This window comes from Acinetobacter lwoffii (genome assembly GCF_024129355.1).
Taxonomy (GTDB): domain Bacteria; phylum Pseudomonadota; class Gammaproteobacteria; order Pseudomonadales; family Moraxellaceae; genus Acinetobacter; species Acinetobacter lwoffii_I.
In genome coordinates this window covers 115,344-173,014 of record NZ_JAMXXP010000003.1, presented here as the reverse complement: position 1 = coordinate 173,014, position 57,671 = coordinate 115,344, and the positions used below count along the sequence as shown (strand labels likewise).

The following is a 57,671-nucleotide window of genomic DNA, read 5'->3' as shown; positions in this document are numbered from 1 at the left end:
GTATTGGTAAGCGTGCGTATGAATTGCTTCTTCAAACGCTTGACGCAAGATGTACTGACGGCATTCAGGGTTGGTAATATGACGGTAAATCGCCAGTACCAGGTTGTTTGCAACCAGTGAATCGGCAGTCGAGAAGAAACCAAGTGAACGCATCACGATGGTACGTTCATCTTCAGTCAAGCCATTTTCAGACTTCCACAGCGCGATGTCGTGGTTCATGTTGACTTCTTGCGGCATCCAGTGGTTTGCACATCCGTCCAGATACTTCTGCCAAGCCCATTCGTATTTGAACGGTACAAGCTGGTTCAAGTCAGCACGACAGTTGATCATTGCCTTGTCATCAACTTGTACACGTTGCGCACCCATTTCAAGCTCTTCCAGACCTGGAGCAACATCAAGTTGCTCTAGGGAAGCAGATGCTCTTGCCAGCGAATCGGTTGGATTTGATCCTCGGTTTTGAGTGGCTCTAAGGGGTTGTGCAGCTGCCACATCCGGCGATGCGTTGCCTGCATCAGATACCATCTGTGAATTAGTCGCTTTTTGCGGCTCGACGGGCGCAGGCTGCTGTTCAGGTGCAGCCGGTTTTTGCGAATCATCTTCGAAATCGTCCCAACTTAGGATAGACATATCAATTCTCTCAAATTATACGCTTCACTTATGTACATTGGACTATCTGGTGTTTAAAGAAACAACGAACATTTGTTAAGCGAGGCGATTTAGTTTTTAATAAATTTGGAATGTATTGTAGTTTTGATCGCGAAAATTTAATAGGTAATAAGATTTTTTTTGATGAAAAAACGACTATGGTTCTTCTATTCTTTTGTTTTTTAAGTAGAATTTCTTAATTGGTTTTTCCGTTGAAAAAAATAATAAAATCAATCGGTTATAGTTTTTTAAAAACAGAACAACCCCGATTAAATCGAGGTTGTTTTTTAAGAGATAAATTAGCCTTTTATGTTTCTTGGATCATTTCCTGGGGAAATTGTGTCTTTTTGACGAATCAATTGATTAGTACCTTTGATTGTCAATTCTCCTCCGCCAGAGTTTTTTAACATAGTTCTAGCTGAGTTTATTGCATCACGTTGTGTTGAGTGAATGGATGAAGCGGTAGAATTACCATTTGCTTTATTTACCCATTCATTTCCACGTTGATATACCATACGGTCATTTGATTTGCTCATGAGAATACTCCTAAATTTGAGCTTTCAACAAAGGCTAATTTGACGATTGCTTTAAACTAGTTCAGAATATTCCCTAGCTTTTTGGTAAAAAAGTTATCGCCCTAAAGACAGCCTAATGATCTTTAGGGAAAAGGGGAGCATCGTTGACGCGGTGTTCCCTTTTTTCATTTTCGGCAATCAGCTAATCTGCTGACATAATCAAAAGAAGTAATTCGTCTAAAGAAAACTACTTATTTTGTTTACGCTGCTGGCAAACTTTGAGCCAGAAATAAGCAATTGGTAAATAAAAGGTAATGCCAAAGGAAATCAGCAATGCCGCAAGTCCTAACATGTAGTTGTGAGTCATATGGGGCATTGAGGTTTCCTTTGTTTGTTATTTTAATCTCCCTAAATCCCTCTTTTAAAAAGAGGGACTTTCACATGTCAGATGACTGAGCTGTGATTCCCCTCCTTTTAGGAGGGGTTAGGGGAGGTCAAGCGAAGCTTATTGACAAGCTTCACAATCAGGGTTGTCAATCGAACATGCCATTGGCACTGGCGCCGCTTGAGCAAAACCTTCTTCCTCTGCAGGAGCTTCAGGTTTTTGCGCTTCAACGACAGGAGCTGCTGCTACAACAGGCGCCGCAACAGTTGCAGGTTTAACTGCGTTCAATGCGCCAGTGTTAATGGTTGATTTCTCAGCAGAAGTCGCACCCAATGCACGAAGGTAATAAGTCGTCTTAAGACCACGTAACCAGGCCATCTTGTAAGTGATGTCCAGTTTTTTGCCGTTTGCACCAGCGATGTAAAGGTTAAGAGACTGCGCTTGGTCGATCCATTTTTGACGACGTGAAGCAGCATCCACGATCCAGCGAGTTTCAACTTCAAACGCAGTCGCGAAGATGGCTTTAAGCTCTTCAGGAATACGGGAAATCTTCTGAACAGAACCTTCGAAGTGTTTCAGGTCATTGACCATCACAGCATCCCAAAGACCACGTTCTTTCAACGCACGTACCAGGTACGGATTGATCACTGTGAATTCACCAGACAGGTTTGATTTCACATACAAGTTCTGGAAGGTTGGCTCAATGGATTGAGACACGCCACAGATGTTCGAAATCGTAGCTGTTGGTGCAATCGCCATCACGTTCGAGTTACGCATACCGTCTTTTTGAACTTTGGCACGTAAAGTATCCCAGTCCAGACGTTGAGTGCGGTCGACTTCGAACATGCGTTCTGGACGAGTTTTCGCAACCAGATCAAGCGAGTCGATTGGTAGGATACCTTGATCCCACAATGAACCTTTGAATGTTTCGTATGTACCACGTTCAACAGCCAAATCGCTAGATGTTGAAATCGCGTAGTACGAAATCACTTCCATCGATTCATCAGCAAACTCAACCGCAGCATCAGAACCATAAGCAAGGTTCATCTCATACAGTGCATCCTGGAAGCCCATGATACCCATACCGACTGGACGGTGTTTCAGGTTCGAGTTACGCGCTTGCGGAACAGCGTAGTAGTTGATGTCAATCACGTTGTCGAGCATACGAACGGCAGTTTTTACTGTGCGAGCAAGCTTTTCGCGATCTAGTACACCGCCTTGAACGTGTTGTACCAGGTTGATTGAACCCAGGTTACAAACTGCGATTTCTTCTTTGCTGGTGTTCAAAGTAATTTCTGTACATAAGTTAGAAGAGTGAACTACACCAACGTGTTGTTGTGGTGAACGCAGGTTACATACATCTTTGAATGTGATCCACGGGTGACCTGTTTCAAACAGCATAGACAGCATTTTGCGCCACAAATCTTTTGCACGGATTTTTTTGTGCAACATGTTTGTTTCTTTGGCAATCGCTTCGTAATGTGCATAACGCTCAGCGAATTCAGCACCAGTCAAATCATGCAGATCAGGCGTTTCAGAAGGGGTGAACAGTGTCCATTCCGCATCTTCGAATACACGTTGCATGAACAGGTCAGGAACCCAGTTCGCAGTGTTCATGTCGTGGGTACGACGACGGTCATCACCGGTGTTCTTACGCAGTTCCAAGAATTCTTCGATGTCTAGGTGCCAGGTTTCTAAGTATGCACAAACTGCACCTTTACGCTTACCACCTTGGTTAACCGCAACAGCCGTATCGTTCGCTACTTTCAAGAACGGAACTACACCTTGAGATTTACCGTTAGTCCCTTTGATGTATGAGTTCAAGGCACGGACTGGCGTCCAGTCATTACCCAAACCGCCTGCCCATTTAGACAGCATTGCGTTATCACGCATCGCGCCATAAATGTCATACAGGTCATCATCAATGGTTGTTAAGTAGCAGCTAGACAACTGTGGACGTAGCGTACCTGAGTTAAACAGGGTAGGCGTCGATGCCATGTAGTCGAAGCTAGACAATAAGTTATAGAACTCAATCGCGCGGTCTTCACGGTTTTCTTCATTGAGCGACAAGCCCATAGAAACACGCATAAAGAACAATTGCGGTAATTCGAAACGTACGCCATCTGAATGAATGAAGTAACGGTCAAATAAGGTTTGCAGACCTAAGTAGGTAAACTGGTTCGAGCGTTCTGGTTGAATCGCCGCTGCCAATTTCGCAAGGTCAAAGTTCAGCAATTCTGGAGAAAGCAGCTCAAGCTCGATCCCTTTCTTCAGGAAAGTCTCAAGTGCATCGCCTTCATTGGTCTCTGTAGACAGACCCAGGAATTTCAAACCAGTTGCAACCAGGTCATCACGTAACAAACGTGCAGTCACATACGTATAGTTAGGTTCTTGCTCGATACGGGTACGGGTCGCCATCATCATCGTGGTCGAGATGTCAGACTCTTTTACGCCGTTGTACAAGTTTTTCACAGTCTCATCGACAATCGCTTGTACATCAATGCCTTCAAGGCCTTCTGCTGCTTTAGTAACATGCGCAGTTAAAGCACTTAAATCCAGTGGCTTAAGTTTGCCTTCAGCATCAGTAATTTGCAGGGTCGGGTGATGATGAGCACCTAACTGTTTACGTGCTTCAGAACGTTGTTCACGGTAAATGACATAAGAGCGTGCAACTTTCTGTTCGCCCGTACGCATTAGCGCAAGTTCAACTTGGTCTTGAATTTCTTCAATATGAATCGTTCCGCCAGAAGGTAAACGACGTTTAAAGGTATTTAATACCATTTCCGTCAGTTGCTCGATACGATCATGGATCCGGCTCGAGTCAGCGCTTTGTTGGCCTTCAACCGCCAAAAACGCTTTACCAATTGCGACAGAAATTTTTTCTGCATCAAAAGCGGCAACATCACCGGTGCGTTTAATCACCTGAAGTTGACCAGGAGTTGAAGTGATTACGCTCATTTAGCATAGCTCCATTGTCATCTATTTTTATGTTTATGGACCGTTTGAACTGGGCAAATTCTATGCCACAGTATTTGAGGAATAAACACAAGACCTAGTGGTTTTAAAATTAATTGAACACAAGATACGGGAAAATTTAGGGTAGATCAATATTGACATTTAGCTAAATATTTTTCTTAAGTTGTGCTTTAATCATTGCAAAAATATCGCTATTTTTATTGATTTTTGTATAAGCCTTATCAGGCAAGGCATAGCATAACAAAGTCCAAAGAAACTGCTTATAGATAACACTGTGGATAACTAAAAACTGCTGAATCAAGCAGTCATATTTTGTCCATGTGAGAGTTGTGTAAATCGAAAATCAGATCTAAGCCACTGTTTCAAGCATAATTGTCCAAAAAGTGCCCGATAAAATATTACAAAATGCTATTTTGATGTATCAGTTTGGTGAACGCTATCTTGTTTACAATGTAAACGTGTGTATATTGCAAGCATATTAAAAACGTATCTATTGGATTTCAAAAGGATACGCCTATAGCGTAGATCCACCAAATAAGGGGCAATACATGAGCCAAGAAGAAAAGTTACCCAAAATTTTAATTGTTGAAGATGACGAGCGTCTTGCTCGTTTAACGCAAGAATACCTCATTCGTAACGGACTTGAGGTTGGGGTAGAGCCGGATGGCAACCGTGCTATTCGTCGTATTATTGCTGAGCAACCAGACATGGTGGTTCTAGATGTCATGTTGCCAGGTGCTGATGGTTTGACCATCTGTCGTGAAGTTCGTCCACATTATCATCAACCGATTTTAATGCTGACTGCACGTACTGAAGATATGGATCAGGTCTTAGGTCTGGAAATGGGTGCGGACGACTATGTCGCTAAACCGGTTCAGCCACGTGTCCTATTGGCTCGTATTCGTGCTTTATTACGCCGTACTGACAAAGTGCCTGAAGATGAAGTGGCTCAGCGCATCGAATTTGATGACCTGGTGATCGACAATGGTGGTCGTTCAGTGACCTTAAATGGTGAGCTGGTTGACTTTACCAGTGCAGAATATGACCTGTTGTGGCTGCTGGCTTCAAATGCGGGCCGCATCCTGTCACGTGAAGATATCTTTGAGCGTCTACGCGGCATTGAATATGACGGCCAAGACCGTTCAATTGATGTGCGTATTTCTCGTATCCGTCCAAAAATCGGTGACGATCCAGAAAATCCGAAGCGTATTAAAACAGTACGTAGTAAGGGTTATCTTTTTGTTAAAGAGACCAATGGTCTTTAAGCAAATGTGGTTTGTTGCTTGAACAAGCAGGATAAATTATAGGTGTTTAAACACAGTATATTTTTGCGTATATACGCAGGACTCGTCATCCTTGTCGTCTTGGTGGCGGTGTTCGGCTATCTGTTGGTACAGATTATCAACTATCAGCGTGCGCAAGAATATCGCGAATCCCTGACTGATGGTATGGCATATATCATCAGTGAAGGGGTTGCACGCCAGCCAAATCTCCAGCAAAAAATGGATTGGGTTTCTGATGCCTCCGATTTGCTGGAATTGCCCATTCACTATGTAGAAGCCAGCAAGGTCGACATTACCCGTGCTGAAGGACGCCGTATTGCCGAACGTAAGGCTGTGGTGCGTTGGGACGCCGAATCGGGTATTGCCTATATTGTGGTGGGGCTGCGCGATGACCCGGGTCATTACCTTTATATTAAGGCCGACAGCATTACTGAGCGCCAGATGAAGGCCTTACCAGTCTTTATCCTGGATTATCTGGTCTACTATCCAGGTCAGGAAAAAGAATACCTGGCTCGTATTCAGGATTATTTTTCTTATCCGGTTTCCATCGAAAACGTCCAGAATCTACCTTTAGATTCCGAGCAGATCGGGCGCTTGCGTCTTGATCACAGTATTATCCTGTATCGGGATAGTGCCTCAATCCGTGGCACCACCATTTCAATTATTTCGCCAATTCCAGGTTCGACCTCACAAGTCTTGGTGATGGGACCGGTGCCATTGTTTAACTGGATGCCATTCCAGTTAGCGACTGGTATTACCTTATTGAGCCTGTTTGTGCTGAGTCTGGGGGGGTATGGTTTGCTGGTGCCAATGCAGCGCAAGTTGCGTGAAGTCAGCTATGCCTTAAACAAAATGAAAACCGGTAATATGTCATTGCGTCTTCCTGTAGAAGGAAGTGACGAAATGGCAACGCTGGCCTCTAGCTTTAACAATATGTCTGATCATATTCAGCGCCTGATTGAAGCCCAACGTGAATTGATGCGTGCGGTGTCGCATGAACTTCGTACACCAGTGGCGCGGATTCGTTTTGGTGTGGAAATGATGGCAGATGAAGATGATTACGATTATCGTCTGCAACAGGTCGAACAGATTGATAAAGATATTGAGGCGCTGAATACCCTGATTGACGAGATCATGACCTATGCCAAGCTAGAACAGGGCATGCCTTCGATCGAGTTTGAAAAGGTCAATCTGTTTGAAGTGCTGAATCAGGTAGCTCTGGAAACTGAAGCATTAAAAACCCAGAAAATCATTGAGCTACATTCAATGCCTGATGTGGTGGTTGAGGCAGAACGCCGTTATCTGCATCGCGTAATTCAGAATCTGGTCGGCAATGCGGTGCGTTATTGCGACAATAAGGTGCTGATCAGTGGTGGTCTGGATCAGGATGGTCAGGCCTATGTCTCTGTTGAAGATGATGGCCCGGGAATTCCGGAAGTGGATCGTGCCCGGGTCTTTGAAGCCTTTGCCCGGCTGGATGACAGCCGCACCCGTGCTTCGGGTGGTTATGGTTTAGGTTTGTCGATTGTCAGCCGGATTGCGTACTGGTTTGGTGGTACGATTCAGGTGGATCAAAGTCCGACGCTGGGTGGCGCGCGTTTTACCATGACCTGGCCGGCACAGCGTTATGTCAAGAAGAGTAAGCGCAAGATGCTAGAAAAAAAGCCTGAGGAAGCGAGTGATCATTTAGCTTGATATTGTATAAATGATTTTAGTCATAAAAAACGATGCATCGGCATCGTTTTTTATTAGGAGCGATTTTTATTCCTGAATGGTCGCATCAGGTTCAATGAGTGATTTACCCTCTTTTAAGCTTTGTAGCGCTTCAGAGTTAAAGTCGATCACCAGTTTGGTATTTTTCGCATCGACGTTATAACGCTGAATCAGTTTTTGGTCGCCTGATAACGTTTCGACTTTATATTCGTCAGCGATATTCATAATGCCATCCAGATTGATGCTGGAAGAAGCATGGTCCTCTTGAAAAAGTGCATGGATGTCACGTAAGTCAAAAGCTGCTTGGCTTATGTTGGGATTTTTCTGGATGTAATTTTCTATATGGCGAACCAGTAATTGAGCAAATAAAAAATAATTAGGTCGATGGGAAAAGCGTAGAGACATGCAAGGACTCCTTATTGTTACTTTATTAATGTCATGATGTGGTTTAGAAATAGAAATAACATATTCTGAATCAGTCCGTTGAGCATGTTGCAAAAAGACACAATTGCCAATCCAAGATTACCAAGTAGCTGCAGGGGGTAAAGCAACAGTTAAATATAAAAAATCACATTAAATATCAAGTTAAATCAATTGGTTTAAAAGAAAAAATAGTTGTTAAAATAAGTTTTTATCCGATTTAACTTGGATTCAATAGTGAAAAAGACTATATCTAAATGGGTGGGCGAGAAAAGCAGCTCATCGATCAGCCTATTTTCTGGAAGTGCTCTTTATAGAAAAATTAATAGATAATTAAAATTTAATTTGGGAAAACGATTAAAACGAATTCTGAATGATTAAAGTCAAATTAAATGCTGAAATGTCTAAAAAATCATCCCAAAGACTAAGGCTTATAAACTAGCAAGTGAAATCCAAAATCAGGTACAATTGGCGGGATTAATTTTGTGTTTGGTGTATTTGAAGGCCAATACATACATTCTTTGTTAACAAATAGGCCTGCCAGGAGTTATCCCCGCATGAGTGCTATTACTCCATACGAATGGGCAATTATTGCCTTCGTGATCGGCGTTACATTTTTATGCGTCTTTATGCTGACTGTCCCATTACTCCTCGGGGGTAAATCATGGGGCCGTGCCAAGCAGGAGCAGTTTGAGTCAGGTGTAGTTAGCGCAGGTGGAGCTCGTATCCGCTTGTCTGCAAAGTTCTATTTAGTTGCAATTTTCTTTGTGGTGTTTGATTTAGAAGCACTTTATCTATATGCATGGGCAGTTTCTGTTCGTGAGGTAGGTTGGATTGGTTTTGCAACTGCAGCTATCTTTATCATAGTTTTACTTGTTGGTTTGATTTACGAATTATCGACAGGCGCACTCAATTGGGCACCTTCAGACAGACGTAAGGCAGCAGGAATTAAAGCTAAGATTGGTTCGCCAAATATGGATCTTGCAGAAATTACGCGCTTCAACTCGATTGAAGAATTGGTGATGGATCCAACGGGTCAAATCCCGGCTCAATCATCTGGTTTTGTGAAAAAGTCACAAACTCAATTATCTGATAAGGAGTAAGACGGGATGAAATATACATTAACCCGTGCGAATCCGAATGCTGACCAATATCCACTTCAGGAACGTATTGTTGTAGAAGATCCGTTGCTAGAAGAGGAAGTGAATAAAAATGTATTCATGACTCGCTTAGAGGATGTGGTACATACAGCAGTCAACTGGGGTCGTAAAAACTCAGTTTGGCCATTTAACTTTGGTACATCTTGCTGCTACGTGGAATATGCAACGACCTTGACCGGCGTGCATGACTTGTCACGTTTTGGTGCCGAGGTTATCCGTGCTTCACCGCGTCAGGCGGACTTAATGATTGTGGCGGGTACATGCTTTGTGAAAATGGCGCCAGTAATTCAACGTCTGTATGAACAGATGCTTGAACCGAAATGGGTCATTTCAATGGGTGCATGTGCCAACTCAGGTGGTATGTACGATATTTATTCAGTCGTACAAGGTGTGGATAAAATCATCCCGGTCGATGTGTATATTCCAGGTTGCCCACCACGTCCTGAAGCTTTGATTCAGGCATTGATGCTGTTGCAAGACCAGATTCAACTAGAGCGTCGTCCGCTTTCTGCGGTGATCGGTGATGATCTTAAGCCAGTGTATAAGCCAAAGATGATGCCGGAACGTGACCGTAAGAAAGACCAGCGTGTTGCTGTGAAAAATCTGCGCTCAATGGATGAAATTAAATAATTTAAACGACAGGTTGTTTTGTTGTGCACCCGCTATGGGTGTAATTGTCGTTTAGATTGACTGAATTTGTATTAAATAGGAAGCCAAGCCAATGGCTGAAACTGACATTGCTATGCCAGAATCAACGCCTGTTGATTCACGCCCAGCATTTGCCATCATTGAAGAACTCAAAACCAAATTTGGTGAGAACTTCTTTGTGCAAACGACTTTCGAGGATTTCCCGACAGTCTGGGTTGAGCGCGCACGTGTACAAGAAGTTTTAATGTTCTTGCGTACAGTGTCACGTCCTTACGTGATGTTGTTCGACTTGTCAGCGGTAGATGAGCGTCTGCGTACGCACCGCGACGGTTTACCTGCGTCTGACTTCACCGTGTTCTATCACCTGTTGTCGCTCGAGCGTAATACTGACATTCGTATTAAAGTTGCCTTAGCAGAAAGCGATTTGAATCTTCCGACGGCAACCAATATTTGGCCAAATGCCAACTGGTACGAACGTGAAGCTTACGATATGTTCGGGATCAATTTCGAAGGGCATCCAATGCTCCGTCGTATCTTGTTGCCAACCTATTGGGAAGGTCATCCGCTACGTAAAGAATATTCTGCACGTGCGACTGAATATACGCCGTATTTGCAAGATAAAGCCAAACAGGACTACGAACAGGAACATCTTCGTTTCGTCCCTGAAGATTGGGGTATGAAGCGCGGCAATGCCGATGAAGACTTCATGTTCCTGAACTTGGGTCCGAACCATCCATCTGCGCACGGTGCGTTCCGTGTGATCTTGCAGCTGGACGGTGAAGAAGTGAAAGACTGTGTACCTGATATCGGTTATCACCACCGTGGTGTGGAAAAGATGGCTGAACGTCAAACCTGGCATTCATTCATTCCGTATACAGACCGTGTTGACTACCTCGGTGGTTGTGCGCAAAACATGCCTTACGTGCTTGGCGTAGAGCAAATGGCCGGTATTACTGTACCTGACCGTGCGCAATGTATCCGCGTGATGATGTCTGAACTGTTCCGTATCAATAACCACTTGCTGTTTATCGGTACTGCAATTCAAGATGCCGGCGGTATGACGCCAGTCTTCTACATGTTCGCCGATCGTCAAAAAATCTATGACGCGATCGAAGCGATCACCGGTTACCGTATGCACCCGGCATGGTTCCGTATCGGTGGTACAGCACATGACCTTCCAAACAACTGGCAGCACTTGATCCGTGAAATCCTGGACTGGATGCCAAAACGTTTGAAGGAATACCATACTGCGGCGCTGAAAAACTCGGTGTTTGTGGGTCGTACCCGTAATGTTGCGCAATACGATGCAAAATCTGCATTGGCTTGGGGTGTAACAGGTACAGGTCTACGCGCTACAGGTATCGACTTTGACGTACGTAAATACCGTCCATATAGCGGTTATGAAAATTACGACTTCGAAGTGCCAGTGGAGTACGAAGGCGATGCCTATGCACGTGTCATCGTTCACTACCGTGAAATCGAAGAATCACTGAAAATTATCAAACAATGTTTAGATAATATGCCGTCTGGTGCGTACAAAGCAGACCATCCACTGGCTGTTCCACCACCAAAAGACAAGACATTACAAGATATTGAAACCTTGATTACGCACTTCCTGAGTGTATCTTGGGGTCCTGTAATGCCGGCGGGTGAAGCATCTGTGATGGCGGAAGTGGTGAAAGGCGCGTCGAACTACTACTTGACTTCAGACAAGTCAACCATGAGTTACCGTACCCGTATCCGTACACCAACCTTCACGCATTTACAGCAAATGCCTTCTGTGATTAACGGCAGCTTAATGTCTGACTTAATCATTTATTTAGCGACCATTGACGTCGTAATGGCTGACGTGGATCGCTAAGGGGTAAACGCATTATGATGATTTTGACTGATAAAAAGCCACGTGTGAATGTTGAAGGAATTTTGACTGCTGACGAAATTCACGATATCGAACATCACATGGGGCACTACCCATACCCACGTGCAGCGTGTCTAGATGCGCTAAAGTGTGTACAACGCCGTAATGGCTGGGTAGATGATGCGCAAATGAATGCCATCGCACAAATGCTGAGCATGAGCGTTGCAGACCTTGAAGGTGTGGCAACGTTCTATAACCGTATTTACCGTCAGCCGGTCGGTCGTCACGTAATTTTGTTATGTGATTCGATTGCGTGTTTCTTGATGGGTGCGGAAACTTTGGCAGAAGCATTCCAGCGCGAATTAGGAATCCAATTTGGTCAAACGACTGCAGATGGTCGTTTCACTTTGCTGCCAATTTGCTGCCTGGGCAACTGTGACAAAGGTCCAACCTTAATGATTGATGAAGACACGCACGGTCTGGTTGAAGTGACTTCGGTGAAACAGCTGTTGGAGAAGTATGTATGAATACTGAACCAAAACCAATTTATGGCGACGGTAACCCGGAAACGCATCCATTAACATGGCGTTTAAGCAAACAAGCCAACGTGCGTAATGCAGATGATTACGAAGCGCTGGAAGGTTATGCAGGCTTTAAAAAAGCACTGACCATGTCGCCTAAAGATGTATTGGAAGTGGTTAAGGCAGCGACTGTTAAAGGTCGTGGTGGTGCAGGCTTCCCGGCAGGCATTAAATGGTCACTCATGGCGCCAAACGACAACTCAGGTCCACGTTACCTGATTTGTAATGCCGATGAGATGGAACCAGGTACCTTTAAAGACCGTTTGTTGATGGAAGATCTTCCGCATCAATTGATCGAAGGCATGCTGATTGCAGGCTATACGCTTGAAGCAACACACGGTTATATCTTTATCCGTGGCGAGTACATTGAAGCTGCTCAGTACTTAAATGAAGCACTTGAGCAAGTTCGTGCCAAAGGTTACTTAGGGGATAACATCCTTGGTACAGGCTGGAACTTCGAGTTACACGTGCATACCGGTGCGGGTCGTTATATCTGCGGTGAAGAAACTGCATTGATTAACTCGCTAGAAGGTCGCCGTGCCAACCCGCGTACTAAACCGCCATTCCCGCAAGTTGCAGGTGCTTGGGGTCGTCCTACGATTGTCAACAACGTAGAGACCTACAACAACTTACCAGCCATCATGCTGCGTGGTCCTGAATGGTATATCAACTTGTCTGCGGGTAAGTCGAAAGATCCAGGCACCAAGATTTATGGTGCATCAGGTAAGGTAAAATTCCCGGGTCTATGGGAGCTTCCATTTGGTACGACAGCACGTGAAGTGATTGAAGAACATGCTGGTGGTATGCGCGACGGTTTGAAACTGAAAGCATGGTTACCGGGCGGTGCATCAACTGACTTCCTGGCTGCCGAGCATATTGATCTTCCTATGGATGCGGAAAGCATCATGAAGGCAGGTTCGCGTTTAGGAACTTGCTTATTGATGGTGGTAGATGAAACCCAATGTATGGTTTCAGCGACACGTAACCTAGAAGAATTCTTTGCACGCGAATCATGTGGTTTCTGTACGCCTTGCCGTGATGGCTTACCTTGGGCTGTGAAAGCGCTGAAAGCACTGGAAGATGGCACAGGTAAGAAAGAAGATATCGATCACTTACAAGAACTGACTCGTAAGCTTTGGATTGGTAAAACTTTCTGTGCCCACGCACCGGGTGCAATGGAGCCGCTTATGGGCGCACTCAAATATTTCCGTGGCGAATTTGAAGCGAAGGTTGTGAATGCCGCCGCTCAAACCAGCAACGTAGAACAAGCTTAAGGAATTCGACTATGGCTACAATTCATGTCGATGGCAAATCGTATGAAGTCAACGGCTCGGAAAACTTGCTACAAGCATGTTTGAGTCTTGGCATTGATATCCCATACTTTTGTTGGCATCCATCCTTAGGTTCTGTCGGTTCTTGCCGTCAATGTGCCGTGACCCAGTACGCGAATCCAGAAGATACGCGTGGCCGTTTGGTCATGTCATGTATGACGCCTGCATCTGACAATACCTACATCTCGATTGAAGACAAAGAAGCCAAAGATTTCCGTGCTTCGATTGTTGAATTCTTGATGACCAACCACCCGCACGACTGTCCAGTCTGTGAAGAAGGTGGTCACTGTCATTTACAAGATATGACTGTAATGACGCAGCATGACCGTCGTCGCTACCGTTTCACCAAACGTACCCATTACAACCAGGAGCTTGGCTCATTCATTTCTCACGAAATGAACCGTTGTATCGCGTGTTACCGTTGTGTGCGTTATTACAAAGACTACGCAGGTGGTACGGACTTCGGCGTGTATGCCAACGCATCACGTGTGTACTTTGGTCGTCCTGAATCAGGCACTCTAGAGTCTGAATTCTCGGGTAACCTGACTGAAGTCTGTCCAACAGGTGTATTCACCGACAAAACTCATTCGGCTCGCTACAACCGTAAATGGGACATGCAGTATGCGCCAAGCGTATGCCAAGGCTGTTCTTCAGGTTGTAACATCTCTCCGGGTGAACGTTATGGCGAACTTCGCCGCGTAGAAAACCGTTATAACGGTGAAGTCAACCAATACTTCCTATGCGACAAAGGCCGTTTCGGTACAGGTTATGTGAACCGTGAAGACCGTCCGCGTCAACCACAATTCCGTCAAGGTGCAACTGTTGAAACTGTTTCAGTTGATGCAGCACTAGACACGGTCATTGCAAATATCCAGGGCAAAAAAGTATTGGGTATTGGTTCACCGCGTGCATCACTTGAGTCGAACTTCGCACTTCGTGAGTTGGTGGGTCAAGAGAAATTCTCAACAGGTCTATCTCAAAAAGAGCAAAACCTGGTTGAACTTGCTGCTTCTATCATGCAAACCGAGGGTGTTTACAACCCGAACATGCGTGAAATTGAAAGCTACGATGCTGTGTTAATTTTGGGTGAAGACCTGACACAAACTGCGCCACGTATGGCTTTATCTGTTCGCCAGGCTGCGAAAAATAAAGGCAAAGAGATGGCGGCAGAGCGCCGTACGCAAGAGTGGTTGGCTGAACCGGTACAACGTATTGCACAAGATGCGAAATCTCCGATTTACATCCTGGCTGCGACACAAACCCGTTTGTCTGATGTTGCTGAAGGTGAAGTAGTTGCTTCTCCAAACGACATTGCACGTTTAGGTTTTGCAGTTGCTGCAGCAGTTGCGGGTGAAACGATTCTTGGTTTAGATGACGATGCCAAAGCATTTGCACAAACCATTGCGGACACTTTAAAAGCTGCGAAGAAACCACTGATCATCTCAGGTACAAGCTTGCAAGATCCTGCCATTATGGAAGCTGCTGCACAAGTTGCACAGAATCTGGGTAATGCAGGTCTGACCTTGACGGTTCCTGAAGTGAACTCGATGGGTATGGCAATCTTTGGTGGTCAAAGCCTAGAGCAAGCATTTGCACAAGATTACGATACTGTGATTGTGGTTGAAAACGACCTTTACCGTCGTCTTCCTGCTGTACAGGTCGATGCTGCACTTGCAGGTAAAGATGTGATCGTACTGGATCACTCTGAAACTGCAACAGTGAAAAAAGCCGACATCGTACTTTCTGCTGCATCGTTTGCTGAAGGTGATGGTACTGTCGTTTCTCAAGAAGGCCGTGCACAACGTTTCTACCAAGTGTATGACCCAAGCTACTACAATCCTGAATTGGCGATCAAGGAATCTTGGCGCTGGTTACATGCTCTGGAAACAGGCGTAAAAGGCAAAGCGATTTCTTGGACTTTACTGGATGATGTGATCGAGTCAGTGGCGAAAAACGTTCCTGCGCTTGAAGGCATTCTGGATGTTGCACCTGATGCGGGCTTCCGTGTTCATGGCTTGAAAGTGGCACGTGAACCACGTCGTTACTCAGGTCGTACTTCAATGCGTTCGCCATTGTCTGTCCATGAGCCAAAACAGCCTACAGATAAAGACTCTGCATTAACATTCTCGATGGAAGGTTATGTCGGAGACCAGACTCCATCTCCACTGGTTCCATTTGCATGGTCTGCAGGCTGGAACTCGCCACAAGCTTGGAACAAGTTCCAGGAAACTGTGGGTGGTTCACTGAAAGGTGGTGATTCAGGCGTTCGTTTATTCGACCGTTTGGCAAAACGTCCGGCACGTACATTCGTTGCACCGGCACCTGTTCTGGTCAATGCTGAAAGCTTCCGTCTAGTACCGATGCACCATATTTTTGGTTCAGGTGAATTCACGGTAAAAACACCAGCGATGGAAACGCGTATTCCTGAAGCGGTATTTGCAGTGGGTGAGCAGGATGCAGCGCGCCTGAATGTTCAAGATGGTCAGACAATCACGGTGAAAGCAGGTGAGACATCAATCGTTCTTCCAGTTCAAGTGATTGAATATTTACCGACAGGTTATATTGGCTACCCAATCGGTCTGGCACCGACGGTATCTCTTGCAGAGCCTGTTTCAGTCGCGGTAGGAGTGTAATTCATGGAACAAGAATTAATCCGTCAAACGCCGCTGTGGGCTGAAAACTGGCCAATTGCCTATTCAGTCATTCAAGCGATTGTGATCTTGCTGGTTGTAGTACTGATCGCTGCGTTGATGTCTTTTATTGAACGTCGTTTACTCGGCTTGTGGCAAGACCGTTACGGTCCGAACCGTGTTGGTCCGGGTGGTATGTTCCAGATTGTTGCCGACATGCTGAAAATCATGTTCAAGGAAGACTGGACACCTAAGTTTGCTGACAAATTGACTTTCCGTATGGCGCCAGCAGTTGCGATGGCAACTGCGGTGCTGTCGTTCATGGTTATTCCTGTATCACCTTATTTAGGTGTAGCAGACATGAACATCGGCCTGTTGTTCTTTATGGCAATGGCGGGTATTGCAGTTTATGCAGTCCTGTTCGGTGGCTGGTCATCAAACAACAAATATGCCTTACTGGGCGGTTTACGTTCTGCAGCTCAAACCATTTCGTATGAAGTGTTCTTGGGTATCTCGTTGATGGGTGTGGTGGCAATTGCCGGTTCATTCAACATGCGTGAAATCGTTGAAGCGCAAAAAGATGTCTGGTTTGTGATTCCTCAGTTCCTAGGTTTCTTGATCTTCGTGGTTGCAGGTGTGGCGGTAACGCATCGTCACCCATTTGACCAACCAGAAGCAGAACAGGAACTGGCAGAAGGTTACCATGTCGAATACGGCGGTATGAAATGGGGGATGTTCTTCGTTGCGGAATACGTCAACGTGGTACTGATCTCTGCATTGATCGTGACTTTATTCTTCGGTGGCTGGCTTGCGCCATTCAACCTTGATATTCCGTTCCTTCCAGCAGCATTCTGGTTCATTATCAAAACAGCATTCTTTGTAATGATGTTTGTACTGGCGCGTGGTTCTTTAATGCGTCCACGTTATGACCAGGTGATGAACTTTGGTTGGAAAATTTGCTTGCCATTGGCGTTGGTTAACCTTTTGGTAACTGGTGCTGTGATTCTGATGAATCAGGCCTAAGACAGCAGGGAGAACAAAATGTTTAAATTTCTAGCTGGATTCGGGTCAATCGTTCGTTCGTTGTGGATGGTGTTCAGCCACGCAACACGTAAACGTGACACCATTTTATATCCGGAAGTGCCGGCCGAAGAAATTGTGCCACCACGCTTCCGTGGTCGTATCGTATTGACACGCGACCCTGATGGCGAAGAACGCTGTGTGGCATGTAACCTGTGTGCGGTTGCCTGTCCGGTAGGCTGTATTTCACTACAAAAAGCAGAACGTGAAGATGGTCGCTGGTATCCGGAATTTTTCCGTATCAACTTCTCGCGTTGTATTTTCTGCGGTATGTGTGAAGAAGCGTGTCCAACCACTGCGATTCAGATGACCCCGGACTTCGAGCTTGGCGAATATGTTCGTCAGGACTTGGTCTATGAAAAAGAACACCTGCTGATTTCTGGTCCTGGTAAATATCCTGACTATAACTTCTACCGTGTCACCGGTATGGCAGTTGCTGGTAAGGACAAAGGTCAAGCACAGCGTGAAAGTGCACCTGTTGATGTACGGAGTCTATTACCATGATGTGGCCATTTTATTTAATGGCCCTCGTGGCCATTGTCTCTACGGTTCGCGTGGTCACTAACGCGAATCCGGTACATGCTTTATTAAGTCTGATCGTGTCATTGCTTGCAGTCGCAGGCATGTTCCTGATCGTGGGTGCGCCATTCGCTGGTGCGCTGGAAGTGATCGTTTATGCGGGCGCGATCATGGTGTTGTTCGTGTTCGTGGTAATGATGCTGAACCTGGGTGAGCAGACCGTTGAACAAGAACGTAAATGGTTGACTTCATCGGCTTGGGCTTATCCGGCGTTGATGAGCTTCCTGATCGGCTTGGTACTGGTATGGGTATTAAACTCTGATTACACACAAGCTTCACTGGTAATGGGTACAGAAATGGTGGGCCCGAAAGCAGTGGGTCAAGCACTCTTTACGCAATACTTGTTGTTGGTTGAAGTTGCCGCGATGTTATTGCTTGCTGCCCTGGTAGCTGCATTCCATTTAGGTAAACGTGAACCAGATGCAGAAGAGGAAAAAGAATAATGGGCAACATCCCTTTAGAGCATGGTTTGATCGTTGCATCTATTCTCTTTGCACTGGGTTTTTACGGTGTAATGGTGCGACGCAACCTACTATTTATTTTAATGAGCCTTGAAATCATGATGAACGCTGCTGCTTTAGCGTTCGTCCTGGCGGGCAGTGCATGGGCACAGCCAGATGGTCAGATCATGTTTATCCTGATCCTGACGCTTGCTGCGGCAGAGGCTTGTATTGGTCTTGCGATCGTCCTTCAGTTCTATCATCGCTTCCATCACCTGGATGTGGATGCTGCTAGTGAGATGCGCGGATGAGTTATTTATATCTAACAATTTTATTTCCGCTCATTGGTTTTGTCCTGTTAGCGGCGGGGCGCAACAAGCTTCCGGAATCTGTTGCAGCGATCATTGGTGTCGGTGCAGTCGGTTTATCTGCACTGTTCGCACTGATTGCGGGTATGGACTTTGTGAATAATGGTTCAACTGCAGTAGTACAACATCTTTGGACCTGGTTCAGTGTTGGCGGTTTTGCTCCGGGCATCAGCTTGCAACTGGATGGCTTGTCTTTATTGATGCTGGGCATGGTGACAGGCGTGGGTTTCTTAATTCACATCTTTGCATCATGGTACATGCGCGGTGAAGAAGACTTTGCACGTTTCTTCTCTTACTTCAACCTGTTCGTTGCCAGCATGTTATTGTTGGTCTTGGGTGACAACCTGGCGTTGTTATTCCTGGGTTGGGAAGGTGTAGGTCTGTGTTCATACCTGCTGATCGGTTATTACTACCAGAACCCTGCAAATGGTCTGGCGGCAATCAAGGCATTTACCGTGACCCGTATCGGTGACGTGTTCCTGCTGATTGCCATGTTCCTGATCTTCCAGCAATTTGGTACCTTGAACATTCAATACATCGTTGAAAATGCAGCGACTGTAATGACACAAAGTTCTTCACTGACCATCTGGACAGCATTGTTATTGTTCTTGGGTGCGGCAGGTAAATCTGCACAAATCCCATTACAAACATGGTTAGCCGATGCAATGGCAGGTCCAACCCCTGTTTCTGCATTGATCCATGCTGCAACCATGGTCACCGCGGGTGTTTACCTGTGCTGCCGTCTGTTTGCAGTATTTGAACTTGCGCCAGAAGTGATGGTATTTATTTCGATCACAGGTGCGGTGACCTTGCTGGTTGCTGGTTTTGCTGCATTGGTTCAAACCGACATCAAACGTATTCTGGCTTACTCAACCATGAGTCAGCTGGGTTATATGTTTATGGCGGTGGGTGCTGAAGCATACCAGGCAGGTCTGTTCCATATGCTGACTCACGCATTCTTCAAGGCATTATTGTTCTTGTCGTCTGGTGCGGTGATTCTGGCTTACCATCACGAACAAAACATCTTCAAGATGGGCGGTTTGTTCTACAAGAACAAATTCCTGTTCGCATGTTTCGCGATTGGTGGCGGTGCATTGGCAGCGATTCCATTCCTGACCATTGGTTTCTTCTCAAAAGATGCGATTCTTGCTGCAGTGTGGACGCAAAGTCATATTGCTGGCTTACCAGTGTATAACACGCTGTACTGGGTTGGTGTTGCAGGTGCATTCTTAACGTCTATTTATACATTCCGTTTAATCTGGGTTGTATTCTTCGGCAAAGAAAACACGCCTTATCATGAAATCAAAGGTGCAACTTACTGGGGCCCATTAGCGATTCTTGCTGTCCTTTCAACAGGTCTGGCAATTGTCCTGAAAGCACCAGTGATGAACATTCTGGATGCTGCACAAATTCCAGCCTTCATTATTCCTGAAGCGCTTGAAGCAGGTGCACATGGTGCAGAGTATGTTGCAATTGCTGTAGCTTTGGCTGGTTTAGCCGTAGGCGTGGTTTTGTTCGCTTTTGCTTACAATGCAGTAAAACGTTTTGCAGCGACTTCTGTCGGTGCTGGCCTGGTAAACATTTGCCGTAATGCACTTGGTTTCGATACGCTTTATGACATCATTTTCGTGAAGCCATATTTGTTGTTCGCGAAAATCTTTGGTCGTGATCCAATTGATGGCCTATGGCTGGTACTTCCTGCACTTGTTAAAGGTGGTCACAGCTTTACCAGTTCACGTCAAACCGGTTCACTGCGTGAATATGCATCTAGTATGGGGCTCGGTGTCGTTGTCCTACTGATGATCTTGATCGTGATTCAGGTCGTGGGGAAATAAAATGGAAGCTCCAAACAATATTATTTTGCCGGCTCTGATCCTCATTCCGTTCATTGCAGGTTTCATTTGCTGGTTGGTCGATAAACTCGACCAACACTTGCCGCGTTATATCGCGCTGATCGGTATGCTGGTGACTTTGGTCTTGACCATTGTCCTTTGGCAGACTGGTACTTATAACTATGAATTAGGCGGTGCTACACCTTCGTGGGCTGCCGAATTCAAACTGCCTTGGATTCAAACCCTGGGCATTAACATTCACCTAGCGGTGGATGGTTTATCTCTGCTTATGGTTGGCTTGACTGCACTCCTCGGTGTGCTGGCAGTCGGCTGTTCATGGGGCGAGATTCAAAAGAACGTTGGTTTCTTCCACTTGAACCTTTTATGGTCTTTAGGTGGTGTGATCGGTGTATTCCTGGCAATTGACCTGTTCCTGTTCTTCTTCTTCTGGGAGATGATGCTGGTGCCAATCTACTTCCTGATTGCCCTTTGGGGTCATAAAGGGGCAGAAGGCAAGTCACGTGTTTATGCGGCAAACAAGTTCTTCATTTACACGCAGGTTGCCGGTTTGGTGATGCTGATTGGTATCCTGGGTCTGGTGACTGTAGGCTATACCATGACTGGCGAAATCCGTTTCGACTACAACTACCTATTAGGTGTGGCGAATACGCTTGACGCACAGGCTCCAACGGTTGCTTATGCCTTCATGGTCTGCCTATTCATCGGTTTTGCGGTAAAACTGCCAGTTTTCCCATTACACGGCTGGTTACCAGATGCGCATGCGCAAGCACCAACAGCGGGTTCTGTCGATCTTGCAGGTATCTTGATTAAGACTGCGGCGTACGGTTTATTACGTTTCGTGATTCCGTTCTTCCCGGCAGCATCTGCACAGTTTGCAGACTTCGCAATCATTCTGGGTTTAATCGGTATCTTCTACGGTGCTTGGTGTGCTTTCCAGCAAACCGACATGAAACGCCTGTTGGCTTATACTTCTATTTCACACATGGGCTTCGTTTTACTTGCGATCTACGCGGGTAACATCCTGACCTTCCAGGGTCTGATGATCATGATGTTGGCACATGGTATTTCATCTGCTGCACTGTTTATTATGTGTGGTCAGGTATATGAGCGTGTGCATACGCGTGATATGCGTCTGATGGGTGGTATGCGTGGTCAGTTCCCGTATCTTGCATTCTTCCTGATGTTCTTCGTTGCAGCGCTGGTGGGTATTCCAGGTCTGGGTAACTTCATTGGTGAGTTCCTGATCCTGATGGGTGCTTATGCGAAATTCCCGGCGTTTACCATCATTGCAGCAATCAGTCTGGTATTTGCGGGTCTGTACGGTCTGATCCTGATTCACAAAGCCTTGTTTGGTGTGCCAAATGAAGAGCAAAAGCAGCACTATACAAATCCATTAAAAGATCTAAATGCACGTGAAATCGCATTATTGTTGCTCTGTGCGTTTGGTCTACTTTGGCTTGGTCTATATCCACAAAGCTTCCTTGACGTTTCTAACTCAAGCATGGCGTGGTTAGCGAATAGCTACATTCCAGTTCAAGAAGTGGTTGAAGTTGCTGATCAGGTAACGACTCAACTTGAAAATGTGGAGATCCAATAAGCCATGAACTTCACAATGTCTTTTTCTGAGCTTATGCCTCTAGCACCTGTGATGATCGTGTCATTAACTGCGATCGTCGTGATGTTGCTGACCGCAATCAAGCGTAACCATAACCTGGTGGCTACCACCACGGTGATTGGTTTAAACCTTGCTGCGTTTTATATCATTTTCGTTTTGTTGGCAGGCGTATTTGCACCTGCCAACGTGATGAATCTGTTCATCGTAGATCCATTTACGATGCTGTATCAGTTTGTGATCCTGATTGCTGCACTTGCATGTGCAACGCTATCTCACGCGTATATCGAAACCTATAAAGATAACCGTGAAGAGCTGTATATCCTGATGCTGACATCCGTTGCGGGTGCCATGCTAATGGTGGCTAGCTCACACTATGCATCATTCTTTATCAGCCTTGAGTTGATGTCGATTCCTGTATATGGCTTGTTGGCATATACACATCAACGTTCTCAATCGCTTGAAGCGGGTGTGAAATATCTGGTGCTTTCAGCAACTGCATCTGCAATGTTGTTGATGGGTATGGCATATATTTATGCATATACAGGTACTTTAAGTTTCGTTGCTGAACCGGGCAAACTGTTTACTGTATTCAGTCAACCGGCTGTGGTAATTGGTCTGGCTTTAATTGTATTTGCTGTGGCATTTAAATTATCGCTGGCACCATTCCACAAATGGACACCAGACGTATACGCTGGTGCACCAGCGCCAATCGCGACTTTCCTTGCGACTGTTGCGAAAGTGGCGATGATTGGTCTGTTTGTTCGTTATGTATTGTCTTCAGGTTTAATCCTGGCAGACAGCTTCGTCACCATCATTTCGATTATTGCGGTTCTGTCTATCCTTGCAGGTAACTTGCTGGCGGTTCGCCAGGTGAACTTGAAACGTATCTTGGCATATTCTTCAATTGCACACTTTGGTTATTTGCTGGTTGCCATCGTAAGCTCACGTAATACCGACTTCTTGCAAGTTCAAGGTTTCGCGACTTTTGAAAGTGTAAACGTCTACGTGATTACTTATGTATTAACCACGATCGGTGCGTTCGGTGTCGTTACGCTGATGTCTAGTCCGTATAACAATACGGATGAAGCGGGTAGTCTGGCTGAATACCGTGGTCTGTTCTGGCGTCGTCCAGTATTGACTGCTGTATTGACGGTGATGATGCTGTCTCTTGCAGGTATTCCTTTAACTGCCGGCTTTATCGGTAAGTTCCTGGTGATTAAAACTGCAGTTGCAGGCGAAGCCTGGTTCCTGACTGCTATGGTGATTCTAGGTTCTGGTATCGGTCTGTACTACTACCTGCGTGTGATGGTTGTACTTTACATGACACCACCTGAAACACCACGTCTAGATGCGGTGAATCATTGGGGTCAAAAAGTGGGCGGTATCATGGTACTTCTTGCTGCGCTTGCGGTACTTGTGATCGGTGTCTACCCAGATCCGGTGATTGCAGTATCTAAATATGCATTCTTTGCCATGTCACCTGAATTGCAACAGTTCATTTTCACTTTGGTTCAAAGTGGTTTTAACTAATATCTGCAAAGATTGACGTTATTACAAAAAAGCCTCCATGATTGGGGGCTTTTTTATTTATACAAATCAATAAAAGCCTTTATAATAGCGGAAATTTATCTTTAACCTTTTAGGTGTTCTCCCGTGGCAATCCATGAAATCCGTCATCCACTCATTCGACATAAGCTTGGTTTACTCCGTCGTGCAGATATCAGTACCAAGAATTTTCGTGAGTTAGCTCAAGAAGTGACCATGCTTCTAACTTATGAAGCAACCAAAGACCTGCCAATGGTTGAACATGATATTGATGGCTGGAATGGTGCTGTTACAGTTGACCGTATTGCGGGTAAAAAAATCACCGTTGTACCAATTCTACGTGCCGGTATTGGCATGCTTGACGGTTTCCTGAACCTGATTCCAAGTGCAAAAGTATCGGTACTTGGTTTAGAGCGTGATGAAGAAACTCTGGAAGCACGTACCTATTATAAAAAACTGGTTCCAGACGTACAAAACCGTATCGCGATGATCATTGATCCAATGTTGGCGACAGGTTCTTCTTTAGTGGCTGCAATTGATGTATTGAAAGCCAGCGGCTGTAAAGACATTCGTGTGATGGTTCTGGTTGCTGCACCAGAAGGCATTAAGCGTGTAGAAGCTACGCATCCGGATGTTGTGATTTTTACTGCTTCTATCGATAATGGCTTAAATGAAAATGGTTATATCGTTCCAGGTCTTGGCGATGCTGGCGATAAAATCTTTGGTTCAGTTCAAAAAGACTAATTTTTGAATATGATGAAAAAAGGGGCTACTACAGCCTCTTTTTTATATAATGTAGACAGGGCATTTTCAGGATAGGACAATAGCATGAAAGATGAATTGTATCAGGGCAAAATTAAACAGTATGACCCTGCCAAAGGTTTCGGTTTTATTGGCTGCGCTGAGGGAGATGTATTCTTCCATATTTCAGACTTCCCTGCGGCAGAAGGCGAGCCAAAACGCAATGAACGCGTGAAATTTAATGTTGTTGAAAATGGCGATAAGTATAAAGCGATTAAGATTGAACGTGTCGAAGACAACTCAAAGAAAGCTAAAAAAACCAAAGTGGCAACACACAATAAATCAATTACATCGGCATTGTTAAACAACTTCCGTGGTTAATGGATTATTCTCATACTTAATAGTGTTTGGTTACATTCTAAAAGAGGCTTTCAAGCCTCTTTTTTTATAGCACTACCGCTTATATATTTAAAGAGACAGACAACACATAAAAAATCCACCAAACAGCAACAATGCTGAACATTTCCTTTGGCTTAGAATACAAATTAAATGAATTCTATAGAGATAAATGTCATGTTTACGGATGGAAAAATTAAAACTTACGATTCCGAACGTGGTATGGGTACTTTGGAGTTGATAGGGGAAGCTCAAGAGTTAAGTTTCAAGCTACAGGATTTACCTTCGCCTGAAATTGAGCCACAAATTGGAGAGCGGCTTAAATTTAGAATCATTTCCCAACAAGAACGCATGACCTTAGACAACTTGGTACGCTTGGATATTAAAGTGCAGGATGAATTTGTGCCAGAAGTCGTCGCCTTGCAATCCTTGGCACCCACAGTCCCTGTTCCGGTACGTAATTCACTTTTCTTTAGTCCGACCCTATGGCTGGCATTGGTATCAGCTGTTGGGTTTATGATTTTTGGCGAAGTATAAATAAAAAAGAAATTTTAATTTTTTACTTTTAACTTGGGATCTCTTCTTTTTCTATAAGAGGCACTTCTAGTTTTTGTGTTTCTGCTTTAGAGAATTTTACAAAAGCTTTTCAGTCTCTTTTTGATTACAATCATAAAAAATATTAAAGATAAGAGCGAATTATGTTTCAAGAGGGGAAAATCAAAACCTATAACGAAGATCGTGGTTTTGGTTTTATTCAGATCGAAGGGCAATCTAAAGATTTATTTTTCCATGTCAAAGACTTTCCCAATAAAAATGTTCCGCCAAGAATTGGGGAAAAATTAAAGTTTTTAATTGTGGAAGATAATGGAAAGTTTAAGGCGGACCATATTGTTCGCTTGGATGTTAAAGCAACGATGTCTGTTGCACAAAATAATGATCTACATGAAGATATTGAAACCAAAGCCTCTCCACGTTATGAAAAGAAAAAATCATCAACTACATCAAAAATAATCACAATATCAGGACTGGTGATTATTGTGATTCTTGCTGTTCTTGTTTATAACAAATACCAAAGCTACCAAGTTCAAAAACAGCAAAAGCTTGAAGGACTGATGGTAGAGCAGCAACGAATTGTCGCTGAGCAGCGAGCAGCGCAAGGTGATTTACCTATGCAAGGATTATCTGAACAGGGCAGAAAGAACCTGGAAAATCGCGGCACTGAATTAAGAAGCCAAAGTAACCCAGTTAATCCGAAAACTTCAGAAACGGCTTCGCCATCTGTATCTCAATTTAAATGTGATGGTCGAGAGCACTGTAGTCAGATGCGTTCTTATGAGGAAGCATTATTTTTTATTCGTAACTGTCCCAATACCAAAATGGATGGTGACGGCGATGGGATACCATGTGAAAGTCAGTTTTGATGAATCATAAAAAAAGCACCTTACGGTGCTTTTAATATTTTAGCTTTCACAAAAATTCATAAAGGCTCTTAGACCTGGGCCCTGATATTTCTGGCGATGTACCAGCATAAACAGAGGACGAGTCAGCGACCAGAATGGTGTATCCAGAATTACCAATTGACCTTTTTCACGTAAAGGCTCAATCGCAAGTTTGGAAATACAGGACATGCCGATTCCGCCCGCTACGATTTTTAAAATCGCCTCATTATGACCGAGTGTTAGACGGATATTGGCATCCGGCACATCTTTTAAAATGGCATTGTCAAACACCTCACGGGTACCTGAACCTTCTTCACGCAAAATCCATTCTACAGATTTGAAATCTTCAGCGGTTAGTTCACGGTTCAATTGCGCAAGAGGATGATCCGGCGCACAGCACACGGCCAGCTCATCATCACGCCAATGGATACATTGGAGCTGTGGCAGATGACAGGAACCTTCAATTAAGGCAAGATCCAGCTGGAACTGATTCACCGCTTCAATCATTTGACGAGTATTACCGACTTGAAGCTGTAAATGTGCTTGCGGCTTGATTTTCAAGAAATCGGCCATCAGGTCAGGAATCAGGTAATCTGAAATCGTCAGGGTTGCACCTAAACGTAAATCGATACTTTGAAGCTCACCTTTAGCAACTTGTTCAAAGGATTCACAGCGGCCTAAAATTTCCAGGGCTTGAGGGAGAAGAAAGCGCCCCAGGTCATTTAGCTGTAAACGTTTGCCTAGACGGTCAAATAGTGGAGCACCCAGACCATCTTCCAGATCTGCTAAAGCCATACTAGCCGCACTTTGTGTAAGCTTGACGGCATCGCTAGCCTTCGTTACGGTACCCTCTTGTGCCACTGCTACAAAAACAGCCAATTGGCGTAAAGTCATGCGCATGAGTAGAGCCTTAACATTTAAAAAAATATTAATAAATTATGTTGCCATGCTACCATGAGCGCAGTCTTTCATGCCACGTTGAAATCATGTCAATTGAAAAATTTACCCGAGAAAAAGTTTTATCTGTACACCGTTGGACCAATACATTATTTAGTTTTACGATGACACGCCCGGCACATTTCAAATTTACTGCAGGGCAGTTTGCGCGTATTGGTTTGCAAGTGGGGGATGAACTGGTGGTTCGTGCCTATTCGGTGGTGTCATCTCCTTTTGATGAAACTCTGGAGTTTTTCTCGATTGTCGTTCCTGAAGGTAAATTTACCTCCAATTTACAGCACCTCAAAGTAGGGGATGAGCTGCATCTGGAAAAAATTCCTTATGGTTATCTGACTCTGGCACGTTATCAATTGCCTTTGCCTAAAGACCTATGGTTACTGGGTACCGGCACGGGGCTGGCACCGTTTATCTGCATGTTGCAAGACTTTGAAACCTGGAGCAAATACGAAAAAATCAATTTGGTTTATAGTGTGCGCACCCGGGCGGAACTTGCTTATGTGGACCGAATTCAGGAAATCGCTGAAACCTTTGGCGAAGGACATACTGGTTTTAAATTTATCCCGATTATTACCCGTGAACCCGATGCACCTTTGCACGACCGTTTACCGATTCTGATTGCCAATGGTGAGCTGGAAAAGGCAGCAGGTATCGCGCTTAATCCGGAAACGACGCATGTCATGCTTTGTGGTAACCCGGATATGGTCGATGATACCAAAGAAGCTTTAAAAGCCCGTGGCCTGACCATGAACCGTCGTGGTGAAGGTAATATCGCGGTCGAGAATTACTGGTAAGGCTGAAGGATTTATGAGCAAAAGCTCCTGCTTGAAGGCAATGCGGTTCTCTTAACAGGAGCGGGATTGTGATATCTAGGGGATAACGGTTTTTTGACATCTTAACTGTTCGAGGCCTTGTAGGCTTCGAATGCTTCTCCAAAAACAAACTACCTATCCCTGATCTAAGTTCCGATAGAAGTCTCCCATGATCAGCTGGGTAACGCTCGTGTCCCTAGTGCTGACCGGTCTGGTGAAATAGCCACTCCACAGGATCTGCACCAAGATGTTTACGTGCTTTGGTTAGACTAATGCGCGTCAGCAAGTCATAATAGGCTAACCACTGAGCGCAAATATTGAGTCTTCTTGCTGCTTCATGGATGAGGACAGCACGGAAAATCGCAATTCCAAGAACCAGCCAAATTACCTAGTCTGCAGGCAAGCTCCGCCTGCGAATAGTCGCGGAACTGCTCAACCTGAATGTGAACTCGACCCAATCAATAGGGATATTTTAAATAAAAGTACTCAGATTTGAGAGATTAAACAGATTATTAAGATCTAGAATATCCTGCTGAAATAGCATAAAAAATCCGATGCCAAACCTGACATCGGATTCTCTAATAAATTCCACAATGATTCAAATACTTAAGTTGAAAGTATTACCCATTGAGGAGGTTTTTTCGATTCAAGCTTAATGCACAAACATATCCATGGATTCACGGATTTCCTGAATGGCGGTTTCGACATCGGGGCTGAGCCAGGTCGGTTCAAAGAATCCTGCATAGTGTTCAATACGGTCTGCAGGCACTACCAGACGCACTGGACAGTCTTCTTCCAGTAAGCGCCATGGAATAATCGGTACTTCATTATCCAGCCATGCCGTTACATCTCGAATATCTATAATCATCGCATTGACACAGTCCGGAAAAGGCATCACGGAAAATTCTTCGGTACGACGACGGAAATATTCCAGATCCTGCCAGCGAAGCAGGAAGCTTGGCTTGCTGAATTCAATAATTCCAATCAGATGCTGATCACGGCTGTAGTGCAGCGTACATTGATGTGTGACGTCAGTATCAAGATCAAGCGATACACTTTGTTGACGATACGCCATATAACTCGGGTGTATAAATGAGAAGGTGGATAATTATAACGCATTTCATCGCTGAAAGGCAGCGTCTCAACTGTCTTCACTAAAGCCTGCGGAACCGGTATGGCTTATGCATATCTTCAGGGAACAACGATAAAAACAACGAGGTTGCTATGTCAGAGTCAAAAAGTGTGATTGATACCAGTGTGACTGAAACAGCAGTACAAGAAGATTATTTTGCCTTGCGCCAGCTCAAGAAAGGCGCCGTAGGTTGGCTGCTTCTCGTCGGTCTGGGGGTCGCGTATGTGATTTCCGGTGACTTCGCTGGCTGGAATTTTGGTTTGGCACAGGGGGGGTGGGGAGGCATGTTTATTGCGACCATTGTGGTGGCATTCATGTATCTGTGTATGTGTCTGGCCATGTCCGAAATGTCGACCATGCTGCCGACTGCAGGTGGGGGTTACAGTTTTGCTCGTACTGCTTTTGGTCCCTTTGGCGGCTATCTGACCGGGAGTGCCATCCTGATTGAATATGCCATTGCTCCGGCAGCAATTGCCTGTTTCATTGGTGCCTATTGCGAAGCCTTGTTTGGTATTGGCGGCTGGATCATTTATCTGGTGAGCTATCTGGTTTTTATGGGCTTGCATCTGAAAGGTGCAGGTGAAGCACTCAAGATCATGTTTGTGATTACCGCAATTGCTGCGGTTGCCTTGATGGTGTTTATCTTTGGCATGTTGCCTCATTTTAATAGTGCAAACCTGTTTGATATTGCGGTCAGTACGGAAGCGGCGGGTGCAAGCAGTTTCCTGCCATTGGGCTATCTGGGCATCTAGGCAGCAGTGCCTTATGCGATCTGGTTTTTTCTGGCAGTTGAAGGGGTGCCACTCGCAGCCGAGGAAGCCAAAGAGCCAGCCAAATCCTTGCCGCGTGGCCTGATTGGTTCCATGCTGATTCTGGCATTCTTTGCGCTAAGTATTTTATTACTCGGTCCTGGCGCAGCAGGTGCAGATACGCTGAAAAATTCCGGTGCACCGCTGGTGGATGCCTTGGTGGCGGTCTATGGTGCCAATACCTGGATGGCAAGTTTCGTGAATTTTGTCGGTCTCGCTGGTCTGATTGCCAGTTTCTTCTCGATTATCTATGCCTATTCCCGTCAAATTTTTGCGCTCTCACGTGCCGGTTATTTACCGAAAAAATTGTCCTTAACCAACAGCAATCATGCACCTTATTTGGCCATCATTATTCCAGGGATTATTGGCTTCCTGTTATCCCTTTCGGGTGAAGGTGATTTGCTGATTCTGATGGCGGTCTTTGGTGCCACTATTTCCTATGTCTTGATGATGATGTCCTACATCAAGCTTAAACTGTCTCGACCAAATCTGGCACGTCCGTATAAAGCACCGGGCGGCATTGCCACAGCATTGATTGCTTTAGTGCTTGCAGCCATTGCAGTGGTCGCAGGCTTCTTGGTCGATCCAAAAGTCTGGCTAATGGCAGCTGCCATTTACGTGGCACTGATTCTCTATTTCTTGCTGTATAGCCGTCATCATCTGGTGGCCGGTACACCGGAAGAAGAATTTGTCCGTATCGAGGCAGCAGAAAAGGAATTGAAATAAACCATCTTGCAGGGAGAATACGCTTATGCTGTATCAGATCAATGTGGCCAGTCAGCATTATGTCTTTGAGGATTTAAAAACCTTATTGGCCAAGGCTACGCCTGAACGTTCTGGTGATCAGCTGGCAGGGATTGCGGCCGTGGATGCAACCGAGCGTGTCGCTGCACAAATGTGTCTGGTAGAGGTACCGTTACAGCAGTTTTTGCAAGAAGCAGTGGTTCCTTATGAAGATGATGAAATCACCCGCCTGATTCTGGATGAACATGATGCTGATGCCTTTTATCCGATCTCGCATTTTACTGTGGGGGATTTTCGTAACTGGCTGCTGAGTGCAGATGCCACCACAGAAAAACTTGCTGCTTTAAAAATGGGCTTGATTCCGGAAATGGTCGCAGCAGTGAGCAAAATTATGCGCAATCAGGATCTGATTCTGGTGGCAAAAAAATGTCGTGTAATCACACGTTTTAGAAATACCATTGGTCTGGAAGGTCATCTGTCGACACGTTTGCAGCCGAACCATCCGACTGATGATTTGATGGGAATTTCTGCATCTATTCTGGATGGGCTGATGTACGGCAATGGTGATGCAGTCATCGGAATCAACCCAGCTACAGATAATCTGCAGAATTTGACTGAGCTGCTCAAACTACTCGATCACGTTATTCAGGAATATGATATTCCGACTCAATCTTGTGTTTTGACCCATATCACTTCCGGCATTCAGCTCGCCAATAAAAATGTTCCGATTGATTTAATGTTTCAGTCTATTGCGGGAACCGAAAAAGCCAATACCGGTTTCGGCATCAATCTGGCGCTGTTACAGGAAGGTTATGAAGCCGCTCTAAGCCTGCAACGCGGCACCGTGGGCCAAAATGTCATGTATTTTGAAACCGGACAGGGCAGTGCCTTGTCTAGCAATGGGCATCATGGCGTGGACCAGCAGACTTTGGAAGCGCGTGCCTACGCCGTGGCGCGTAAGTTTAATCCCTTGCTGGTCAATACTGTAGTCGGCTTTATCGGGCCAGAATATCTGTATAACGGCAAGCAGATTATCCGGGCCGGGCTGGAAGATCATTTCTGTGGCAAGCTGCTCGGTGTGCCAATGGGCTGTGATATTTGCTACACCAATCATGCCGATGCCGATCAGGATGATATGGATATACTGCTGACCTTGCTTGCCAATGCCGGATTGAATTTTATCATGGGGATTCCCGGTTCAGATGATGTGATGCTGAACTATCAGACGACCTCCTTTCATGATGTTCTTTATATTCGACAGTTATTAGGACTGAAACCAGCTCCTGAATTTGACCACTGGCTGGAGCAGCAGGGAATTTTGGCGCAACAGTCTAATCAGTTGCACTGGCCGACCGAATTGCCGAAGCAATTTTCACGTCTGATCTTGTCTTGAAGAAGTGCTATGAAACTAATTGCTGATGTGAAATTTGAGTCTCAATTGCAGGATAATCCCTGGCAGAAGTTAAAAGCCTTTACTGATGCACGGATTGCCTTAGGTCGAACTGGGGGCAGCTTGCCGACTCGACCAAGTCTGGAATTTCAGTTGGCACATGCGCAAGCTAAAGATGCGGTACTGAAGCCACTTGATGTTGAATTCTTAAAATCTGGCTTAGCTAAAACGGGACTGCCTATTCTGGAAATTGAAAGCCAGGCGGTAGAGAAAGATCTTTATCTTAAACGTCCCGATCTTGGGCGTGTGCTTTCAGAACAGTCCAAAACGATATTGCAGCAATACCGGGCCGAACATCAGCAACATTGGGATGTAGCCATTGTGCTGGGAGATGGACTATCAGCACGTGCCATTGAGGAAAATAGCCTGCATTTTATTCCGGCCTTGCTAGAGGCATGCAAAGAACAAGGCTGGCAGATTGCCCCCTTAGTGATTGCCCGTGGCAGTCGTGTGGCACTGGGTGATGAATTGGCAGAAATTTTACAGGCGAAAATGCTGGTCATGCTAATTGGCGAACGGCCGGGTTTGAGCTCACCCGATAGTATGGGAATTTATTACACTTATAATGCTTTTAAAGGGTGTCATGATGCCTTGCGCAACTGTATTTCCAATGTCCGTTCTGCGGGCTTGGCCTATCCACTAGCTATCCAGCGACTGGTCGCATTGATGCGTAAATCCTGTGAGTTACAGCTTTCAGGGGTGCAGTTGAAAGATGAACACGAAACCCCAGTCGATATGCAACATAGCCCAGCCAAACGGCTATTTTAAAGTAGCATCTAGCAGAGAATTCTGATGGATTAGTGACTTACATCCCGTCACCATCTCACCATGTTTTGTCACAGAAGCCCTATTCACAGCTTGTTATTCTAAAAATCTACTTATGAATAACAAAGAGTGAGGATGGTTATGGTCGATGATTTCAATAAAAAACCACCTTTAAATCATCAGGCAGACGTGACGCAGAAAAAGCGTATCCCTGTTTATATCTTGATTTTGGTCGGTATTTTTTTACTCGCACTACTGTTCTATATGTTTGCTGACATGAATCCAGATGCGAATGATGCTCCTGCAGGACATCCAAATCCGAATGTACAGCCTGCTACCCCAAATAATTCAACTCCGGTCGGTGAGTCTACACAAGGCACCGCCACCATGAATGATGGAACGGAAGCTACAGCAACCGTGGGTGATGGCACAGAAGCAACAGCAACTGCGACTGATGGACAGGCGACTCAATAACTGAAAATACCTGAAAAGCTCTAGTGAACCACTGGGGCTTTTTTGCAATGGATAGTGATGTTTTAAGGTAGTGCCATCTACCTGGCTTGAGTCTGAAAACATCAAATCTAATATGAATCCGGAAGAAGAAGGGGCTGATTGTTTCAGGGAGATGCCCCCGATTTCAGATAAATAGCTTAATAACAAAGAGGGTAGAACAACATGAATGATTATATGAGAAGCCCGCGTGGTGGCTTCGATGCCATGTACTATTGGGATCAGTTCCATCCCATTCTTAGTGCAATTGCCATATTAGTAATTGGCTGGATCATTGCGTTACTGGTCTCGGCAGGCGTTAAAAAGCTCTTGCAAAAACTGGGCACCAATACACATTTAAATACGGCGACAGGTCATCACTCCAATGTGGAGAGCATTATCGCCCGCGTCGTGTTCTGGATTATTCTGATTATTGCCGTGATTGGTGCGCTGAACGTGCTCAATCTTACCAGTGTCAGCGGTCCATTCAGTAATATGATCCAGCAGTTCCTGTTATTTATCCCGCAGTTACTAGGTGCAATTGCAGTCGGATTCATAGGTTGGATTGTGGCCAATCTGGTGAAGATAGGGCTACAAAAACTGCTAGACCGAACGCAACTCGATGAAAAACTCAGTGCTGAAGTTGGTGTCAGTCCGATTAGTAAAAATATCAGTGAAATTGCTTACTGGTTAATTTTATTACTGTTCTTACCAATCGTGCTGTCTATTCTGGGGCTCAACGGTCTGCTGTTACCAGTTCAGAATATGCTGACCGATGTTGTTAGTTACTTACCAAACATCTTCATTGCTGCAGTCATCATTTTTGTCGGTTATATCCTGGCGAAAATTGTGCGCGGTATTGTTGAAGGACTATTAAACAGTCTGAACGTACAGCAACATGCTGAAAAAGTAGGCATCTTCAAAAACTCGAATGTTTCTCAGGTGATTGGTTCATTTATCTTCGCCGTGGTGATCATTACCGCACTGATCATTGCATTTGAAGCATTGGGTATCGAGGCCATTTCTCAGCCTGCTACAGCCATGCTGTATGAAATCATGAATGCCATTCCGAATATCATCGCTGCTGCGTTGATCCTGATTCTGGCGTATGTGGTGTCTAAACTGGTGGCACGTCTGGTGGTTGAAGTAGTTGCTGGTACAGGTGTTGATGAAATTCCTGCCAAACTGGATATCCAACGCTTTTTAGGCACGACTAAACTTTCAAGTGTAGTCGGTTTCCTGATCGTTTTATTCACCATGTTATTTGCAGTTTCTGAAGCAGCGAACCGTCTGGGCTTTGAACAGATCAGTGGCCTAATTGCAATGTTCATCTACTTTGGTGCCAACATCCTGCTTGGTGCGGTGATTCTGGTAATCGGTTTCTGGCTGGCGAATATTGTTGCGAATATCGTACAACGTGGTGAATATAACAGCTCGCGCTGGTTAGCCAATTTGGTTCGTGTCTTGATCATGGGGCTGGTTGTGGCAATGGGTCTGCGTGCGATGGGTATTGCCGATTCGATTGTTAACCTGGCATTTGGTTTAACTTTGGGTGCTGTAGCAGTGGCATTCGCCTTGGCATTTGGTCTGGGTGGCCGTCAACCTGCGGAACGTGTACTCACGGATTTGATTGATAAAGCCAAACGAGAGGCCAAAGACCCTAACCCAGTCAAAGAAAAAGCTGAGAACAGCATATTTTCTGGATTAGGTGGCAAGACCACAGGTACAAGTGCAACCGACATGTCAGGTACTACAGGTGCGGCGATGGGTATGAGTTCTACAGATAGCTCAATGAGCCAGTCCTCTGGTGGTTCGCAAACTGCTACAGGCACTAGCGATTCTTCAATCACAACTCCAGGAGCAGGCATCATGCCAAATCAGGATTCAGACAAGAATATGCCTATGGGTACGGATTTATCTCATACTACCCCGGCAATCCTTACCACTGCACCGCAGGATGATGAATCATTGGGTATTGATCCGGTCAATCCGGATGCGGATCAAGCCGTACCAGATTCACTAAAAGTCGATCCGACTCATCCGCCAGTCAATAATCCATTTGGTTCAACTGGAGAAAAAGAGCCGAATGTCGATATTGATCGTTCTATTCAGAAAAAAGATGACCTGAAATAACCTGTTATCTTTAAGCAAAATCGACCACGCTCATGTGGTCGATTTTGTTCAGTCATAAGGAAAAATGAATGAATACCAAAAAACCTAACAAAGTTCTGGCTCCTTTAGTCATTGCAGGAATTACGCTTGGCTTTTTTACCGCTGCCTATCGATTTGTTTTTGTGAAGAGCAAACAGGACGAGCAGTCTGAGCGAGAGCTGGATAAGAAAATACCAGAGACAGACGAATTTAACTGAGGAGTCAATCCTGCTCAGTCACCAGGAATAGAATTTATTTTTTAAAAAATATAGAATATTCAAGTGAATACTAAAATGATTTTGGTATTTTTCTTGCATTAAAAATATAAAGAAAAGGAGATCAACAATATGTGGAAAGCACTACAACATAAATTCATGGCATCTTCAGCAGATGACGTACCGCTATGTCTGCGAGAAGCTCAAAAAATGCAGCTGACGATTGACCGTTTAAAAAATACGGCCAATCTCAACCTGTTTAAAACAGACTATCTGGAATGAGTTAAGTAGCAAACCAGATTATCTATTGATTAAATATATTCCGATGCGGCATGTGCCGATGACCATGCCCATTGGAAATTATAGCCGCCCAAATGTCCGGTAACATCCAGTACTTCACCAATAAAATACAAGCCTTTCTGCTTTTTACTTTCCATGGTTTTTGAGGATACTTCAGTGGTATCTACACCACCCAAAGTCACCTCCGCTGTACGGTAGCCTTCAGTTCCTGAAGGTTTCACTTCAAAGCCATGCAGACGTGCCGCAATCTGTTCCAGTTTGTCATCGCTGATATTACCAATGGCAGTTTCAGCGCTTTCAGTCCAGATCAGACTTTGTAATTCAGCCACCACACTTTTCGGTAAATATTCATTCAGTAGTGTACGCAGCAAGACTTTGGGCTGACTTTGTTTTTTCGTTTTAAAGAAATCCAGTAAATCTACACTCGGTAAGAAATCGACCTTAAAGCTCTGTCCGACATTCCAGTAGTTGGAAAGTTGCAGGGAACTTGGCCCACTCAAACCGCGATGGGTAAACAATAGCGCTTCGGTAAAGCTATTAAGCTCATTCGAGAGAGTTGCTTCTACGGCATTACCGCTTAAGCGCGTGGTGACTTCTTTAAATCCGTCAGAGAAGGTAAATGGAACCAGTCCGGCACGGGTTGGATAGACGTGATGTCCAAACTGTTTTGCAATCTCATAGCCAATGCCTGAACCGCCAAGCGTAGGAATCGATAAACCACCGGATGCCACGACGACAGATTCAACTTCAAAGTATCCCAGTGAGGTTGCCACCTGAAAACCTTGATCATCGACTGGATTGACTGCTTTCACTTCGCAGCTGGTTTTGATATCGACCAGACCGGTTTTGTCACATTCCGCCAGCAGCATCGACAAGATATCTTTTGCACCATTTAAGGTAAACAGCTGTCCATGTTTGCGCTCTTCATAAGCAATGCCATATTCACAAACCAAGCCGATAAAGTCCCAGTTGGTATAACGCGTTAAAGCTGAAATCACAAAATGTGGATTGTGTGAAATATAATTGCTCGGTTCGACTTCCAGATTGGTGAAATTACATTTACCACCGCCAGACATCAGGATTTTTTTGCCAACCTTGTTGGCTTTTTCTACTACCACGACTTTGCGCCCACGTTGCGCAGCCATATACGCCGTCATTAAACCTGAGGCACCGGCACCTATGACTAGAACATCGTATTGCTTGGAAGACATTACACACTCAAGGGAGAAGAAAAGGGAAGCATTATAGACAATTTTATTTCAGCTTTCTCTATTCCAGAAAAATCAGTTCTGTGATTGCAGATTTATAGCGGATTTTAAACATAAAATATTTGAAAGCGGCTTAAAACTCATGCATAGTTTTTGTACAAACTAAAAACCTAATAACAAGGAAAAGCGAATGGCAAGTGTGGAAGATTTAAAATAATATAATCTGATTACATATATTCTTTATATTTTAGGATTTTTTCTTGGTCTGACTCCATTTATTGCAATTGTGATGAATTATATCAAGCGTGATGAAATGCGCGGTACCTGGCTGGAAAGTCATGTCGATTGGCAAATTAAAACCTTCTGGATCAGTTTGCTGGGCTATATCGTCGGTGGCTTATTGACTGTGATCTTGATTGGTTTCTTGATCGTGTTTCTGGTCTTTATCTGGCATATCTACCGCTTGGTCAAAGGGTTAATTGCCTTAAATAACAATCAACCGATTCAAGCTTAAATTGCTATAGAATTAAAGGGAATATTACGACCTTGCAGACCGCCACTATGAATGACCAGCAGTTTTGATCTAGCCGGAAAATAATTTTTCTCGATCAGATCAAAAATCCCCATCAGCATTTTAGCCGTGTAGACCTGCTCTAGTAGAATTGAAAATTCGGCTTCAAAATCCCGGATAAACTGCACCAAGGCTGCACTGGTTTTGGCATAACCACCACAACAATAATCATCGAGAATGTTCCAGTTGGTTTTTTTCGTCAGTTGGGCGACTTCATCTTTTAAAAATGAACCTTTCAGTGCGGAAAATCCTAAGATCTGTTGATGCGCGTGACTGGCTTCGATCAATCCGCTGATGGTGCCACCGGTGCCTACTGCACAACAAATCACATCAAATTGCGCATCGCTATCTTTTAATATTTCCTGACACCCTTGAATCGCCAAAGCATTGGTTCCACCTTCAGGAATCACATAATGTTCAGGAAATTGTCGAGCGAGTTCGGCCAAATACTCAGGCTGTTGCTTGCGCCGATATTCATCACGACTGACGAAATGCAACTGCATCCCGAATTCTTGGGCGGTGGCTAATGTTGGATTCAATGGTCGATCAGCCAGTTCTTCACCCCGAATCACTCCAACACTCTGAAAACCAAACTGCTGTGCGGCAAATGCAGTAGCAGCAATATGATTGGAATAAGCACCTCCAAAACTCAGAATATGCTGATAACCCTGTCTTTTGGCTTCAAGAAAATTATATTTCAGTTTAAAAAACTTGTTGCCCGAGATTTGTGGATGCACCAGATCCAGACGACGTATTATTAAAGTAATATCGTGAAAATTAATCTGTTGATCTGGAATATTTTGGGCAATGGTTTCAAACATAAAAGTTCGCAAAGTTCATGATAGAGGCATTATAGCGGAAGTGCTAAAAATCAAAGTTTTTCAATAAGCCATTATTCGCTGAAAGCTATGGAATTGGTTGTAGATTGTCACAAATATTCCGCTGATTATTTAAACAACAATGCTAATCTAAACAGAGGAAACCCTGAGGAGGGTAGAATAATGAAAATATTATCCTGTGCTGTGTGGGTCGGCATGCTGCTCAGTCTGTCGGGCTGTGATGATGCGTTGAATAAACCTAAAACAGAAACCCGTACCATGATTATTGGTGGCGTACCTGTATATGAGCAGGATTATCAACTGCTAGACAAGCATTTGAGTGCTCAGGATCAGTTGAAACCTTAAGTAATTGCTATAGTTGAAATTCATGACAAATCCAGAAATTTTTACAGCAAATTGTCAGGTTTTTGCTTAAAATAGCCCTTCAATTTTTAAGTCAGGTTATCTCGTGGAATCATTCTGGATTTTAGGTTCGATTGCTTTTGCCCTGATGTTAGGCGCAATGAGTCCCGGGCCAACTTCTATTTATGTGGCAAAAAATTCAATTGCCATTTCACGTAAACATGGTTTATTTACTGCATTGGGTACTGGTCTCGGTGCAGCGATTTTTGGTCTGCTGGCGGTTCTCGGTTTGCAGGCATTTTTACTGGCTGTACCCTCAGCGTACCTGGCCTTAAAAATTTGTGGTGGTTTATATTTACTTTGGTTGGCGTTTAAAATCATTAAACATGCCAAAGATCCGATCGAAGCGGATACAACCATTAGCAAACAGATGTCTTTACGCCGTGCTTTTACCACTGGTTTAATCACACAGTTGTCCAATCCCAAAATTGCGATTGTGCTGGCCAGTATTTTTACCGCGTTATTGCCCAAAGAAATTCCAACGTATTTTTATTTTGTTTTGCCTGTCTTATGTTTCTTTATTGATGCAGGCTGGTGTTCACTAGTCGCAGTTGCATTATCTGCGGAAAAGCCACGTAGTGTTTATTTGAAGTTTAAGGCTTTGTTTGACCGCGCAGCAGGCGCAGTTATGACGGTACTTGGCTTAAAATTAATTTTTGGTATGAAGTAATTACTTCATCTAGATGCTCTGCTTATAAATAAAAAAAGCCCCTAGTCGTAGAGGCTTTTTTTATGTCTATTAAAAAGTATTTTCTTCCGAATTAGCAGAAATACGATGAATCGACAAGTCTGCACCATTGAACTCTTCTTCCTCAGTCAGGCGAATACCCATCAAAACCTTAAGCAGGCCATACACCAAAAAACCACCCGCCAAAGCAATGACAATCGCCAGCACTGTACCTATGAGTTGTGAAATTAAAGACACTCCTCCCATTCCTCCAAGCCATTGCTGACCGAAGATACCCACAGCTAATCCGCCAAAAGCACCACAAACGCCATGCAAAGGCCAAACCCCCAATACATCATCCACTTTGAGTTTATTTTGGGTATAGGTAAAGAGTTTCACAAAAATAATGCCGGCGCTGATCCCGATAAAAAAAGCACCTAACGGATGAACGACGTCTGATCCTGCACAAATCGCCACCAGACCTGCTAAGGGACCATTATGCAGGAAGCCGGGGTCATCTTTCCCCGCAACTTTGGCTGCTATTGTTCCACCGACCATGGCCATCAAAGAGTTAATAGCGACCAGTCCAGAAATGGCATCCAGCCGCTGCGCGCTCATGACATTGAAGCCGAACCATCCCACAATCAGAATCCATGAACCCAAAGCCAAAAAAGGAATTGATGAAGGAGGATGCGCGGTGATCCGGCCATCATTTTTGTAACGGCCATGACGCGCACCAAGTAGGATTATTGCGGCAAGTGCCATCCAGCCGCCCATTGCATGAACGACAACTGAGCCGGCAAAATCATGAAAACTTGCACCAAATGCATGGGTCAGCCAATCCTGAAAACCAAGGTTGCCATTCCAGATCATACCCTCAAAAAACGGATAGATCAGCGCAACCAGAAATAATGTCGCTAAAGCCTGTGAACGCATTTTGGCACGCTCTGCAATCCCTCCAGAGATAATCGCTGGAATTGCTGCAGCAAAAGTCAACAGGAAAAAACAGCGCATCAGATTGTAGCCATGATCGGCAGACAAGGTTGCAGCATCATGGAAAAAGTGCTGACCGTAGGCAATATAGTAGCCCACTAAAAAATAGGCGATGGCGGAGATGGCAAAGTCGGTTAGAATTTTACTTAGGGCATTGACCTGGTTTTTATGTCGAACTGTTCCAAGCTCTAAAAAAGCAAATCCAGCATGCATGGCAAGCACTAGAACTGCACCGAGAAGAAGAAATAATAAGTCTATATTTTGCATGGTGCGTTCCAATTTAGTGCGCGGGATCACAAAAGAAAATCAGTATATAGAGGCAAATTGATTGTAGAAGAGGGCTAAGCAAGGGAAATTTTGATGAAGAATTTCTTGAAATTGATAAGACTCGATATAAAGCACGTTACTATTTTTTTGCACCAAACTAAGACATGGCGAGAGTTCATAAAATTCAGATTTATATTATATTTTTAGGTTTTTATATTTATCGTAAGAAAAACGGTGCTAAAAAAGCATGCTAAAGGTGCACGTAAAAAGTAAAAGATTTTTAAGAAAAAATTTAAAACTAAACGAAACTATTGCTTTTAAATTTCAAAGCGTCATTCAAGTTTTAAATTTACCAAGTCATAGGGAATCTGGCTGAAGGATATTTAAAATAAATGAAACCCTAAAAAATTAGGGTTTCATGCTTAGATAAAATTATTGAAGTATTCAATTAATCTTTAAAATGTACCGGAATCCATTGATAGCTTTTATTGTCTTTAGAATAAATATGTCCAATCCCCGGAAATGGCAAATGTGGTGCTGCTACCGTCTGACCATTTTTCGCATATTCAGCAAAATATTTTAAGCGGGTTTCGATCGCCTTTTTCGGATCGACATCAAAGTCAACGCCGGTCTGTGGGCGATCAAACTGCAGCGTATGTGAGTGCACAATATCTCCAATAAACACTATCTGCTGACCTTTAGATTTTAAGCTAAAACCAAAATGCCCCGGTGTATGTCCAGCCGAACTGATGACATCGAAAGCATGGATTTTATCGCCAGTTTTAAAGGTTTTGAGCTGATTCTTGGCCTGATAGGGGGCAATGGCTTTCTTGATTTTATCGACTGTACCCAAAAAACCTGCCTGCTTGGCTTTTGGTAATTTTTCTACCGTTTTGGGATTCATCCAGAAATCCAGTTCAGCTTGAGACACATAAATGTTGGCATTAGGGAAATTGGCAACACTATTATTACTGATACCGCATACATGGTCAGCATGTAAATGCGTGAGCAGGATGGCATTCACCTGTTCAGGTTTATGTCCTGAAGCCTGTAAATTGGAATAGACTGAACCTAGGTGTGGACCATTACAGCTTGAAGTTCCGCTATCGACCAGAACCAGTTCTTTGGCTGTATTTACCAGAAAGGCATTCACGGAGGTCTGGATGCCTTTAGCTTGGTCGACGTAGTATTTTTTCAAGATCTGGTCGGCTTGGGCTGCTGGAATATCTTTAAATAAGGCTTTGGACAAATAATTGGTACCATCCAGCAGGGCAGTAACCTGGTAATTCCCGAAGTTATGCTGATAATACCCCGGAACCTGTTTTTGTTGTTGGGTGCTAGAAACGGTTTGTGCATGTATTTGAGAGATACCCGCCATTGAACCTATAGCAAGCAGTGACATGACGAGAGAAGAGGTGAAGTATTTCATGGCTATTCTTATGTAATTAAAGTCAATTCTATGTATTAGCACGGATGCCAGCAAAAAAGAATATGAATATATTTACCATTTTTTAAAATAGAAGTGCCGATTTGGCATCTGTACTAAAAATTAAGTCTGAATCTGTATATTGATTTTTTGAAAGTAAAGAATTTATTTTTGATGAAAATATTATTATAAATAAAATGCTTAGATACATTTCACTTTTTATGAAAAGCTCGTTAACATGGGGTATTACGAACAAGCTTTGGGTGTCGCGATGAGTTTTTGGAAAAGAAAAAACAATGCCAGCTTTGTATTTTTCATTATTACCTTATATTCACTACTGGGCTTTGGACTGGGCTATGTGATTTGGGAATTTGTGTTGCAAGGCTAAGTGACCCAGCAATAAAAAAGCCTCTAGAGATAGAGGCTTTTTTATATTTATAACTTATTTAGCACATTCAGGCTGAGAACGGTCAATCACTTGAGTGCCTTCTACACGATAGCCAATCTGGCCAATAATAAATGCTTGATTAAGCTGAGTAATTACCACATCAGAAAGTGCAACAGCACAACGGTCTTTTTCAATTGCGCGATCTACTGCTGTTTTGAAGTTAGGAATACCAAGTGGGAATAAAATCACAGGAACTTTATCTTCACCTTTAACACGTTCACCTTTCACAAACTGGTTTGAGTTTAGGTTGTAGTTTTTAGTAGATGCAACTGTCATGTCAGCCATACGTACCGAACAACCTGTAAATGCAATTGTAGACATCGCTAGAACTGAAACTAATAATTTTTTCATGCTTACCCCGAATAATTATAAAAGAATAAAAAAGCGCATTGATTTTATATTGAAAATATTAAAAATCAAGAAAGTAAATTTAACTGATGATATAAAAAAGCCCCTACATACGTAGAGGCTTTTCTTTTCTCAAAACCTAAACTTAAGACACTTTATCACCCGGTTTAGCACCAGATTCAGGTGAAATCACCCAAACACCGTCGCCATTACCCGCAGCTAGCACCATACCGTTAGAGATCCCAAAACGCATTTTACGTGGCGCAAGGTTTGCCACCATCACCACCAGTTTACCTTTTAAGTCTTCAGGTTGGTAAAACTCACGAATACCACTGAACACATTACGTGGCTCAGCTTCACCAACGTTTAAAGTGAGTTGAAGCAGTTTGTCAGAACCTTCAACCGTAGCCGCTTCCAAAACTTCAGCCACACGCAGGTCAACTTTCATAAAATCATCAATATTAATGATTTCAGCTTCACCGACTTTAGGTTCAGCTTTCTTTTCAATCTTCTTCTCTTTTTTCTTCTCAGCTTTTGCTGGTTCAGCAGCAGGAGCAGCTAAAGAATCTTTAGATGCATCCACCATGGCAGCAACCGCTTTTGGATCTACACGTTGCATTAAGGGTTGGAACAATGCAATTTCATGACCCACTAGAATGGTTTTGCGAGAAGCAAAATCGAAGCTTTCAAGTTGCAAGAAACCTTGAACCTGTTGAGCTAGTGTCGGCAATACAGGAGCCAAGTAAACTGCCAATTGACGGAACAGGTTGATCCCCACAGAGCATACATCATGCACTTGTTGTTCCTGACCTTCTTGCTTAGCAAGTGCCCAAGGCTTTTTCTCGTCGATGTACTGGTTGGCTTTGTCTGCCAGTGCCATGATTTCACGAATCGCCGCAGAGAATTCACGTGCTTCATAAGCTTGAGCAATTGAACTACCGGCATCAATAAAGCTTTGTACCAATTCAGGTTCAGCACATGTCGTGCTTAACTTGTTATCAAATTTGGTGTTAATGAATTTTGCACAACGGCTGGCAATATTCACGACTTTACCGACCAAATCTGAATTTACTTTCTGAACGAAATCATCAAGGTTCAGGTCAGAATCTTCAACTTTGTCAGAAAGTTTCGACGCGAAGTAATAGCGTAGATATTCAGGATTTAAATGCTCTAAATAGGTTTCCGCTTTAATAAATGTGCCGCGAGATTTTGACATCTTTTGGCCATTGACAGTCAAGAAACCATTCACGAATAAGCCTGATGGCGTGCGGTAGTTTGCACCTTCAAGCATTGCCGGCCAGAACAGGGCATGGAAATACACGATGTCTTTACCAATGAAGTGATAGACCTCATTTTCAGAATCTTTTTTCCAGTAGTCATCAAAATTCAATTCAGGACGTTTGGTTTTGATGTAGTTTTCAAAGCTCGACATATAACCAATCGGCGCATCCACCCAAACATAGAAATATTTGTTTGGCGCATCTGGAATTTCAAAACCGAAGTATGGCGCATCACGTGAGATGTCCCAGTCGTTCAAGCCATTTTCAAACCATTCGTCCAGCTTGTTGGCAATCGATACCGGCAAGCGACCTTCATCACGAGTCCATCTTTGCAGGTATTCACCAAAATTTGGCAATTTAAAGAAGTAATGATCAGATGATTTTTCGACTGGAGTTGCGCCACTTAAAGTGGAATGCGGATTCAACAACTCTGTCGCATTATAAGTTGCACCGCAGACTTCACATGAGTCGCCGTACTGATCTTCCGCCTTACATTTAGGACAGGTGCCTTTAATGAAACGGTCTGACAGGAACATGCCTTTTTCAGGATCAAAAAGCTGGGTCACCGGGCGAACAGCGATATTGCCAGCATCGCGGTTTTTTACATAGATTTCTGACGCACGGGCACGGTTGGTATCGCTATGCGTAGAATCATAATGATCGAAATGCACACCGAAACCGTCAAAGTCACGAATGTGTTCTTTTTGCACATTGGCAATTTGCGCTTCAGGTGAAATGCCATTCGCTTCGGCACGCAGCATGATCGCAGTTCCGTGAGCATCATCCGCACAGACATAAGTCACATCATGGCCCATTGCACGCATCGCACGTACCCAAATATCAGCTTGGATATAACCGAGTAGGTGACCCATATGAATCGGGCCATTGGCGTATGGAAGGGCGTTAGTGACTAAGATATTACGCACGGATATGACTCTCTCATTCGTATATTATGCAAGGTGCATGATTTTACCTGATGCACGTCCGAATACAAAGCAATCCTTTAAGTGAATCAAGTCCCTTTCAACGATAATTCGTGTCTAAATGTCTTTGTATTTACAGAATGTCTTGGAAATGTAGATTTCTCTATATTGCGCTGCAAATAACAGTAATAATAGGTCATTGATGTAAAAGCTTTGAGCTAGAAAACCATGATTGACGAAGATGATTTGGATTTCGACCAACCTGTCACGCGTATTAAGCAAAATGCTGCGAGTCAAAAACAATTGGGCAGTCAGATTTTAAAAGATGCAAAAGCTTATCTTGAAGGCATCTCGGCAGATGAACATACACTTTTAATTAAAACCTTATCGGGCTTGGCAGAGCAAGATGCTTACTTCCAAGTGCTTGCAGATCAGTTGGATCAACCGATTGGCGCGAAGTTTGCCAATGATGCTTTAAACCTCATGCATTTTTGGCCAACCATTCACCAATTTGAAGATGTTGAGCAATTTAATTTACTCGATATGATCAATAGCGAATATTTCCAAACTGAAATGCTCAAAGCCTTTGATGCCTTAGAGATTGATGAAGAGATTAAAGCCAAGCGTCGCCAGGTGCTGCTTGAAAGCTTGAAAATGTACAAGCTTGGTTTTTACAGTGGTTGTATTCCCAATGTCTATGCACAACTTGAAGGCATTTTGACTGATATTCTGATCAAAACAGGCTTTTTAAAGCAAAATGGCACCAAGTTTGTCGATGTCTATAAAATTGTACCGGGTTTAAAAGGCAATGAAATTAAAAGCCTGTGGCATAAGTTCAAAATCGCCATTGAACTGAATCCGTATTTTGCTGAACTTGCTGCCTATAAAATGGATTCAAGCTCGAATGTGACCATGACCCGGCACAACATGCTACATGGCACAGATGTAGACAATTTCAATCAAGCACGCAGCTTCATTCTGTTTATATGGTTGTTCTCTGCGGTCAGCTTTATGAGTACTTTGCGTGCCTAACCTGAAGTAATGTCTCATGATAAATTTGCATTCTATAAACAGCTGATGTGGATTGGCAACATGCGCCCTTTAGCTTTGAAAATTACGCCATGACGGAATTTGAATTAGCAGGGTAGAAGTGTGCTGACAGAATTGCAAAGAAATACTTTGCTGAAACCCTGCGAATAGATGGACTTGGACAGCCCGAATACAAAAGCCTGCATCATCTTTAGCATATAGCTTTTCAATACAGATTTGACTCAGCTCATGCTACATCCTGCAAACAATAGCAACAACTTGTACAGGCTTTGTTGCAGTTTACTTACTTCGCCCGATTCGCGTGATGCTTTGTGCTAAAAAAATGGCTGATTGTTTATATGATATGCCTAAGGAGGGTACCTCATGACTCAGCAGAACCAAAACAATACGTCGAAGCAAAATCAAGATAAAGAACAACATGCACGCGAATTGAATGATCAGCTTGCAAAAGAGCAAAAGCAAAACGAGCTGGATAAACAGCATAATCAGGAACATAAGAACGGGCAAAGTGCCCAGACCCATGCTAATCAGAAGTCTGATACCCAGCATAACGGTAAAGAGGAAAATGCTGAGCAATCAGCGCAAAAAGACAGTTCTCAAGAGAATCAGTCCGCTAAAAAAACTGAAAGCTTTAAGATGGATGACTTAAAAGCCAAAGCGATTGCGATCGGTGAAGACCTATTGCAAAAAGGTGAAAAGCTTCTGAATGAGCTGAAACATAGCAAATCTGACAACCAGCAAAATGCTGAGCAAGGTTCAGATGATACGAAAAAGGCCAAAGCGGATCATACATCTCAAGATAAATCATCTAACAAGTCAGATAAACAAAATGCTAAAGATGGTCAGACCGATCAGCAGGCAGGTATGGCAAATTTAAAAGATGAAGCCATGCATAAGTTTGAAGATACCAGACAGAAAATCACAGACTTATTCAGTGAAGCCTCGGTTAAGTTCGCTGAACTGAAACAGATGGCAACTGATACGATGAACAAAATGAAGGATAATCAATCAAAGGAAGGTGATGCTGATCAGCAGCAAGATGCCAAAGATACAGATTCAGAAAGCAACTCTCAGTCTAAAAAGGATGAATCGAAACAAGATCAGGATAAAAATACCAAGGATCAACAGGACAAATCTGAAAACAATAAAAATCATAAATAGTCTGTGATCGTTAAGCCACTTTAATCACAGAAGGTTAAAGTGGCTTAACACGCTCGAGATAAATAAAAAAAATTTATTACATCAAAATAGTCCATCTCTCTTTTCTTTCATTATTTCTATTCACCAAGATTCCATAAAATATTTCACAAAACCGAGTAAAATGGTTGGAAATTGAAGATATCTGTTTCATCTTCTCCAATACAGTGCTTAACCTTCGCCTAAAACCCCGTTAAACTAAGCGATTCACATGTCGATCTACATTTTTGGAGTAACCTATGTCTTGGCTTTCTTCGCTTAAATCGGTTTTTTCGCCTTCCAAGGAGGTGAACGAAGAAGCTGTGCAAAACGTACTGCAAAACTATATCTTGCCAAATTCCAGCAATGCCTTGAAAGATCGTATTACGCAGGTCAATGTACAGGGTGAGATTCTGCAAATCACTTTGAATACCTATCCAGAAGAAAAAGCGCAGCTGCAACAGATTCATGATGAACTGGCGGAAGCTTTGCAAAAATGTGGTATTCAAGAACTGAATATGCATGTGATTCAGCAGAAAACTGGACATAAGAAAGAAGGGGGTTGCGGGCATAACCATGCTGAAGGTGAAAACTGTTCAAGCGAGCCTAAAGCGGAAGCAAAACCCAATCTTCCCCCTGTGGTTGATGCGTCGGCACAGCCTGCAAAAACAGAAGAAGCTGATCCAAATAATCCACCGATTCAAAAAGCTGCGCCGCAACAGCGTGATGTTCCAAAACACCCAAGGATTCAAAATGTGATTCTGGTGTCATCTGGTAAAGGTGGCGTAGGTAAATCGACCACGACTGTAAATCTGGCTTTGGCTCTACAGAAATTAGGCCTGCGCGTAGGCGTACTAGATGCCGATATTTACGGCCCAAGTATTCCGACTATGCTCGGCAATGCCGGCAAAACGCCAATGATCGAAGCAGAGCAGTTTGTCCCTATCGAAGCCTATGGGATGGCGGTATTATCAATTGGCCATTTAACTGGAGATCACAATACTCCAGTCGCCTGGCGTGGTCCAAAAGCCACGGGTGCATTAATGCAGTTATTCAATCAGACCCTATGGCCAGACCTTGATGTGCTGATGATTGATATGCCACCTGGCACAGGTGATATCCAGTTAACTCTCGCGCAGCGTATTCCGGTAACGGGCGCAGTAATTGTGACAACGCCACAAAACGTGGCCTTGCTGGATGCGACCAAAGGCATTGAATTGTTTAACCGCGTGCAGATTCCGATCATGGGCGTGATTGAAAACATGTCGACCCATATCTGCTCAAATTGTGGTTTTGAGGAACAGATTTTTGGTACAGGCGGTGGCGATAAACTGTCTGAGCAATATCAAGTCCCATTATTGGGTCGTTTACCTTTGGATGCTAAAATTCGTGAAAATGCCGATGCTGGAACGCCGTCAGTGATCGCGGGAGATGCTGCTGCAGAAAGCTATATGCTGATTGCAGAGAAAATTGCAGCGCAGTTACCTAAAGCAGAGAAAGACCACAGTCGAATTTTTTAATTCTACAGACAATTCAGATATTTAAGCCTTAGCTAAAAGCTAGGGCTTCTTATTTCTTATTTTTAAAATTAGCTCGATTTAAATGATCGAAATTGACTGAAATGACTATCGGGTGTTTATCCTGAAAGCTTATATAAACATTTGAATTAATTAAAATAAATAAATTTAAATTTTAGATCATATGTTCTCTTACAATTATTTTTTTGCAGCACTGACCGAATTCTTCTATGCTACTCGGATTAGAGCGAGGTCAAACTATGATTTCATGGTTTTTTATTGGTTTAGTGGCAACCATTCTTTTAACACCAGGCCCAACCAATACCTTATTGGCATCTTCAGGCATTCAGGTCGGATTTAAAAAAACATTTCGTTTAATTCCTGCGGAAGCCTTTGGTTATCTGATTGCCATTAGCTTATGGGGCATTCTGATCGGAAAAATTTCCGTTCATCTTCCGCTTTTACCGACCATTCTCAAACTTTTTAGTGCTGGCTATATTCTATTTCTCGCTGTGAAATTATGGCGGACTGCAGAAATAAGCGAAAATCTTGAAAATGTCTCGATTCGCGCACGAGAATTATTTTTGGCAACCTTGCTTAATCCTAAAGCACTTTTATTTGCCTCAGCGATCTTTCCTGTCATTGTCTGGAAAAGCGGCCAACATTATGTGACTCATATGCTGGTTTTCTTGCTTCTGTTGATCCCGATTGCATTCTTCTGGACTTTTCTGGGTTCAATCCTGGCCAGAAAAAACAGTCGCTGGCTCAATCAGAAAAACCTGCAGAAAACGGCTTCGCTGGTATTAATGAGCTTTTCCATTCCTTTAAGCTATTCTGCACTTTTAAGTTTATAAGCTGATCTCAATCAGCAATTTTTTGGCAACTTTAGCTCTAAGCCTTTCACTTATTTTCATTAGTGTCAATTTCAGTTAAAGTACGTCGCAATAACTTGTTCTTAAGATTTTTGGATTATATCAATGGCAATTAAGTCTGATCGTTGGATTCGCGAAATGAGCGAAAAACACGGCATGATTGAACCGTATGCAGAAAACCAGGTACGTTTGGATGAAAATGGTCAAAAGCTGATTTCGTATGGCGTATCCAGCTATGGTTATGACGTGCGTTGTGCACGTGAATTTAAAGTATTCACCAATGTGCATTCTGCAATTGTCGATCCGAAGAACTTTGATGAACGCAGCTTTATTGATATCGAGTCGGATGTCTGTATCATTCCGCCTAACTCGTTTGCTTTGGCGCGTACCATCGAATATTTCCGCATTCCACGTAATGTTTTGACCGTGTGCTTGGGCAAGTCTACTTATGCGCGTTGTGGCATCATTGTCAACGTGACTCCGCTTGAGCCAGAGTGGGAAGGACATGTCACTTTAGAGTTTTCAAATACTACTAATCTTCCTGCGCGTATTTATGCAGGTGAAGGTGTAGCGCAGATGCTATTTTTTGAATCTGATGAAGTCTGTGAAACCTCATATAAAGATCGTGGTGGTAAATATCAAGGTCAGACAGGCGTTACTTTGCCGAAGACCTAATTGTTTTAAAATATTGAATGACGGGACTTTATGTCCCGTTTATTTTTTTGAGATTTTCATTCATCGGAAACTGCTATTTTTCGCCTAATTGGCTTTGGCATCTGTATTAAAAATCAGCATAATGGATTCCGCATAACCATAAAAAAGATGCAATGCATTATAAAAAATCAAAGATTGGCGGCTGGGAAGCTGAAGCATAAGGTGCGGAGCATCGAATAAAAAGGAAAGAGTGAGATGACTCAAATCAAAGATATATTTAAATTTCGCAAAAGTTATTTGGCGATGACAATCGGTTTCAGCCTGTTGCCTTCTGCATATGCGATGCAGGAATTATCAGATTCTTCTCTTTCTGACACCACAGGTGAGGGTGTTGCGCTCGTCCTTGATGATTTTAAAATGGTGTTTCAAGGTCCTAAAGATCTTTCTGCTAGTTCTAGTTATGCCAGAGGCATTGAAAACCCCGGACAAGCAGATACAGGCTTTATTCGTATTATCCCGACGGGTGAGAATTACAACCAACTTGGGCAGCGTGTATACGACAAAGTTTATAAATCTACATATGATAATGCTTTTCATGTTGAAAGAACGCAGAATTATGCAACTGAGTATCAGCAAGCCTTTGATACCTTAAAAACTGATTTTTATAATGATAACTATAATACGATTAAGAATACTTATGACACACAAGCTAATCGAGACGCATTTAAGCAAGAATTAGTTGATTATTATTATAATACAGACTTTATGAAAGCCTATTATGACCAACGTCGTGATGATTATTATAATGGTGCAGGTAATACCTCACCAGGTATTGATTATGATATCAAGCATGATGGCACAACAGAATATGAATTAACGCCACTGCGACCAAATAAGTCTGATGAATATGCAAATTTAAATACCCTTGAAATGATTCAATTTCTATATGGGCAAAATGCTAATCAGCAGATTCCAAATACTGAATGGAGTACGGCGGTTGATAGGCAGAATATTATTGGAGCAATTGTAGATGCAAGAATTATTGAACTAGTTAAAGCAGAATACAACAAAAAATTGGAAGCTGCTCTAGCCGGAATGATGAAAGATGCAGATAGTGCTGCTATGGCTGAAATCATTGCTAGAGCAGATCAGGCTGCTAAAACTGAAGCTGCTAAAAGCTCTGTGAGCACTTTAAGAACTAAAGCCGATGTATTTATTTATGGTCTGGCATTATCGAAAAGCGATGGTTCTTTAAGCACACGATACAGTAATCAGGGTTTTAGCTGGGGATCAGCAGATAATCCTTGGTTATTCCGGGCAGGAACTGAAAACGTCAAACAGTTTAAGGACGCTGCTAAAGATGTAGGCTATATTGCTTTGGAAGCCCCATTAAGTCCAATTGCAGGGGTCGAAAGTGATAATAATATCAAGCTGGGCTTCTGGAGTGATATTTTTGCACGTGAGCTTAATTCCTCGAATGCTGTAGATCCTATAACAGGTGGGCCGACTTCAGGCCTTGACACAAATTATCGATTAAGAACTCAATTTATTGCTAATGGTCTGAGTTTTAATGGCTCGCAAGTTCGGTTATTCCAAACCTTAGAATCTGACAATAAGAATTACAGCCAAACATTAGGTATGGCGAGTATTGTTCGTCTGAATACCAATGATCGACCAGAAAATCTAAGCAGTAGCGATAGTAATCTTAACAGTAAAGGTATTCGTCTCAGTACCGCAGCAAAAACAGATGCACTTGATGGTAATGTCCCGACCCCGGCCTTGAATGGAAGTGATGCTCCTATATTTCATGATTCTGAGGGTTTATATCTCTATAGTCCAAATATTAATTTGGTGCTTGGTAATATGTACCAGCCTTTCGTTGTCGGTTCAGAAGGCAATAATATTATTTTAGAAGTGACACGTATTCCCAATATTCCTGCTATTTATAATCAAATTTATCAAAATTATGGGGGCGGACTGGGTACAACGGATTTAAAGGGTTCGACCTGTAATGTCTATAGTTGTGGTACACCGATTAAAAATAATGTGTCAGATACCACCGCACTTTATCAAGGGCGTAATGCGACTCACAGTAGCATCTCAATAGGGACTACAGAGCGTATCTCAGGGACAAATATGCTGCGCGCCAAGGATGGGGTGAATTCAACAGGAATCGTATTCAAAAATACTGATGGTGTAAGTAAGAATTTTGGATCTGCTGTCATTGATGGGGTCCTGATTCAGCATCTGAAAATTAGAACAACTGGTCTATAAGGAAGTATAAGAATGTCCAAATTAGTAACACTCTGTGCATTATTATGTACCTCTATGACCAGTTTTGCCGGATTGGAAGCCCTTGATCAGCAAGCATTAACCAATACCGTGGGGCAAGGCGGAGCAGATCTTAACTGGACTTTATCTTTAAACCATATTTATGCGACAGATTTAAGTAAAGATAAAATTTCTCGGCTTGATGGAAGTGGCAACCCGCTCGAAGTATTTTATGTTCTAGATCCCACCGCTTGTGGAGCAACAAAACAATTTTGCCGTCTGGCAATAGCGCCGAATAACCATGTCGATGCCAATGGAAATAAAAAGTGGTTAGTCTTTAAAGGCATTCAAGGCACGATTCAGATTGATAAGTTTTCAATTGATGGTACAACCATCATTAATCATCGTAATGAACCACAAACGGCGATGCAAATTACCTTTTATGATCACCAGCCTTTAAAGATCCGTAATTTAGGCTTTAATACAGTTTCCATTGAAACGGGTACAGGTGCTGGCGCTTTGGAAGGTTATGCCAATACAGGTGTTTATAGTACGTATACAGGGCGTACCTATAATGCCGATGGAACTTATACAACCGCGCCCCAAGATGTTCCTTCATTTGATAAAGGTGCTGAAAAAGGATTTATGGGGTTGAACGTTCATGGAAATCTGCATACATCAGGCAATTTGAAAATATTTGGTTATAACTGTACAGGTGGAGCACAAAGTCGTTGTTAGTAACAACGTCAAGTACAGCATAAGGATATATAAATGAAAAAAACAACAATAAAGTTGAAATTGCTAACAGTATGCATGTGTCTTATACAACAAAGTTATGCACTTGAAACTATTGAAGAGCAAGAATTGAGTGAAGTCACTGGACAAGATGGTATGGTGATTACTCATGAAATTTCTAAAGCCAGTATTGCTCAAGCCAATTGGTATGATCCAAATCCAACTGCCAACACTAAAATGGGTTTAGGTCTACATAATGTTGAGATTATTGGAAAAGATAATAAACCAATCATTAGTCAACTTGAAATAGATGTAGGTGCCACTTCACAAGGGGCAGGACTTCGGCTAGCTGCAAGTGTTTCACCGTTTCAAGCCACTGCAGATTTAAAATTGGTAAAGATCGCCTGTACGACCAATCCATGTAGTCAATCTGCGAATAGTATTCGGACTACGGGTACTCAATCTAATCAAACTTTGGGTGCATTAGGGATTAGTACCTCTACACCGCTTAGTGTGCTATTACAAACCAGTGCAGGTCTATTTAATAAAGATTCAATTGCCAGTATCGATTTTCAACTTAAAAATGCCACGATTAGTCATAAATTAGGCGAAAATAGTCTGATTTTGAATGACTTTAACTTTAACTTCGCGGGTCAAGGATATATGTACATTGACCCGGATGAAGGCGTGGTACTCACCACACGAAATGGCAGTCAAGATCATTATGTGGATCTAAAGCGTGCTGAAGATATGACCGATATCACGGCTGGCCGGGTTAATCCGACCAATCCAGGGGTTAATATTGACCTGCGTTATAATACGCCAAATAATGAACGCAAAAATATTATGCGTTTAGGAGCTTCGGGTGCAGTCACTAACGCAAGATTATCCATGAGTGCAGATCAAACCCAGATAGGTACTTTTGATGTTAGTAACAAGGTGAATGGTGTACTAGAACGTCAGGACAAAGCTGCAACAGGTTACAGTGGCCTGGTCGGAGAAGGTGGGTTGAATCTGGGCTTGTCTGCAGATTTTACAGGTACTAATAGTACCGGGCTTCCAGCAACTATGGCACCTACAACATTTGAGATTGGTCATACCGGTAAGGGAAGCCATGCTGTGCAATTCTCCAAGCTCAGATCCTTGACTACACGTAATGCTGCCGGTGCTTTACACGGTAAAAATGCTTATATCGACTTTGGAAATATATATATAAATACCATTACTGCAAAAAGTCTCGATTTCATAATCAATGAAAATATGCAAAAGACTTTAGGTAGTAGTAGCACTGTACTTAAACAGACACTCAGTACCACCACGAATGGAGAGGATTTTGCCTATATCGCCGTACGTGGAATGGATTTTCAGTCCATTGCTGCTAAAGCACGTTTCATATCAGATAACTCTTTGGCGGAAATTGGTGGCGATGGTGGTTCATGGGGAATCGGTATTCCTATTTATAATTTAAATGCCAATGTTGCCTTGTCTGGAACGACTTATGGAACAAACAATAAGCAAGCAATTGCGTATAACATTATGGCATCTACAGAAGGCTATGGAATTGACAAGAAAACCGGTTTACCAAGCACAACCTCGATTATATTGATTGATGGCAAGAATGGCGATCATGGTGAGGCTGTTAACTATTATGCTGGTTTTAGGAATATCGATGCTTTGATCAAGTCAGAAGGGATTATTAGTTATAAAGATGAAGGTATTTATATTCGCGCTGATAAGCTGCTGATTGGAGCCAAAGCTGAGCTTGCGATTGGTCAATTACCAGGATCTAAATATAATTGTACCAATGCATCGATCGCTAAATGCGGGAGCTATGTGCCTCATGATAATTTTTCTAAACGTGATGATGTCCTGACTAATATTGCTTTTAAACTTGATGGAAACGGCGAGCTCCTCATCATTCCAGGAGTGGATCCGACCAGCGATTCACCAGATACCAACTTCCTGTCATTTGATGCAAATTTTAAGTTTAGACCCCTTACCGCAGAAGAAACTGCAAATAAAGATAATCTGGGCAGCTATTTTAGTATCACCAATGAAGATATTGATTCAACCGGGGTATTAAAAACTTCGTCAATTAACTTTAACCGGATGGAAGGTCATTTGGGTGTCAAAGCAAAAGTTCGTGTTAGTGCAGATACAGTGACTTTGGATAATCAGGTCAAACTCAATTATGAAAATAATATTGCAACACCATTTAAAACCAATTTTGCCATGGCGACCAATGGCAATATGCAAAACATGGCAAGTATTGCACTGACTGGTGGAACTGTTCGTAGCACGATGGGAATCACACCACGCTAAAAATCAGGATGAGAAAAATGAAAAAAATAATATTAAAAAGTCTAGTGGTAGCTATGATGGGCCTAAGTGGTCAGGTATCTGCATTAACTTCATTGGAAGACCAAGAGCTCTCAGAAGTCAATGGGCAGGCTTTATTGTCAATGGAGGTTCAGTCTGGATTTAACCAGATGGATAATCTAGGAGCTACTTATGACCAGAGTAATATCTCATTTTATAAATTAGGCTTGGAAGCCGAGATGGAAATTAATGCCAATATAAAAAAGCTACAACTCGGGTGTGGCGGTGTTAATGGTGCAACCGGCTGTGATATTGATATTGATCATATTGCCTTAAGTGGTAATCCTACGAATGGCGCGGATCGTGCCGCGACTTCAGCTCTGATTACTAATCCATTTGTACAATTTGCCATAAAAAATCCAAATCAGGCATCTACACGTGAAGTTTTAGGTTTCCGTTTAAGTGCGGAAAAGATTTCAGGTCTATTGACAATGGGGACAGAAAATAGTGCTACACCAAATGGTATTAACAGTTTCAGTGGTTATATGAAAACAAAATCTTCATCAGGAGTTGCAACAACCGCTCCTCGTGTCATGGATTATGCTGCAACTGGAATGAATATTGAGGGCACGGTAAAAGGCACTATATTAGGTCAACCATTACCTCTGGATTTACATTACACATCTAGCAATTATGCTTTCCAGTTAAATTCTACAACAGCACCTTTTACTATTCCTGCTACGATAGTGTCAGGAACAAGAATGAAAGAAGTTGTACTAAAAGGGACAGGGACAGTAGGTCGTATTGATTTTAAAGGACCATTAAAAGCAGAATTATTGGATGGAGCATTAAAATTAGATAAAGATATTACAGGCTACTTAACCGGGCTACAGACAGACATTACCGTTAAACAAAATCTCGGACTTATTCATGCTTTATATTTAAATAATCCAGCTTCACTCTCCTTGCAATCCCAAAGCATTTTATGGCCTGGTGCAGCAGTCGCGGCAAAACAAGGGTGGTGGCTGGCAATGGAAGATGAAGTGGATTTAGGAAGTATTTCACCTTCATATAGTGTGCCAATTTCAGATGCTGTTTTAAAGCAAACTATTGCAGGAATTAACCATGATTTAACCACTAATGTGCGAGATTGTGGAAGTCTGGTTTTTGGTTGTGTGCTAGGAAGTGCACTTGATGTAAAGGAAATTAAAAATCCTGCGCTACTTGATTTCCCTCTTACTAATTTAACTTTACAAGGCCAGAACTTTAAACCGAACTGCTTTGGTGGACACAAATTCTGCTAAGTTTAGTTATAAAAAATCCCGTATTACGCGGGATTTTTTATAAGAAAGCAAAATTATTTAGCAATTTTTGCCAATAATTCTTCTTTCGAGATATTTACAGATTCAGCATCACGACGGCCTTTATATTCAAACGTACCTGCATCTAAGCCTTTTTCGCCAATTACAATACGGTGTGGAATACCTGTCAGCTCAAGATCAGAGAATTTCACGCCCGGACGTTCGTTACGGTCATCAAGTAATACGTCAAAACCTGCAGCTTGTAATTCAGCATAGAGTGCTTCCGCAGCTTCCATAGTTCGTGGAGATTTGTGTGCATTCATCGGCACAATGGCAACTTCAAACGGTGCAATGGCAGTTGGCCAGATAATGCCTTTCTCAT

53 protein-coding genes and 2 pseudogenes (2 of these 55 cut by a window edge) are annotated in these 57,671 nt (G+C 43.3%); 40 read left to right on the top strand and 15 right to left on the bottom strand.

Annotated elements, in window-relative coordinates:
- The 4 genes from NI468_RS03545 to NI468_RS03535 form a co-directional block, all read right to left on the bottom strand.
- Nucleotides 1-627 carry the 5' portion of a ribonucleotide-diphosphate reductase subunit beta gene (locus tag NI468_RS03545; RefSeq protein ID WP_004645882.1) on the bottom strand. It extends 657 nt beyond the left edge of the window, so the window shows 627 of its 1,284 coding nt (coding positions 1-627); the start codon lies at nucleotides 625-627; its stop codon lies off the left edge, out of view.
- A 317-nt stretch (nucleotides 628-944) separates the two neighbouring features.
- Nucleotides 945-1,181: a DUF2188 domain-containing protein gene (locus NI468_RS03540; protein WP_005104088.1), complete on the bottom strand. Its 237-nt coding sequence runs from the start codon at nucleotides 1,179-1,181 to the stop codon at nucleotides 945-947.
- Between the two features lie 226 nt (nucleotides 1,182-1,407).
- The gene (locus tag NI468_RS16255; protein ID WP_005104087.1) at nucleotides 1,408-1,536 is read right to left on the bottom strand and encodes a hypothetical protein; all 129 of its coding nucleotides are present in this window, start codon (nucleotides 1,534-1,536) and stop codon (nucleotides 1,408-1,410) included.
- Nucleotides 1,537-1,665: 129 nt separating this feature from the next.
- Nucleotides 1,666-4,503, bottom strand: a complete 2,838-nt coding sequence (locus NI468_RS03535; protein WP_005252681.1) for a ribonucleoside-diphosphate reductase subunit alpha — start codon at nucleotides 4,501-4,503, stop codon at nucleotides 1,666-1,668.
- Nucleotides 4,504-5,069: 566 nt separating this feature from the next.
- Here NI468_RS03535 and bfmR point away from each other — a divergent pair.
- Both bfmR and bfmS read left to right on the top strand, forming a co-directional pair.
- A complete protein-coding gene (gene bfmR, locus NI468_RS03530) occupies nucleotides 5,070-5,786 on the top strand; it encodes a response regulator transcription factor BfmR (RefSeq protein WP_005104084.1) in 717 nt (238 codons plus the stop codon).
- A 42-nt stretch (nucleotides 5,787-5,828) separates the two neighbouring features.
- Nucleotides 5,829-7,499 carry a sensor histidine kinase BfmS gene (gene bfmS, locus NI468_RS03525; RefSeq protein ID WP_253099945.1) on the top strand — a complete coding sequence of 557 codons (1,671 nt, stop codon included), beginning with the start codon at nucleotides 5,829-5,831 and terminating at the stop codon, nucleotides 7,497-7,499.
- Nucleotides 7,500-7,565: 66 nt separating this feature from the next.
- Here the strand turns inward: bfmS and NI468_RS03520 are convergent, their stop codons facing one another.
- Nucleotides 7,566-7,922 carry a hypothetical protein gene (locus NI468_RS03520; RefSeq protein WP_004645876.1) on the bottom strand — a complete coding sequence of 119 codons (357 nt, stop codon included), beginning with the start codon at nucleotides 7,920-7,922 and terminating at the stop codon, nucleotides 7,566-7,568.
- Between the two features lie 572 nt (nucleotides 7,923-8,494).
- On the opposite strand from NI468_RS03520, the gene ndhC reads away from it, so the two are divergent.
- The 17 genes from ndhC (at nucleotide 8,495) to NI468_RS03435 (ending at nucleotide 26,183) form a co-directional block, all read left to right on the top strand.
- Nucleotides 8,495-9,040 (top strand): NADH-quinone oxidoreductase subunit A, encoded by a 546-nt coding sequence (gene ndhC, locus NI468_RS03515; protein WP_004280779.1) that lies wholly within the window; start codon nucleotides 8,495-8,497, stop codon nucleotides 9,038-9,040.
- A gap of 6 nt (nucleotides 9,041-9,046) precedes the next feature.
- Nucleotides 9,047-9,727, top strand: a complete 681-nt coding sequence (locus NI468_RS03510; RefSeq protein ID WP_004280778.1) for a NuoB/complex I 20 kDa subunit family protein — start codon at nucleotides 9,047-9,049, stop codon at nucleotides 9,725-9,727.
- 91 nt (nucleotides 9,728-9,818) lie between these two features.
- Nucleotides 9,819-11,606 (top strand): NADH-quinone oxidoreductase subunit C/D, encoded by a 1,788-nt coding sequence (gene nuoC, locus NI468_RS03505; protein ID WP_004732074.1) that lies wholly within the window; start codon nucleotides 9,819-9,821, stop codon nucleotides 11,604-11,606.
- A 14-nt stretch (nucleotides 11,607-11,620) separates the two neighbouring features.
- Nucleotides 11,621-12,130 (top strand): NADH-quinone oxidoreductase subunit NuoE, encoded by a 510-nt coding sequence (gene nuoE / locus NI468_RS03500; protein WP_004280775.1) that lies wholly within the window; start codon nucleotides 11,621-11,623, stop codon nucleotides 12,128-12,130.
- Nucleotides 12,127-13,458 (top strand): NADH-quinone oxidoreductase subunit NuoF, encoded by a 1,332-nt coding sequence (gene nuoF, locus NI468_RS03495; protein ID WP_044111081.1) that lies wholly within the window; start codon nucleotides 12,127-12,129, stop codon nucleotides 13,456-13,458. The genes nuoE and nuoF overlap by 4 nt, the downstream gene beginning before the upstream one ends.
- Before the next feature lie 11 nt (nucleotides 13,459-13,469).
- The gene (nuoG, locus tag NI468_RS03490) at nucleotides 13,470-16,148 is read left to right on the top strand and encodes an NADH-quinone oxidoreductase subunit NuoG (protein WP_253099942.1); all 2,679 of its coding nucleotides are present in this window, start codon (nucleotides 13,470-13,472) and stop codon (nucleotides 16,146-16,148) included.
- Between the two features lie 3 nt (nucleotides 16,149-16,151).
- Nucleotides 16,152-17,168: an NADH-quinone oxidoreductase subunit NuoH gene (gene nuoH, locus NI468_RS03485; RefSeq protein ID WP_004280772.1), complete on the top strand. Its 1,017-nt coding sequence runs from the start codon at nucleotides 16,152-16,154 to the stop codon at nucleotides 17,166-17,168.
- 18 nt (nucleotides 17,169-17,186) lie between these two features.
- On the top strand, nucleotides 17,187-17,729 hold the full coding sequence (nuoI, locus tag NI468_RS03480) for an NADH-quinone oxidoreductase subunit NuoI (RefSeq protein WP_004280771.1): 543 nt from the start codon (nucleotides 17,187-17,189) through the stop codon (nucleotides 17,727-17,729).
- On the top strand, nucleotides 17,729-18,247 hold the full coding sequence (nuoJ, locus tag NI468_RS03475; protein ID WP_171054322.1) for an NADH-quinone oxidoreductase subunit J: 519 nt from the start codon (nucleotides 17,729-17,731) through the stop codon (nucleotides 18,245-18,247). The genes nuoI and nuoJ overlap by 1 nt, the downstream gene beginning before the upstream one ends.
- Nucleotides 18,247-18,555 carry an NADH-quinone oxidoreductase subunit NuoK gene (nuoK, locus tag NI468_RS03470; protein WP_004280769.1) on the top strand — a complete coding sequence of 103 codons (309 nt, stop codon included), beginning with the start codon at nucleotides 18,247-18,249 and terminating at the stop codon, nucleotides 18,553-18,555. The genes nuoJ and nuoK overlap by 1 nt, the downstream gene beginning before the upstream one ends.
- Entirely contained in the window at nucleotides 18,552-20,447 is a 1,896-nt protein-coding gene (gene nuoL / locus NI468_RS03465) for an NADH-quinone oxidoreductase subunit L (protein ID WP_253099939.1), read from the top strand. Before nuoK ends, nuoL begins: the two co-directional genes overlap by 4 nt.
- A 1-nt stretch (nucleotide 20,448) precedes the next feature.
- Complete coding sequence (gene nuoM / locus NI468_RS03460) at nucleotides 20,449-22,062, top strand: NADH-quinone oxidoreductase subunit M (protein ID WP_253099936.1); 1,614 nt, start codon at nucleotides 20,449-20,451, stop codon at nucleotides 22,060-22,062.
- A gap of 3 nt (nucleotides 22,063-22,065) precedes the next feature.
- On the top strand, nucleotides 22,066-23,610 hold the full coding sequence (nuoN, locus tag NI468_RS03455; protein WP_253099934.1) for an NADH-quinone oxidoreductase subunit NuoN: 1,545 nt from the start codon (nucleotides 22,066-22,068) through the stop codon (nucleotides 23,608-23,610).
- 123 nt (nucleotides 23,611-23,733) lie between these two features.
- On the top strand, nucleotides 23,734-24,369 hold the full coding sequence (gene upp, locus NI468_RS03450; RefSeq protein WP_004280765.1) for a uracil phosphoribosyltransferase: 636 nt from the start codon (nucleotides 23,734-23,736) through the stop codon (nucleotides 24,367-24,369).
- Between the two features lie 84 nt (nucleotides 24,370-24,453).
- Complete coding sequence (locus tag NI468_RS03445) at nucleotides 24,454-24,747, top strand: cold shock domain-containing protein (RefSeq protein WP_004732065.1); 294 nt, start codon at nucleotides 24,454-24,456, stop codon at nucleotides 24,745-24,747.
- Nucleotides 24,748-24,939: 192 nt separating this feature from the next.
- Nucleotides 24,940-25,299 carry a hypothetical protein gene (locus tag NI468_RS03440; protein ID WP_253099931.1) on the top strand — a complete coding sequence of 120 codons (360 nt, stop codon included), beginning with the start codon at nucleotides 24,940-24,942 and terminating at the stop codon, nucleotides 25,297-25,299.
- A 161-nt stretch (nucleotides 25,300-25,460) separates the two neighbouring features.
- Complete coding sequence (locus NI468_RS03435) at nucleotides 25,461-26,183, top strand: cold shock domain-containing protein (RefSeq protein ID WP_253099928.1); 723 nt, start codon at nucleotides 25,461-25,463, stop codon at nucleotides 26,181-26,183.
- A gap of 39 nt (nucleotides 26,184-26,222) precedes the next feature.
- Here the strand turns inward: NI468_RS03435 and gigC are convergent, their stop codons facing one another.
- Nucleotides 26,223-27,101 (bottom strand): LysR family transcriptional regulator GigC, encoded by an 879-nt coding sequence (gigC, locus tag NI468_RS03430; RefSeq protein WP_004280761.1) that lies wholly within the window; start codon nucleotides 27,099-27,101, stop codon nucleotides 26,223-26,225.
- A gap of 86 nt (nucleotides 27,102-27,187) precedes the next feature.
- Here gigC and NI468_RS03425 point away from each other — a divergent pair, with 86 nt between their 5' ends.
- The gene (locus tag NI468_RS03425) at nucleotides 27,188-27,949 is read left to right on the top strand and encodes a ferredoxin--NADP reductase (RefSeq protein ID WP_219308629.1); all 762 of its coding nucleotides are present in this window, start codon (nucleotides 27,188-27,190) and stop codon (nucleotides 27,947-27,949) included.
- Nucleotides 27,950-28,166: 217 nt separating this feature from the next.
- Here NI468_RS03425 and NI468_RS03420 read toward each other — a convergent pair.
- Both NI468_RS03420 and NI468_RS03415 read right to left on the bottom strand, forming a co-directional pair.
- Nucleotides 28,167-28,511: pseudogene (locus NI468_RS03420) on the bottom strand (transposase domain-containing protein); the annotation flags it as partial.
- Between the two features lie 108 nt (nucleotides 28,512-28,619).
- Nucleotides 28,620-29,042 carry a hypothetical protein gene (locus NI468_RS03415; RefSeq protein ID WP_004280758.1) on the bottom strand — a complete coding sequence of 141 codons (423 nt, stop codon included), beginning with the start codon at nucleotides 29,040-29,042 and terminating at the stop codon, nucleotides 28,620-28,622.
- A gap of 149 nt (nucleotides 29,043-29,191) precedes the next feature.
- On the opposite strand from NI468_RS03415, the pseudogene eat reads away from it, so the two are divergent.
- The 7 genes and pseudogenes from eat (at nucleotide 29,192) to NI468_RS03380 (ending at nucleotide 36,004) form a co-directional block, all read left to right on the top strand.
- Nucleotides 29,192-30,634, top strand: a pseudogene (gene eat, locus NI468_RS03410) (ethanolamine permease).
- 25 nt (nucleotides 30,635-30,659) lie between these two features.
- Nucleotides 30,660-32,045, top strand: coding sequence for an ethanolamine ammonia-lyase subunit EutB (locus NI468_RS03405; protein ID WP_253099925.1), 1,386 nt, complete (start codon nucleotides 30,660-30,662; stop codon nucleotides 32,043-32,045).
- Between the two features lie 9 nt (nucleotides 32,046-32,054).
- Nucleotides 32,055-32,870 carry an ethanolamine ammonia-lyase subunit EutC gene (eutC, locus tag NI468_RS03400; protein WP_005247876.1) on the top strand — a complete coding sequence of 272 codons (816 nt, stop codon included), beginning with the start codon at nucleotides 32,055-32,057 and terminating at the stop codon, nucleotides 32,868-32,870.
- Nucleotides 32,871-33,008: 138 nt separating this feature from the next.
- Nucleotides 33,009-33,341, top strand: coding sequence for a hypothetical protein (locus NI468_RS03395; protein WP_129717675.1), 333 nt, complete (start codon nucleotides 33,009-33,011; stop codon nucleotides 33,339-33,341).
- A 201-nt stretch (nucleotides 33,342-33,542) separates the two neighbouring features.
- Nucleotides 33,543-35,489 carry a mechanosensitive ion channel gene (locus tag NI468_RS03390; RefSeq protein WP_004732045.1) on the top strand — a complete coding sequence of 649 codons (1,947 nt, stop codon included), beginning with the start codon at nucleotides 33,543-33,545 and terminating at the stop codon, nucleotides 35,487-35,489.
- A 68-nt stretch (nucleotides 35,490-35,557) separates the two neighbouring features.
- The gene (locus NI468_RS03385) at nucleotides 35,558-35,725 is read left to right on the top strand and encodes a hypothetical protein (RefSeq protein ID WP_004732043.1); all 168 of its coding nucleotides are present in this window, start codon (nucleotides 35,558-35,560) and stop codon (nucleotides 35,723-35,725) included.
- Between the two features lie 129 nt (nucleotides 35,726-35,854).
- Nucleotides 35,855-36,004: a hypothetical protein gene (locus NI468_RS03380; protein ID WP_171260768.1), complete on the top strand. Its 150-nt coding sequence runs from the start codon at nucleotides 35,855-35,857 to the stop codon at nucleotides 36,002-36,004.
- Nucleotides 36,005-36,033: 29 nt separating this feature from the next.
- Here NI468_RS03380 and NI468_RS03375 read toward each other — a convergent pair whose 3' ends face one another.
- Nucleotides 36,034-37,233: a BaiN/RdsA family NAD(P)/FAD-dependent oxidoreductase gene (locus NI468_RS03375; RefSeq protein ID WP_253099923.1), complete on the bottom strand. Its 1,200-nt coding sequence runs from the start codon at nucleotides 37,231-37,233 to the stop codon at nucleotides 36,034-36,036.
- Nucleotides 37,234-37,453: 220 nt separating this feature from the next.
- Here NI468_RS03375 and NI468_RS03370 point away from each other — a divergent pair, with 220 nt between their 5' ends.
- The gene (locus NI468_RS03370; protein WP_253099984.1) at nucleotides 37,454-37,744 is read left to right on the top strand and encodes a DUF4870 family protein; all 291 of its coding nucleotides are present in this window, start codon (nucleotides 37,454-37,456) and stop codon (nucleotides 37,742-37,744) included.
- Here NI468_RS03370 and NI468_RS03365 read toward each other — a convergent pair.
- Nucleotides 37,741-38,622, bottom strand: coding sequence for a 1-aminocyclopropane-1-carboxylate deaminase/D-cysteine desulfhydrase (locus tag NI468_RS03365; RefSeq protein WP_253099920.1), 882 nt, complete (start codon nucleotides 38,620-38,622; stop codon nucleotides 37,741-37,743). The two genes, NI468_RS03370 and NI468_RS03365, sit on opposite strands and share 4 nt — an antisense overlap.
- A 180-nt stretch (nucleotides 38,623-38,802) precedes the next feature.
- On the opposite strand from NI468_RS03365, the gene NI468_RS03360 reads away from it, so the two are divergent.
- Both NI468_RS03360 and NI468_RS03355 read left to right on the top strand, forming a co-directional pair.
- The gene (locus tag NI468_RS03360) at nucleotides 38,803-38,985 is read left to right on the top strand and encodes an NF038215 family lipoprotein (protein ID WP_005104073.1); all 183 of its coding nucleotides are present in this window, start codon (nucleotides 38,803-38,805) and stop codon (nucleotides 38,983-38,985) included.
- A gap of 103 nt (nucleotides 38,986-39,088) precedes the next feature.
- Entirely contained in the window at nucleotides 39,089-39,712 is a 624-nt protein-coding gene (locus tag NI468_RS03355) for a LysE family translocator (RefSeq protein WP_253099917.1), read from the top strand.
- 69 nt (nucleotides 39,713-39,781) lie between these two features.
- On the opposite strand, the gene NI468_RS03350 is transcribed toward NI468_RS03355, so the two are convergent.
- Nucleotides 39,782-40,969: an ammonium transporter gene (locus NI468_RS03350; RefSeq protein WP_005247869.1), complete on the bottom strand. Its 1,188-nt coding sequence runs from the start codon at nucleotides 40,967-40,969 to the stop codon at nucleotides 39,782-39,784.
- Between the two features lie 448 nt (nucleotides 40,970-41,417).
- Nucleotides 41,418-42,398 carry an MBL fold metallo-hydrolase gene (locus NI468_RS03345; protein WP_253099914.1) on the bottom strand — a complete coding sequence of 327 codons (981 nt, stop codon included), beginning with the start codon at nucleotides 42,396-42,398 and terminating at the stop codon, nucleotides 41,418-41,420.
- 268 nt (nucleotides 42,399-42,666) lie between these two features.
- Between NI468_RS03345 and NI468_RS03340 the strand changes: the two genes are divergently transcribed.
- Entirely contained in the window at nucleotides 42,667-42,783 is a 117-nt protein-coding gene (locus NI468_RS03340) for a hypothetical protein (RefSeq protein WP_086044934.1), read from the top strand.
- Nucleotides 42,784-42,837: 54 nt separating this feature from the next.
- Here the strand turns inward: NI468_RS03340 and NI468_RS03335 are convergent, their stop codons facing one another.
- Together NI468_RS03335 and metG are read right to left on the bottom strand one after the other, a co-directional pair.
- Nucleotides 42,838-43,194 (bottom strand): hypothetical protein, encoded by a 357-nt coding sequence (locus NI468_RS03335; RefSeq protein ID WP_004280734.1) that lies wholly within the window; start codon nucleotides 43,192-43,194, stop codon nucleotides 42,838-42,840.
- A 142-nt stretch (nucleotides 43,195-43,336) separates the two neighbouring features.
- Nucleotides 43,337-45,397: a methionine--tRNA ligase gene (gene metG / locus NI468_RS03330; RefSeq protein WP_253099911.1), complete on the bottom strand. Its 2,061-nt coding sequence runs from the start codon at nucleotides 45,395-45,397 to the stop codon at nucleotides 43,337-43,339.
- Between the two features lie 225 nt (nucleotides 45,398-45,622).
- On the opposite strand from metG, the gene NI468_RS03325 reads away from it, so the two are divergent.
- From NI468_RS03325 to NI468_RS03285, 9 genes are all read left to right on the top strand, one after another.
- Nucleotides 45,623-46,426 (top strand): hypothetical protein, encoded by an 804-nt coding sequence (locus tag NI468_RS03325; RefSeq protein ID WP_253099908.1) that lies wholly within the window; start codon nucleotides 45,623-45,625, stop codon nucleotides 46,424-46,426.
- A gap of 381 nt (nucleotides 46,427-46,807) precedes the next feature.
- Nucleotides 46,808-47,605 (top strand): putative sodium/potassium/calcium exchanger, encoded by a 798-nt coding sequence (locus NI468_RS03320; RefSeq protein WP_253099905.1) that lies wholly within the window; start codon nucleotides 46,808-46,810, stop codon nucleotides 47,603-47,605.
- A gap of 275 nt (nucleotides 47,606-47,880) precedes the next feature.
- Nucleotides 47,881-49,140, top strand: coding sequence for an iron-sulfur cluster carrier protein ApbC (apbC, locus tag NI468_RS03315; protein ID WP_004645854.1), 1,260 nt, complete (start codon nucleotides 47,881-47,883; stop codon nucleotides 49,138-49,140).
- A gap of 257 nt (nucleotides 49,141-49,397) precedes the next feature.
- A complete protein-coding gene (locus NI468_RS03310; protein ID WP_004732019.1) occupies nucleotides 49,398-49,991 on the top strand; it encodes a LysE family translocator in 594 nt (197 codons plus the stop codon).
- A gap of 123 nt (nucleotides 49,992-50,114) precedes the next feature.
- Nucleotides 50,115-50,684 (top strand): dCTP deaminase, encoded by a 570-nt coding sequence (dcd, locus tag NI468_RS03305; RefSeq protein WP_004280726.1) that lies wholly within the window; start codon nucleotides 50,115-50,117, stop codon nucleotides 50,682-50,684.
- A 234-nt stretch (nucleotides 50,685-50,918) separates the two neighbouring features.
- Nucleotides 50,919-52,937, top strand: coding sequence for a hypothetical protein (locus NI468_RS03300; protein ID WP_253099902.1), 2,019 nt, complete (start codon nucleotides 50,919-50,921; stop codon nucleotides 52,935-52,937).
- 12 nt (nucleotides 52,938-52,949) lie between these two features.
- Complete coding sequence (locus NI468_RS03295) at nucleotides 52,950-53,672, top strand: hypothetical protein (RefSeq protein ID WP_005247854.1); 723 nt, start codon at nucleotides 52,950-52,952, stop codon at nucleotides 53,670-53,672.
- A gap of 33 nt (nucleotides 53,673-53,705) precedes the next feature.
- The gene (locus NI468_RS03290) at nucleotides 53,706-55,991 is read left to right on the top strand and encodes a hypothetical protein (RefSeq protein ID WP_253099899.1); all 2,286 of its coding nucleotides are present in this window, start codon (nucleotides 53,706-53,708) and stop codon (nucleotides 55,989-55,991) included.
- A 17-nt stretch (nucleotides 55,992-56,008) separates the two neighbouring features.
- Complete coding sequence (locus NI468_RS03285) at nucleotides 56,009-57,292, top strand: hypothetical protein (protein ID WP_005106243.1); 1,284 nt, start codon at nucleotides 56,009-56,011, stop codon at nucleotides 57,290-57,292.
- A gap of 53 nt (nucleotides 57,293-57,345) precedes the next feature.
- On the opposite strand, the gene NI468_RS03280 is transcribed toward NI468_RS03285, so the two are convergent.
- A protein-coding gene (locus tag NI468_RS03280) for a proline--tRNA ligase (protein WP_253099896.1) crosses the window boundary here: on the bottom strand, nucleotides 57,346-57,671 show its 3' portion. Its footprint extends 1,393 nt past the window's final position; the window shows 326 of its 1,719 coding nt (coding positions 1,394-1,719); the start codon falls outside the window, past its right edge — the gene reads right to left on this strand; it ends in the stop codon at nucleotides 57,346-57,348.

Bases quoted from the DNA above. Each gene is read 5' to 3' on its own strand.
- NI468_RS03540 (WP_005104088.1), bottom strand. From the start codon at position 1,181: ATGAGCAAATCAAATGACCGTATGGTATATCAACGTGGAAATGAATGG.
- NI468_RS16255 (WP_005104087.1), bottom strand. From the start codon at position 1,536: ATGCCCCATATGACTCACAACTACATGTTAGGACTTGCGGCATTGCTG.
- NI468_RS03535 (WP_005252681.1), bottom strand. From the start codon at position 4,503: ATGAGCGTAATCACTTCAACTCCTGGTCAACTTCAGGTGATTAAACGC.
- bfmR (WP_005104084.1), top strand. From the start codon at position 5,070: ATGAGCCAAGAAGAAAAGTTACCCAAAATTTTAATTGTTGAAGATGAC.
- NI468_RS03520 (WP_004645876.1), bottom strand. From the start codon at position 7,922: ATGTCTCTACGCTTTTCCCATCGACCTAATTATTTTTTATTTGCTCAA.
- ndhC (WP_004280779.1), top strand. From the start codon at position 8,495: ATGAGTGCTATTACTCCATACGAATGGGCAATTATTGCCTTCGTGATC.
- NI468_RS03510 (WP_004280778.1), top strand. From the start codon at position 9,047: ATGAAATATACATTAACCCGTGCGAATCCGAATGCTGACCAATATCCA.
- nuoC (WP_004732074.1), top strand. From the start codon at position 9,819: ATGGCTGAAACTGACATTGCTATGCCAGAATCAACGCCTGTTGATTCA.
- nuoE (WP_004280775.1), top strand. From the start codon at position 11,621: ATGATGATTTTGACTGATAAAAAGCCACGTGTGAATGTTGAAGGAATT.
- nuoF (WP_044111081.1), top strand. From the start codon at position 12,127: ATGAATACTGAACCAAAACCAATTTATGGCGACGGTAACCCGGAAACG.
- nuoG (WP_253099942.1), top strand. From the start codon at position 13,470: ATGGCTACAATTCATGTCGATGGCAAATCGTATGAAGTCAACGGCTCG.
- nuoH (WP_004280772.1), top strand. From the start codon at position 16,152: ATGGAACAAGAATTAATCCGTCAAACGCCGCTGTGGGCTGAAAACTGG.
- nuoI (WP_004280771.1), top strand. From the start codon at position 17,187: ATGTTTAAATTTCTAGCTGGATTCGGGTCAATCGTTCGTTCGTTGTGG.
- nuoJ (WP_171054322.1), top strand. From the start codon at position 17,729: ATGTGGCCATTTTATTTAATGGCCCTCGTGGCCATTGTCTCTACGGTT.
- nuoK (WP_004280769.1), top strand. From the start codon at position 18,247: ATGGGCAACATCCCTTTAGAGCATGGTTTGATCGTTGCATCTATTCTC.
- nuoL (WP_253099939.1), top strand. From the start codon at position 18,552: ATGAGTTATTTATATCTAACAATTTTATTTCCGCTCATTGGTTTTGTC.
- nuoM (WP_253099936.1), top strand. From the start codon at position 20,449: ATGGAAGCTCCAAACAATATTATTTTGCCGGCTCTGATCCTCATTCCG.
- nuoN (WP_253099934.1), top strand. From the start codon at position 22,066: ATGAACTTCACAATGTCTTTTTCTGAGCTTATGCCTCTAGCACCTGTG.
- NI468_RS03445 (WP_004732065.1), top strand. From the start codon at position 24,454: ATGAAAGATGAATTGTATCAGGGCAAAATTAAACAGTATGACCCTGCC.
- NI468_RS03440 (WP_253099931.1), top strand. From the start codon at position 24,940: ATGTTTACGGATGGAAAAATTAAAACTTACGATTCCGAACGTGGTATG.
- NI468_RS03435 (WP_253099928.1), top strand. From the start codon at position 25,461: ATGTTTCAAGAGGGGAAAATCAAAACCTATAACGAAGATCGTGGTTTT.
- gigC (WP_004280761.1), bottom strand. From the start codon at position 27,101: ATGCGCATGACTTTACGCCAATTGGCTGTTTTTGTAGCAGTGGCACAA.
- NI468_RS03425 (WP_219308629.1), top strand. From the start codon at position 27,188: ATGTCAATTGAAAAATTTACCCGAGAAAAAGTTTTATCTGTACACCGT.
- NI468_RS03415 (WP_004280758.1), bottom strand. From the start codon at position 29,042: ATGGCGTATCGTCAACAAAGTGTATCGCTTGATCTTGATACTGACGTC.
- NI468_RS03405 (WP_253099925.1), top strand. From the start codon at position 30,660: ATGCTGTATCAGATCAATGTGGCCAGTCAGCATTATGTCTTTGAGGAT.
- eutC (WP_005247876.1), top strand. From the start codon at position 32,055: ATGAAACTAATTGCTGATGTGAAATTTGAGTCTCAATTGCAGGATAAT.
- NI468_RS03395 (WP_129717675.1), top strand. From the start codon at position 33,009: ATGGTCGATGATTTCAATAAAAAACCACCTTTAAATCATCAGGCAGAC.
- NI468_RS03390 (WP_004732045.1), top strand. From the start codon at position 33,543: ATGAATGATTATATGAGAAGCCCGCGTGGTGGCTTCGATGCCATGTAC.
- NI468_RS03385 (WP_004732043.1), top strand. From the start codon at position 35,558: ATGAATACCAAAAAACCTAACAAAGTTCTGGCTCCTTTAGTCATTGCA.
- NI468_RS03380 (WP_171260768.1), top strand. From the start codon at position 35,855: ATGTGGAAAGCACTACAACATAAATTCATGGCATCTTCAGCAGATGAC.
- NI468_RS03375 (WP_253099923.1), bottom strand. From the start codon at position 37,233: ATGTCTTCCAAGCAATACGATGTTCTAGTCATAGGTGCCGGTGCCTCA.
- NI468_RS03365 (WP_253099920.1), bottom strand. From the start codon at position 38,622: ATGTTTGAAACCATTGCCCAAAATATTCCAGATCAACAGATTAATTTT.
- NI468_RS03360 (WP_005104073.1), top strand. From the start codon at position 38,803: ATGAAAATATTATCCTGTGCTGTGTGGGTCGGCATGCTGCTCAGTCTG.
- NI468_RS03350 (WP_005247869.1), bottom strand. From the start codon at position 40,969: ATGCAAAATATAGACTTATTATTTCTTCTTCTCGGTGCAGTTCTAGTG.
- NI468_RS03345 (WP_253099914.1), bottom strand. From the start codon at position 42,398: ATGAAATACTTCACCTCTTCTCTCGTCATGTCACTGCTTGCTATAGGT.
- NI468_RS03340 (WP_086044934.1), top strand. From the start codon at position 42,667: ATGAGTTTTTGGAAAAGAAAAAACAATGCCAGCTTTGTATTTTTCATT.
- NI468_RS03335 (WP_004280734.1), bottom strand. From the start codon at position 43,194: ATGAAAAAATTATTAGTTTCAGTTCTAGCGATGTCTACAATTGCATTT.
- NI468_RS03325 (WP_253099908.1), top strand. From the start codon at position 45,623: ATGATTGACGAAGATGATTTGGATTTCGACCAACCTGTCACGCGTATT.
- NI468_RS03320 (WP_253099905.1), top strand. From the start codon at position 46,808: ATGACTCAGCAGAACCAAAACAATACGTCGAAGCAAAATCAAGATAAA.
- apbC (WP_004645854.1), top strand. From the start codon at position 47,881: ATGTCTTGGCTTTCTTCGCTTAAATCGGTTTTTTCGCCTTCCAAGGAG.
- NI468_RS03310 (WP_004732019.1), top strand. From the start codon at position 49,398: ATGATTTCATGGTTTTTTATTGGTTTAGTGGCAACCATTCTTTTAACA.
- dcd (WP_004280726.1), top strand. From the start codon at position 50,115: ATGGCAATTAAGTCTGATCGTTGGATTCGCGAAATGAGCGAAAAACAC.
- NI468_RS03300 (WP_253099902.1), top strand. From the start codon at position 50,919: ATGACTCAAATCAAAGATATATTTAAATTTCGCAAAAGTTATTTGGCG.
- NI468_RS03295 (WP_005247854.1), top strand. From the start codon at position 52,950: ATGTCCAAATTAGTAACACTCTGTGCATTATTATGTACCTCTATGACC.
- NI468_RS03290 (WP_253099899.1), top strand. From the start codon at position 53,706: ATGAAAAAAACAACAATAAAGTTGAAATTGCTAACAGTATGCATGTGT.
- NI468_RS03285 (WP_005106243.1), top strand. From the start codon at position 56,009: ATGAAAAAAATAATATTAAAAAGTCTAGTGGTAGCTATGATGGGCCTA.